This window comes from Nocardia sp. NPDC058658 (assembly GCF_042716665.1).
Lineage (GTDB): Bacteria > Actinomycetota > Actinomycetes > Mycobacteriales > Mycobacteriaceae > Nocardia.
Window position 1 is genome coordinate 172,202 of sequence record NZ_JBHXRR010000004.1, and the last position, 55,580, is coordinate 227,781.

A 55,580-nucleotide genomic window follows, 5' to 3' on the forward strand; every position below is an offset into this window, starting at 1 on the left:
AGCCGGTTCTGTGGAACCCGTGTACGGAGATTCCCGATGCGGCGTTGACGGAGGCGGGGGTTGATCCGGCGACGGAGGAAGCCGGTATCGGCGGGAACCCGATGTCGGGTTGGGAAATCTGCGCGTGGGATTCACCCGACTTCGCGCTGACGGTGTACACGACGAACAAGACCGTGAACGAGTTCGAGCAGAAGCCGGGCAATGTCGACTTCCGGGACGTGACCATCGCCGGCCGTACCGGGCGCGAGTTCAAGGTCACGGGTGCGTCGAAGGATCTCGGTTGTGACGTGGTCTTCCCCGCCGGTCAGGGCATCGTTCAGTTGCAGATACTCAACTCGCCCTTGAAGAAGACCGGTCTGGACGACCCCTGCGAGTACCTCGAGCGCGTGGGCGAAGTACTGGTACCGATATTCCCGAACTGAACCGGGGAGGGTTCATGAGTGAAAGCACCGCTTACAGCACATTGCTCGCACAGGCGAGGGCCGGCGAGATCTATCTCAACGACGAGGCCGCGGCATTTCACATGTTCAAGGCATGTGACGACCGCCTGGCGGACCTTCGAGAGATCTTCGGCATTACGCGCCGCGTGCAGAACGTCAGCGGCTTCGGCGACTTCCAGATCGGCAAGGATCTCGAGAAGAAGTTCGTCATGCAGGCGACTGGCGATCCGAACTCGATCGACACCGTCGTGATGAAAGATATCGAGGCCGTTGAGCAGCTGCGCGAGGTCTTCGCGATCTCCTTCAAGCGCATCGCGGGCAAGGATATCGAAAACGCCAACGCACTCGACTACGCATCAGCGCAGGTGAGCTGATGGTCAATCCAACCTCTCACCTGCAGGGCGTCGACTTCATCGATACTTGGCGTCGCAACATCGGCGATCTGGTTTTCGGCAACGGTGAAGGGGACGTCCCCGACGCCGCTGACGTCCAGGACACGTTCAACGACCAGCGCAGCGCTGTTCGCAAAGCTGCTCGAGACCTCGGGTTCGACGGTGAATACCGCCCGAAGGTCGTGAACAACACCGATGAGTTCGATACGCCCAGCCTCGCTCAACTTCGTGCCAAGGTCGATGCCATCAACCTGACCACAGTCGTCGATCTGGTCACTGCGTGGAAAGAGATCTCCACCCGCAACTCCACCTCCCTCGACACGTTCCGAAAGCAGATCGCCCGCGGTATGGCACCGGACGTCTGGACCGGCACCGCCGCAACCGCCGCCGCGCAAACCGTTGCGGGATATGACATTACGGGCAAGAAGGTAACCACCGCGGCCGCGTTGACCAGCAGCAAACTGGACGAACTCCGCACCGGTCTGGAGCCGACAAAGAATCTTGTGCCGTACCCGCCGGAACACCGCAGTGGCGGCGCGAACCTCCGCAGCTGGCTGACTGGTCGCGGCTGGCGCGATGACGATGTCGCACAACAGAATGCGAAGGCCGAAGCGGTACGCGTCCTGCGGACCGTCTATGCCCCAGTGGTCCATGAATCCGACACCGACGTCCCGCTCATCCCCATCCCGAAAGCCATCGAAAACGACGGCGGAAGCCCCGAAATACCCGGCGGTGGAACACAACCCGGTAATCAGGGTGGAATCACCCAACCCACCACCCAGCAGCAGGCGACCACCCCCACCACAACTCCTGCTTCGGCGACGCCGACAACCGACCCCGACGACCCCGACACTTCGACCGAAGATTCGACCACGCCCGAATCGACCACCCCTCAGTCGACCGAACCCGGTTCGACAACTCCCGCGTCGACGACCCCCAGCTCGACCCTCCCCGGTTCGGGTTCCCCCGCCGGATTGCCAAGTGGCGCAGGCTCACCCGGCGGCGGATCGCCGGGCGCAGGTTCCCCGGGCGCGGGTTCGCCCGGCGCGGGCACCCCGGGCGGTGCGGTCCCCGGCAGTCCGGCTGCGGGCTCCACCGCAGGTCGCGGAGCGGGCGTAGGGGCCGGCGCGGCGGGTCGCTCGGGTACGCCCGGCATGATGGGCCCCGGCGCGGGCAAGGGCGGCGGCAAAGACGACGAATCCACCAAGGGAATTCCCGATTACCTCATCACCCAGGAACACGGCGACGAACTCACCGGCCTGGGTAACCTGCCCAGAACGGTCCCGCCCGTTATCGGCGCAGATTAGGCACGAATCGTGATGCAGCAGAACAGATCTCCCGTTTTCACCTGGCACCTCACCGCTCTGGAATTCCGCACCATGTGGGAAGCGGCGGGCCGTGACGTTCTTCCGTACCCCCTGCATCACCGCCACACCACCGAGTTCCGCTCCGACACACTGCGTCTGCAGCGCAAGGCCGCTGAGTCACTGCAGGCCCAGTTCGACAGCAATCTCGACCACGCCGTGGCGGCACTGCTGGCACCGCACGCTCGCGTCGAGGTCGTCGGCGCCTCCGGGAACACGAGAACGATCAGGGCGCACGGCGGCACCCGCGACAACTACGCGGCCCTCGCCGTCCAAGCCCCCGGCGACGAATCCAACCCCGGCGACGTGACCCTGCACCTTCTGGCCCCCGAAGGCCTCGCCCCCGCGGTCCTCTCGACCCTCCCCAAGGTCGCCCCCGGCAAAGGCCGCGAAATCCGCGTCACCGCAGCAGAACTCGCCGCCCCCCGCCCCCACGTCCGCGACCGCTGGAACCCCACCCCCCGAGAACAACTCGAGTCCTTCCTCGCCAAACCCACCACCACCCTCACCCACATCGGCGTCTACGCCCACGCCAGCGTCGACAACCGCCACACCGAAGGCCGCGACGACTTCCAGCTCCACGACATCCCCGGCGACGGCCGCTACGTCTTCTACGGCGAAACCACCTTCATAGCCAAACCCACCACCCCCACCCGAATCCGCTCGACCCTCGCCACCATCCTCACCACCACAGCCACCAAGGCCCGCACCGGCACCTACCTCCCCCACTGACCCACAAAGGTGCTTTCGTTTTTTTCGAATATCGCTAGACTGGCAGCATGTCCACGATGCTGCGGGAGAGCACGGTCTTCCCACCAGACAACCCTGCCGACCTCGACCAACTGATCTCGAGCCTGCGGATAGACCAAACCTGTGTCAAGGCCAGACTCGTTGGACCCGACGGTACCTACCTCGACATCCCCGACGAGCTCTACGCAGTACTCCGTGAAGCCGTCACCGCCCTGTCCAACGGCTTGGCCGTCTCGATCGCCCCGCACAACACCATGCTCACCACCCAGGAAGCCGCCGACCTCCTCAACATCTCCCGCCCCACCCTCGTCCGGCTACTCACCGACGGCGAAATCGCCTACTCGATGCGCGGCCGCCACCGCCGAGTCCTCCTTCGCGACCTCCTCGCCTACCAGGACCGGGTCCGCGTCGAACGCCGAGCCATCCTGGACGCTATGGCCACGGAAGGTGAAGAAGCTGGGATCTACACGGCGACAACGACTCCACCGACCGAACGATAGGCGCCGCGGATGCCGTTCAGCGTGTTCCTCGATGCATGTGTTCTGCACCCCGCGTACCTTTCCGACACCCTCCTTCGCATGGCCGACGCCCAGATGTTCCGTCCGCTCTGGTCTGCCGATGTTCTGCGAGAACTCCGCGGCAGCCTCATCCGCCGCGATCTCCCGTCAGCCGATGTTGACCGAAGAATCTCCCAGATGCAGACCGCATTCCCGGATGCGATGGTGACGGGCTACGAGTCGCTGATCGACGGTATGGAAAATGACCCGAAAGATCGACACGTTCTCGCAGCGGCGGTGCGCTCGGCTGCCGAGGTGCTGGTGACATTCAACGTCCGAGATTTCCCCGACCACGCCGTCAAGCCTTACGACCTCACGGCCATCACGCCAGACGAATTCCTCTTGGACCAGCTGGATCTCTATCCGGGCCTGACCATCTCGACCTTGCGGGGCCAGGCCGCCGCCTACCGTCGAGAGCCGAGATCGGTAGCCGGCCTCCTGGCCGTTCTCGAAAGAACTGGTACGAAAGTCTTCGCAGCAGAAGTCCGACGTCACCTCGACAGCAACACGACGTAGCGCGTTGCCTTGTGTTCAATCCTCGCGCGAGCCGATCTTGGTTGGCTGTGGAGCGGCATCCTCGGTGAACCCGATCAGCGGGACGGGTCGACCGTCGCGACGGGCGCGGCCGGTTTCGAGTACCGCCATCAAAATGGTGCAGGTCCAATTGTCAGTGTGTTTCTTCAGTCCGAAGCCGTCTTCCACGACCAGTCCATCAGAGGAGACAACCGCCAAGACATCGCGAAGGAACTCAGCGACCGAACCCCATACAGCTTCCCGATCGGAATACACATCCAGATCGCAGTACACCACCTGCCCGACGTGGCCTTCCGCGCCGGGATGAGCGTCGACTGCGATCGCGTAGTCGGCCGATGCGTGTAGTGGGCACCATCCGCGATCCCACCACACCTTACGAACCGCGCCGTCGGTCGAACCGTCTAATTCCTCGTAAGGCACTCCGGGACCGCTGGACTCGGCCTCACCTGCACGGGCGGCACACCACCTTCCGGCCGATTGCGCGCCTTCCAGGCACATGCCCAGGATGTCGCGACCGCCGAGCACGGACCACAACTCGGCAACCTCCGCCGGGGCCGACATGCCAGTCTGCTCCTCGTAGCGGCTGGCATCTCCTGATCCGCGCCGGATCACCGGCTCGAAGCCCTTCTCCAGCATCACATCATGGATGCGTTGCGCCAAGGCGGCTACATTACCCATCGCTAACCAATTAGCCCTTCAGATCGCTTACGGCTCCTGTGGTCGGAGTATTTCAACCGTTTCTTCGGGCGTGAGTCCGCTGAAGACTTGGTTCGCCCACTTGATCGCTTCGTCGATGTCGTAGGAGTACTCGATCCGGAAGTTCCCTGACCGTGAGACCGTGCATTTTATCCCCATGCATTCCTGTCCCTGCGCAGTGAGCAACTTGTCCGAAAATTTGCGTACACGGTTGCTGATTTCACGTTTCCCGAAAAGGCTGACAACCTTGCCTTCTTCGCCTCGATACGCGACAACATCCCAGGTGCCGACGCCCTGCGACGGCAAAACCCTCGTTGATACGCTGTATGTCCAGTCTGGATACGCGAGTGTGGCAGCTTCTCCCGTTGCTATAACTAGTTCCGTGGTGACCTCGGCCTCGTCGATGTCAGCCATAATACCTCCTAATGGTCAGACGCTTGTTGTTCTATCGCTCCTGTGGCTATTGTAGTCGCGCATTTGGATCCCGTATTCCTTGCGTGCAAACGTATTTCCTCCGTGATTGCTGAACTCGATGCGGAATTCCCGGAATCGTTTGCCATTTGCATCGATCAGCCTTATCTCGCCGTCTACGGTATCCGGAGTGATCGAACCAGGTGGATCGGTATGGAAACCTATATGCGCTTCCCGGCCGGGATATGACCGAGCCCAGTCCGCAATGGCGTTCTCTAGCACACGAAACTGTCGTTGATTGAAACCACTCTCTTGAGCGAAGAGGTTCACAAGTCCCCGGTCCAGAGTGGTTCGGTAGCTCGACGCATGGCCGCCATCGTAGGTTCGCCCTGTCCCCGTTGGGTCTACGCCCTCGTGGCCTGTGCGGGTTGCTACGGTGCCCTCGCGACTGTCCCTCTCGCGGTGGACTCTGTCGGTGCCAGCGAAATCGTGCCGGATGACACCGGTAGTCGAGACGTGTCGACCGTTGAGGGATTCGGTGAGGACCACATTGTCGCCGACCTGGGATCGCGAGAACGATCGAACATTTCCATCGGTGTTGGGCGGAAAAATTACATGCTGCTCATGGCGTAGTGCCGTGAAGGTGCCGCCGTTTCGCTGGTGGTATTCGGCCGCACGTGCAGGGTATTCCCGAACAATTGTGTGGCTCGGGGGATCTCCGTAGATGGTATCCGTGAACGGGGCACCGCTCTGCGTCGATCCTTCGACCACGCTGGTGGGCTCGCCCTGCGGTAGTGGTAGCGGGTAGTCGGCGGGGCGTAGGGTGCCGCGGATGTTCGCTTGGTCAGGGCTGTTCGAGTCGAGCAGTGGGGCGTTCACCACTCGCCGGGGTGGTGTGATTCGGTCGCGGACCGCGTCACGGCTGTCGCCGAACGGGGTCTCGTGGCCCGGCGGAGAAGTCGTGGTACGGGTATTCGGGTTAGGACCTGTGGGATTGGTGTTCGACCTCGGCTGTGAGCGATCGACTGCGGCGTCGATGCTGTTCGTCGGCGTAGTTCCCGGCGGGTTTGCGTGGGCGCCGTGAGGTGTAGTAGCGCCGTTGGGGTGGTGTGATTGCCACCCGCCGTCCGGTGGCACTCGTGGGCTGCGGGAGCCGTCGGGGTTGGTTACTGCGCTGGCGCTGAAGACGTTTCCGTTGGTATCGGTCCAGGCGGCTTGGGTGGGGGCCAGGACCTCGACGCCCAAGTGCTGGGCGAGGCGGTCGGCGAAGCCGTTGGTGGAGGCGTCGCAGCCTATGAGGCGGATGGGGGTTACGCCGTCCCAACCGGAGCGGCGGAGGAGGTCGCCGTATTGCTCGGGGGTGAGGGTTTGGCCGCCGATGATGGCGTGGCCGTCGGGGGTTATGTGGGTGTCGGCGGTGAAGCGGTTAGGGTCGGCGGGGACTCGGTGGGGGAGGTCGCCCATGGTGGGGTCGCCGCGGTGGTGGGAGACGCCGGCGGGGGTTTGTTCGGCGTGGTTGTTGTGGATGGCGTCGAGATCGACTGGGGAGTTGGTGGGCTGGTCAGGGGTGGTTTCCGGGTTTGTGTCGGTGGTGGGGGTTACGGTGCTGTCGGGGTTGGTGTTCGGGGAGGTGTGCTGGTCGGCCCAGGAGGGGATTGTGGTTCGGGCCAGGTCGGCTCGGGAGATGTCGGAGCCGAGGCGGTGCATGTCGTCGGGGGTGAGGGTGGGGTTGTCGCGTGGGGGGAGGCCGAGGCTGGTGCGGACTGTGTTGGCGAGGTCGGTGAGGGTGGGGGTGGTGTCGGCGTTGATGGTGAGGTCGGCTGTGGATGGGTTGGTGGTGGGGACGACGTCGACCATGAGCCAGTCGCCGAGGGCGAATTGGTGACCCTGGTTGAAGGCGAGGTCGGTGGCTGTTTGGGCGTTGTCGGCGACGGTGTCGATAGCGGTGGGAGGGGTTGTGGGAGAGCCGGTTACGGCGACGGTGAGACGGATGACTCGGACCGGCTGAGCGAAGGTGTTGGGATAGTCGGCGGCTTGGTAGGGGCGGCCGGTGTGTGGGTTTACTTGGAGGGCTTGGTTATTGGCGGGGGTGACGGGGCGTAGGGATTCGCGGGCTTGTCGGGCTTGTTTGGCGGCCTCGCGTGATTGGGGGGTGAGAAGTGGGTCGGTCGGCGGAGTCGTGGTCTGCGGGGTGGGGTTCGAGGCCGGTGTGGTTACGGGGGACTGTGGGTCCGTTGCGTGGGTCGTATCAGCGGGTGTTGTTGGATCAGGCTGTCCAGCTGGCTGATTCGTTGTCGTTGAGGGGGCGTTGCCGTTGCGACGGTTCGATGGAGGGATCGACGAGTTGGGGGCCGAAGTGGGCGCCGTGTTCGGTGTGGCGGGGGTTTGGCCGGGTGGTGGCGTGCTCGGGGTTGTCGGTCGCGCGGTGGGCGGCGGGACCGGGTGAGTCGTTGGGTTGGTGCTTGTGGATGAGTGTGGATTGCTCGGGTTCGTTGTGGAGGGTTGGGTGCGCGGCGTCGCGGGCGTGAAGCCTGTGGATGGTTGGGGATTGTTCGGGCCGGTCGGCTGAGGGCTGGTGGGCCGAGTGCCGGACGGTTGGGTGCTGGCCGGCTGGGAGCCGGGCGATTGGGCAGTGGGGGTTGTCGGCCTGGGGGTTGTGGATGGTTGGGGAGTGTTCGCGGACGGCGATTGGTGCACGCCAGGGGTGATCGGCGCGCTGATGGGTGGGGTCGACGGCGTCGCGTTGGCAGGTGTTGAGGTGGGCGTTGTGGTGAGCGGTGTCGCGGTGGGCGCCGGGCCGGGTGCTGTGGCGGTGGTGGCAGCGGCGGTTGTCGACGGTTCTGTTTGTTGAGGCTGGCGGGTGGTGTCGCCGGGGGATTGGGCTGTCGGTGTTGTCGGTGCGCTGGCGGTCGGGGTGCCTGGCTGCGGGGTCGTTCCTGGTGTGGACGGTGCGGAGGACGTGGGGCTGCTGCTGCTCGGTGACTGGTCGCCGTTGGTCGGGGCGGGGGTAGTGGCCGGGCTCGATGGATTCGGTTGGGGCGCAGCCGAATCAGTGGGTGGGGGGGTATCGACCGGCGGGAGGTCTAGCGACGACGGAGGAGATGCAGGTGAGCTGGGTTGGGCGGCGGGGCTCGGAGTCTCAGCCGGAGTGGATGGCGTTGTGCCGTTGGGGGATCCGGTCGGGTTCGAGGTGCCGGTGTCGCTCGGTGTTGATGGGCTCGGCGACGTCGGGCTGGAGGTGCTCGGTGAACCTGTGCTGGAAGGGGTTCCGTTGTCGGTCGGAGATGTCTGTCCAGGCGTACTGGGACTCGGCGACGTATCGCCGGGCGAGGTGGAGCTGGGCGAATTGTCGCCAGGCGAGCTGGGACTGGGTGAGGTGTCGCCGGGCGTGCTCGGGCCAGGAGAGGAGTCGCCTGGTGAGGTGGAACTCGGTGAACTGTCGCCAGGCGAGCTGGGACTCGGCGAGGTGTCGCCGGGTGCGGTCGGGCCGGGCGAACTGTTGCCTGGTGAGGCGGAGCTGGGCGAATTGTCGCTAGGTGAGCTGGGGCTCGGTGACGTGTCGCCGGGAGTGCTGGGGCTGGGCGAACTGCCGCCAGGCGAACTGCCGCCAGGCGAACTGCCGCCAGGCGAACTGTCCCCAGGAGAGGACGGTGAACCCGCCCCGGACGGCTGGGTCGCACCGTTCCCATCGGGACTCGAAGGCGCCCCCTCGGACGCCGGCGCAGTCGAACCGGGAGCACCCGTAGAAGCTGGCGAAGTCGACCCCGGCGAACCACCGTTCGACTGACCCGGAGACGAACCCGGATCTCCGGTACTGGCCGGACTGGTCGGCGACCCGGTATCACCCAACCCGGGAACCGTCGGCGCCGACGCGTCCCCGCCACTCCCCAGGCCGGACTGCAACCCGCTCTGCACCCCACCAGCACCAGCGCTGGTGAACGTATCCACCCCGATGTCGAGCTGGAATTCCTGATCCATCAACGCCGAAGCCGCCCCGGCCGAGGCGACCTGTGCCGACAGATCAGCACCGAGTTCGGTGGCCGCACCGGTCACGGACTTGGCCGCCACCTTGCCGACGCTAGAGGTGATGTTGTCGCCGACTCCGCCGAGTTTGTCGCCCAGACCACCACCCACGGCTCCGCCGACAGCACCGCCGAAGGTCGCCAAACCCAGGTCGGACCAACCGAATTCGTCCATCGAACGATCGCCCTTGGCGACCTGGATGGTGCGGGCGAGCGCGTCGATCCCGCCCTCTTCCAACGCTTCGAAAAACGCACCGCGCAGCGCGGCGCGCGATGCCGCTTTGGCGATGCCGCGCGCGATCATCCGAGTCAGCAGGTGCTTCATCGTGAGCTTCACCGCGAACTGCGCCGCAATCCGAGCAGCCACACCCGCCGCCGCACCGATCCCGGTCCACGCGGTCGCGATCGCGAGTCCGATCTCGACCGCCGCGACGATCATCGTCCCGATGATCACCATCTTGGTGTGCTCGATGTCGTTGGCACCGTCTTCGAGCAGTTCGGCCTGCTTCTCACACCATTTGCGGATCGCGGTGAACGCAGCTTCGTCACCGGCGAGGAGTTTGTCGCGGTAGGCCGCGATCGCATCGTGGGTCTCGCCCTCCGACAACGCCGACAACGCCGTGTTCAACGCACGCGCGGCATCCTCGTCGACGGTGTTGAGTGTGTTCGCGGTCGTCGTCCACGCGTCAGCCGCGCGCCGCATCGCGGTTTCGTCGCCCTCCGGCCAATACCCGCGCCGAGAATGTATTTCGCAACCCAAGCCAGTTCGTCGGGAATCTCGATGCCCACGAACTACAGCCCCGAACCGTTCAGCTGCGCCGCGTTCACGGTGTCCTGCTCGACCAACTTGTCCGCGACCGTCACCATGTTCGTCCCGAGCTGCGTCATCGACTTCGCGAGGTTGCCGACCGAGGTCTTACCCTGCTCAACGCCCGGCGTGTAGTTGCCCGCGAACGCCTGCCCGATCTCGTCGCCACCCCAGCACTCGCCCTCGGCCTCCAACGCCGCGGTCAACGTGGTCAGCGCCGCGGTCAGCGTCGATGCGACCGAATCGAACGAGGTCTGCGTACTGCGCAGTCCATCCGGATCGGCCTTGATCGAACTCATCGCAAATCCCAACTTCGGCAACGGTGCTGTCGAAGTATTGGACGCAAGAGCTCTGGCTTCGGATCCCTATTGTGTGGTATGTCTCATTAGCGAGGCTAAGTCTATTACTGTTGTGGGACAGGCTTATCCATTGCCCATCTGCAAGTCCATGCCCGACATCCTGGCCTGTTCGTCGAAGGTGATCGTGCCGGTGAGGCCAGGTCCGGTGACCGTCGCCGACGAGTGGTCGCCGGACCACTGGATGCCGAGTCCTCGATGATTGGCGTAGGCGTGCAGAGCGCGGCGCCGGTCGGTGATCGGGAACCCCGTGAGCCCCTCCTGGATCACCCGGGCGATGCGCGGCGCGAACGGCGCGGGCAGCGCGAACGACGGATGCTCGATCAGAAACGCCGCCCTGGTGCCACCGCCGACCGGCCCGCTGTAAGCGGTCCACACTCCCGAGATCGCCTTGGCCGCATCCATGAATACATTCACCACGACCTCGGGCCGATCGGGTGAGCCGGGAAGCGTGTGGAACGGCACCTCCGCGTCGGCGAGTTGGCTTATCCCATAACGGGTTCCGATGTCGCGAACCGACTGCGACAACCCGGTGACCAGATCCGGGTAACCGGCCGGACTACCCCACGCCCACAACCAGGACTGCGGCCCCGGAGCCGCCGACCCGAGCAGATGCATCCGCTCGCACTCGATCGGCTGATCCCCGGTCAACGTGAACCGGCCGACCGCCAGGTCGACACTCCACCCCCGATCGCCCACCACATCGGCGAGCTGCAGTTGATGCTCGTAGGAATACAGGGCGGCGTCGTCGAGCAGGTTCGACAAGGTCACGTCGGACATGACGGTGAGGGTAGCGAGCGCCACCCGGATGGCGAGAGCATTTCGCCGCGCGCTCGATGTGAACTGTTCGGTCGATTCGCACGGAAGTCGCTGGCCAGAGCGGGAACTCGTCAGTTGCTCACAGGGTCGACAGTGTGTAGCGTCACAGGAACAAGAACGGCCGCCCGGCGAGCGCCAACTCACCGAACGGCCTAGGTACGAAACAGTCCAAGCTGTTCGCACCGTGGGATGAAATCCTACATGCAACGGCTCGGCGCTCCATGCGTCGGGCTTTCGTCGTTTCGGGGGTGAAATCTGCCCCGGCGACGGGCTACCTGTGTCGTGTCCTGGGCCGTGTGCCGCTCCTGTCGGTCGTTATCGGAGAGCCCGACCGAGGGACAGACAACCCTGTTAACCCAGCCTCCTGCGAGCACCTTCGTCGTACGCCTCGCACGTACGCACCTGGTCGGTTCGGGAGTGCACACCTTCGACCGGGTCCAACATCGCCACACGCCGAAACAGGCGTGGGGCCAATCGTGTTGGCCGAGGACGCGAATCGGGGTTCGGTGCGGGGAAGCGGGCAGGGATGGTTACGACACCGGCACCCCTGGGTGCTCGATTCGGTCCAACACAGTGCGGGCGAAGCACGGTCCGCATCCGTACTTGTCAGCACGGTCCGGTACACATCAACCAGGAGGAATCGATGACGAGCTCTGATGATCCGAACGCGCTCAACGCTCCGGCTTCAGTCGGAGTCGGCGACTTCGTCGTCTACAACACTGAGGACGGCCGGACCGAGGTGCAGCTTCGCACGGTCGACGGCACTGTGTGGCTCACCCAGCGCCAGATGGCTGAGCTCTTCGACAAGAGCGTGCCCACCGTAAACGAGCACATCAAGACGATCTACGCGGACGGCGAATGTGTGATCGAGGCAACTATTCGGAAATTCCGAGTTGTTGCCCTCGAGGGAGATCGCCAGGTCACCAGGGAGATCGACCACTACAACCTCGACATGGTCCTCGCAGTCGGCTACCGAGTGCGCTCCCAACGAGGCGCCCAATTCCGACGCTGGGCGACGACCGTTCTACGGGAGTACCTGATCAAGGGCTTCGCGATGAACGACGCCCGCCTCAAAGACCCGCAGGGCCTCGACTACTTCGACGAACTCCTCGAACGCATCCGCGACATCCGCGCGTCCGAGAAGCGCTTCTACGTCAAGGTGCGCGATGTGTTCGCAACGTCGAGCGTCGACTACGACCCGAAATCCGAGCTGGCGAAATCGTTCTTCGCCACGATCCAGAACAAGCTGTTGTACGCGGTGTGTGGGCACACCGCAGCCGAGCTCGTCGTGAGTCGCGGCGATGCCGGTCAGCCGAACACGGGACTCACCACCTGGAAGGGCGCGTGCGTGCGCAAGGGTGACGTCAACGTGGCGAAGAACTACCTGAACGAGCGAGAGATCAAGCAGCTCAACCGATTGACGACGATGTTCCTCGACTACGCCGAAGACCGCGCCGAACGCCGCGAGCAGATCCAGATGAGCGACTGGCTTGTCGCGACGGACAAGTTCCTCGACTTCAACGAGCGCAGCGTGCTGCGCGGCGCGGGCAGTGTCGCGGCTGACGAAGCGATTCGCGTCTCGACCGAGCGGTACGAGCAGTTCGATGGTGCCCGTCGCCAGTTCGCCGAACATGCCGCTGATCTCGCCGAACTGGCAGCGATCGAATCCGAGATTCGGCGACGGAGCCGGGGATCGGACTGACGCGAAATCTCAGATGGCGAGGACGGTTTTTCCTCGGGCGCTGCCCTGGCCGAGGACGGCGGGGGCGGCTTCCAGGGGGACTGTCATCTGGACCGGGACGACCACATCGCCCGCGGCAACACGGGACAGTAGGCGGCTCAATTCCGGTGAGCTGCCTTTGGATTGGAAATTGCCGCCGGTGATTCCGTGGTCGTGCAGTACTGCATCGTCGGCCGCCCAGATCGTGGAGTAGGCGTGGCCGCCGCGCTTGACCAAGGTGGCGTGGGAGGCGAAATCGGCTGGGGCGCTGACCAGATCGAACAGCACGTCGATGCCGTCGGGGTGGGTGAAGCGGACGGCGTCGGTGACGCTCGAGTCGCGGTAGGTGGCCGGGTCGGGGTCGACCATGTTCGGGTCGGCGGGGCGGATCTGGGTGTAGTCGATGGTTTCGGCGGCGCCGAGGCGTGCGACCTGGTCGGTGGCGTCGGCGCGGGCGGTCGCGATCACCTGGGCGCCGGCGATATTGGCGAGCTGGACGAGGAAGGAACCGACGCCGCCGGTCGCGCCGACGATCAGCACGGTCTGGTCGGGTTGGATGTTGGCCGCGTCGACCAGGTCCTGCGCCGTCAGGCCGGCGATCGGCAGGGCCGCCGCGGCCACGTTGGTGACGCCGTCGGGGATCGGGACGAGGGTCGCGTCCTCGGGAACGGTGGCGTACTGCGCCCAGCTGCCGTGCCCGGCGGGCGCGGTGAGGAACTTGCCGACCACCTTGTCGCCGACCTTGAACTTCGTGACGCCGGTGCCCACCGCCGAGACGGTGCCCGCGCCGTCGACGCCGAGGATCATCGGGAAGTCGGTGGGCATCTTGCCCTCCAGCAGACCGTCCGCCATTTTCAGGTCGAACGGGTTGACCCCGGCCGCGTCGAGCGCCACCTGAACCTCACCGGCGCCGGGTTCGGGAACCGGCACATCGGCGAGTTCGGGGGTGGCGCCGAACTTCTGAACCACGATCGCGCGCATAGGGGATGAACTCCTCGCATCTTCGGGTGGAGCCGGGCACCGCAATCCTAGGCGGATAGCCGTCCGACATGCGGTGATTGATCGTCTTCGGTGGTGTCGCGGCGTACCGTGAAGCTGGATTCGAAGTCGCGGAAAATTTTTGAAGTTGAGCGGAACAGACTCAACTCTATGAGCGTTGAACAAGTCGATACCGGACACACACAAGGAGATTCGTGGACTCGTTCAATCCCACCACCAAGACGCAGGCGGCCTTCAACACCGCCCTTCAGGCCGCCGCTGCGGCGGGCAATCCGGAGATCCGTCCTGCCCATCTGCTGGTGGCGTTGCTGGATCAGACCGACGGGATCGCGGCACCGCTGCTCAAAGCCATCGGAGTCGACCCGGCGACAGTCGAACGGGAAGCGGGCGCCCTCGTCGACCGGCTGCCGCGCGCGACCGGCGCCACCACCAAACCGCAACTGGGCCGCGAGGTCCTGGCCGCGATGACCGCTGCCCAGCAGCTGGCCACCGAGCTCGGCGACGAGTTCGTCTCCACCGAGAACCTGCTGGTCGGGCTGGCCGAAGGCGATACCGATGTCGCCCAGTTGCTGCGCAAGCACGGCGCCACCCCCGAAGCCCTGCGCGACGCGTTCACGTCGGTCCGCGGCAGCGCCCGGGTCACCAGCGCCGATCCGGAAGCCAGCTACCAGGCACTCGAGAAGTACTCCACCGACCTCACCGACCTGGCTCGCGCGGGCAAACTCGACCCGGTCATCGGGCGCGACACCGAGATCCGCCGCGTGGTGCAGGTACTGAGCCGCCGCACCAAGAACAACCCCGTGCTCATCGGCGAACCCGGCGTCGGCAAGACCGCCATCGTCGAAGGTCTGGCCCGGCGCATCATCGAAGGCGACGTGCCGGAGTCGTTGCGCAACAAGAAGGTTGTGTCCCTCGACCTCGGCGCGATGGTGGCGGGCGCGAAGTATCGCGGTGAGTTCGAGGAGCGGCTCAAGGCCGTGCTCGACGACATCAAGAACAGCGCGGGCGAGATCATCACCTTCATCGACGAGCTGCACACCATCGTCGGCGCGGGCGGCACCGGCGACTCGGCGATGGACGCGGGCAACATGATCAAACCGCTGCTGGCCCGCGGCGAGCTGCGACTGGTCGGCGCGACCACCCTCGAGGAATACCGCAAGTACATCGAGAAGGACGCCGCGCTCGAACGGCGCTTCCAGCAGGTGCTCGTCGGTGAGCCGTCGGTGGCCGACACCATCGGCATCCTGCGCGGCATCAAGGAGCGCTACGAGGTACACCACGGCGTGCGGATCACCGACTCCGCGCTGGTCGCGGCCGCGACGCTGTCGGACCGCTACATCACCTCGCGCTTCCTGCCCGACAAGGCGATCGACCTGATCGACGAATCGGCCTCGCGGCTGCGGATGGAAATGGATTCGCGTCCGGTCGAGATCGACGAGATCGAACGTGCCGTGCGGCGCCTCGAGATCGAGGAGGTGGCGCTGGAGAAGGAGACCGACGCCGCGTCCAAGCAGCGCCTGGAGAAACTGCGCCAGGAACTGGCCGACGACCGCGAGAAGCTCGCCCAGCTCACCACCCGCTGGCAGAACGAGAAGAACGCGCTCGACTCGGCGCGCGGCCTCAAAGAGCAGTTGGAGGCGCTGCGCGGGGAGTCCGAGCGGGCCGAACGCGACGGTGATCTCGGCAAGGTCGCCGAGCTGCGCTACAAGCGCATCCCCGACCTCGAGAAGGAGCTCGCCGACGCCGAAAAGACAAGTGCCGGAGCGTCTGACGGCGAGGTGATGCTCAACGAGGAGGTCACTCCCGACGACATCGCCGACGTTGTTTCGGCATGGACCGGCGTGCCCGTCGGGCGCATGCTCGAAGGCGAAACCGCCAAGCTGCTGCGGATGGAAACCGAGGTCGCGGGGCGCGTCGTCGGGCAGGAGGAAGCGGTGCAGGCCGTCTCCGACGCGGTGCGCAGGGCGCGCGCCGGTGTCGCCGATCCGAACCGCCCGACCGGCTCGTTCATGTTCGTCGGCCCGACCGGTGTCGGTAAGACGGAACTGGCGAAGTCCCTGGCCGACTTCCTGTTCGCCGACGAACGCGCCATGGTGCGCATCGACATGAGCGAGTACAGCGAGAAGCACTCGGTGGCCCGGCTCGTCGGCGCGCCCCCCGGATACGTCGGCTACGACCAGGGCGGCCAGCTCACCGAAGCGGTGCGCAGGCGGCCGTATTCGGTGGTGCTGTTCGACGAGATCGAGAAGGCGCACCCGGACGTGTTCGACATTTTGTTGCAGGTTCTCGACGAAGGCAGGCTCACCGACAGTCAGGGTCGCACGGTCGATTTCCGCAACACCATCCTCATTCTCACCTCCAATCTCGGCGCCGGTGGCGACCGCGATCAGGTGATGGAGGCGGTGCGGCGCGCGTTCAAGCCGGAGTTCATCAACCGGCTCGACGATGTGGTGATGTTCCACGCGCTCGACGCGAAACAACTGGAATCGATCGTCGACATCAACCTGCGTCAGCTGCAGAAACGGCTCTCCCAGCGCAGGTTGACCCTCGACGTCACCTCCGAGGCCAAGCAGTGGCTCGCCGTGCGCGGCTACGACCCGGCCTACGGTGCGCGACCGCTGCGCAGGCTGATCCAGCAGGCGATCGGGGACAGTCTGGCCAAGGAACTCCTCTCCGGTGCGGTCGCCGACGGTGACACGGTGAAGGTGAGTGTGGACGACGCCACCGACAAGCTCGTCGTCGAACGCGAAGTTATCCACAGCCAGTGATTTATCCACAGGCCGGTGCGTAGGGACCTCCCAAACGCACCGGCCTGTCCTACCCTGGAGCCCATGACGAACCCCAACGATCCGTGGCAGCGCCCGGACGACGCGCCGACCGAACGGCTGGGTTCGTCGGGCACCGAGTCGACCGCGCCCTACGGCGGAAAGTCCTTCGACGAGTGGGGCCAACCATCGAACCCGACGCAGGCGTTGCCGCCGCACGACGAGGCATGGGGTGCCTACGAAAGTGGTTATCCCGCAGCGCAACCCCCACCCCAGCAGGCACCACCCGGTTACGACCAGGGGTATCAGGCCGCGCCGCCGCCGGGCTACGACCAGGGATATCCGCCGCCCGGTTATGAGCAGGGGCCGCCTGGTCAGCCGCCGCGTCCGCAAGACGGTGACCAGGGGGAACCGCCGAAACGTCACACCGGTTTGTGGATCGCGCTCGGCCTCGGCGTGCTGGCGCTGATCGCGGTCGGTGGCGTGCTGGCCGGGCTCGTCATGAGCGGAGACTCCTCCGACGACAACGCCGCCTCACCACCGACGACCAGCCAGTTGATCGTCCCGCCGACGCAGAAACCGACCACCCCGGGCGCGTCGCCGAGCGCGAGCGGACTCCCCGGCTTGCCCGGCCTCGGCGGCGGCGAAGACCTCGGCGCCACCATGGGCAGCATCACCGCCAATACCGGCACCGAGATCACCATGAGCACCCTCGGCGGGTCCGATGTGCGGGTGCTGATCGACGATGCCACCCAGGTGATCTCGTTGACCAGTACGAAGGCAAGCGAGCTTCCGGTCGGCGACATGGTTATGGTGCAGGGCGACAAGAACCCAGACGGGTCGATCCACGCCAAGATCATCATCAGTACGGCGTTGCCGGGCGGCCCCCGATGAGCGACCCGCGCGTCGAATCCCCGGTGCTACCGGGCAATCACGGCGACGGCTGGATAGGCTAGGCGACGATGACGGCTATGTGGTTCGGGTTAGCAGCGATCGCACTCGTGGGTGCGATCGTCCTGTTGTATTTCGATCGGGTCCAGCGGCAACGCACCGGACACGCCAGACAGGTGTGGGCGAAGTCCCAGGGCTACACCTACGTGTCGGTGGAGCCCGCGCTCGCCTCGACGTGGCGTCGTGGCGCGCTGGCCAAGCTCGGTTACCTCTCGGCGGTCGACGTGGTCTCCGGCATTCGCAAGGGCGAGAAGTTCGTGCTCTTCGACCTGGAAGACGCCGCGACCCTGGTGGCCGTGCGACGCCAGATCGGCTCCGAGATCGACGTCGACATGCGGCTCAAGACCGCGGCGCCGCCCAAGGACCACGATCTGGAGCTGCTCGGCGCCATCGGTGACCGGGTGGTGTTCGCCACCGATCCCGAGATCGCCCGCCACGCGGTGGATCAGCGGATGGTCGGCTTCATCGAGTCGCTGTCCGACACCGTGCAGATGCTGTGGAGTGAGGGCAACTGGACCCTCGGCATGCTCCCCGTCGGCAGCGGATCCAAGGACTGGGAGACCGCGATCGACGTGGTGCTCCGCCTGTCCGGCCTGCTGCACGTGCTCCCGCCGGTCGCCGAGCCGAACGAATTCACGCGCCCGCGATCGAGCGCGAACCTGGCGCCCGGCTTCCGTCCCGAGTACGACGACAACGACGACGACCGCGAATTCGCCGCGGGCCGTGACGAATTCGCCGATGCCGACGAGCGCGGCCGAGCCCGCTTCCCCGGCCCCGATGGACTCGACAACGACGACGAGCCCTACCTCACCCGAGGCGCGGCCGCCCGCTTGTCGGAGACCGACGGTCGCGGTGACCTGGACGACGGCGCGCGCTTCGCGACCCGAGGTAACGCAGCCGACGACGAGCCCTTCGCATCCCGTGGTGCCGGCTCGCGTGACGACGACTCTTTCGCCGGCCGAGGCGCCAGCTCGCGCCTGGACGACGACTCCTTCGCCGACCGTGGCGCTGGTGCGCGCCACGAAGATGATGAGTCCTTCGCCCCTCGAGGCGCAGGGTCGCGTCCCGACGACGACTCTTTCGCCCCTCGTGGCTCACGCGACGACCGCGCCCCGATCGGCGGACGCGCCCCCGCCCTCCCCGCCGACTACGACCCCGACCTCGACGACCCTGAGTTCGAAGACCAGCCAGCCCCCGGCCGCCGCCCCCTCGGCGAACCGCCCAAGCGCCCCTCACTGGCCGTCGTCCCCGAACCGCGCCCCCGCACCGAGCCCCCGCTCGACGACGCGGAACCGGGTCAGCCGGGCGGACCCTTCCACCCCGGTTTCCGCCCGTACCAGGGACCTGTCCCGAAGTGACCCAGCCCGTGCCGAAGCGATCCGGCCCCGTGCCGAAGTGACCCAGCCCCGCGCTGAAATGACCCAGCCCCGTGCCGAAGTGACCCAGCCCCGTGCCGAAGTGACCCAGCCCTTACCGAAGTGATCCACCTGCCGCGGTAGTCGTCGCGGCACCCGCCTCGACCGGAATCGATCTGCGATGACCGATAGCCCCCTGCGCCTGCCCGGCGTACACCGCCCCGTCGCGATGATCACCGGACCGACCTCCGGCATCGGACAGGGCTTCGCCCACCGCCTCGCCGCCCTCGGCTACGACCTGGTCCTCGTCGCCAGGAACGAGCAGCGCCTACAAGAACTCGCCGACGAACTGGCCCACCGTTTCGCCACTTCGTCCGAGGTCCTCGTCGCCGACCTCGCCGATGACGACGACCGCGCCCGCGTCGCCGCCCGAGCCGCGCAAGGCATCGAATTCCTGGTCAACAACGCGGGTTTCGCGCATTCGGGGGAGTTCTGGACCCTCGAACCCGCGCAACTGCAGGCCCAGCTCGACGTCAATGTCACCTCGGTCCTGCAACTCACCAGAGCGGCCCTGCCGTCGATGGTCGCGGCGGGTGCGGGCTCGATCGTGAATGTGGCGAGTGTGGCCGGGCTGCTGTCCGGACGGGGGTCGACCTATTCGGCCTCCAAGGCCTACGTCGTATCCTTCTCGGAGGGTTTAGCGGGAGGATTGGTGGGCACCGGTGTCCGCATCCAAGCGCTGTGCCCCGGATTCGTACACACCGAGTTCCACGAGCGCGCGGGCATCGAGATGAGTTCGCTGCCCAAGCGCCTGTGGCTCGACGTCGACCAGGTCGTCGACGGGTGTCTGCGGGATCTGGACTCCGGCCGGGTGATCAGCGTGCCCGGCGTGCAGTACAAGGTGCTCACCGCGGTAGCGGGCTTCGTCCCGCGCACCCTGGTGGCCCGCATCAATCGCGGACTCTTCAACGCACGCGGAAGGACATGACTCAGATGATCGACCAAGCACGTCAGTCGCTCACGAAGGCCGATCGCGACCAGCTGGCCGACCTCGTGCGCGAGCTCGCGGTCGTACACGGCAAGGTGACGCTGTCCTCGGGCAAGGAAGCCGACTACTACGTCGACCTGCGCCGCGCGACCCTGCACCACCAGGCCGCGCCGCTGATCGGCTCGCTGCTGCGCGAGCTCGTCGCCGACTGGGACTTCGACGCCGTCGGTGGGCTCACCATGGGCGCCGACCCGGTCGCGATGGCCGTGATGCACGCCCCCGGCCGCCCGATCGACGCGTTCGTGGTGCGCAAGGCGGCCAAGGCGCACGGCATGCAGCGCCAGATCGAGGGCCCCAACATCGTCGGCAAGCGGGTGCTCGTCGTCGAGGACACCACCACCACCGGCAACTCGCCGCTCACCGCGGTGCGCGCGCTGCGTGACGCGGGGGCGATCGTGGTCGGCGTAGCCACCGTTGTCGACCGGGAAACCGGCGCTGACCAGGTGATCGCCGAGGAGGGGTTGGAGTATCGGTCTATCCTCGGCCTCGACGATCTTGCCCTGGGATAGCCTGAACAACGCCGAACCCGGATGACGATGTGGTCTGTCCGGAAAGTCTGAAGGACGTGTGAGTCACCAGTGGTGAGCATTGCAGTAAACAAAAGTCGCGACAACGTTGCGATGCTCGGGATCGGTGCTTACCGTCCGCAGCGCATCGTCTCCAATGCCGACGTGTGCGAGACCCTCGACTCGACGCCCGAGTGGATCTTCGAGCGCACCGGCATCCACAACCGGCGCTGGATCAGCGGCGACGAGACGATCCAGTCGATCGCCGCGGCCGCCGGTGAGCGCGCGCTGAAGAACACCCCGATCGATCGCTCGAAGATCGGCGCGGTCATCCTCTGCACCTCGAGCTGGCTCAAGCTCACCCCGCACGGCGCGCCCTCGGTGGCCTCCGATCTTGGCCTCAACGGCGTCGCCGCGTTCGACCTCACCTCCGGCTGCGGTGGCTTCTGCTACGGGCTCGGTGTGGCCGCCGACCTGATCCGCGCGGGTTCGTTCGACTATGTGCTGGTGATCGGCGCCGAGACGATGACCGTCGGCCTCGACAAGTCCGACCGCGGCACCGCGATGATCTTCGGTGACGGCGCGGGCGCTGTCGTCGTCGGTCCGGCCGAGGAGAACGGCATCTCGCCGACGGTGTGGGGCAGCGACGGCGAGAACGCCGAGGCCATCGCCCAGAACATCGATTTCCTGGCCTTCCAGCACCGCGCGCAGGAAATGCAGGGCACCGATCCCGCCGTGGAGCCGGTCGGCCAGATGTCGCTGCGGATGGAGGGCCCGAAGGTCTTCCGCTGGGCCGCGGTCACCCTGCCGCGCGCGCTCTCGGCGGCGCTCGACAACTCCGGCGTGGCCAAGGAGGACATCGAGGTGTTCGTCCCGCACCAGGCCAACGCCCGGATCAACGAGTTGATGAAGAAGAACCTGGGCCTCGGCGAAGAGGTCCCGATCGCCAACGACATCGAGAACACCGGCAACACCTCCGCCGCCTCGGTGCCACTGGCGATCGAGGAAATGCTGGTCACCGGCAAGGCCAAGGGCGGTCAGATCGCGCTGCTGCTCGGCTTCGGCGCGGGTCTGAGTTACGCGGGCCAGGTCGTCACCCTGCCGCCCGCCCCGAAGGAACCGAGCTTCTGACATGCGAGGGCTGCGCGTCGCAGATGTGCGCCGACGCGCAGCGTTCCTCAGCTGCGCACGGCCGGAACGAATGTGGAGGTACGCGTACCTCGGCGCGGCGGCGGTCACCGTGTTCGGTGCCGTCACCGGCCGTGACCGCCTGCAATGGGTCGCCAAGCCACTGCTGATGCCGCTGCTGGCCGCCGACACGGTGACCAGCGGCGATCTCACCCCGGACGAGCGCCGCCTGCTGCTCGGCTCCCTTGCCGCGGCCACCGTCGGCGACGTGCTGCTGCTCGACCCCGACAACGACCGCCGCCTCATCGCGGGCGCGTCGTCCTTCGCGGTCATGCAAACCGGCTACTCCATCCTGTGGTGGAAACGCGGCGCCCGCCCTCGCCCCGATATCGCGCTACCCCGAGTGGTGGCCTGGCTCGGCGCGGCGGGCCTGCTCCGCACCAAGGCCCCGAACCTCACCCTCCCACTCACCGCCTACGGCGCCACCCTCGGTACCGCCGCCACCCTCGCCTCGGACCCAGCCCTCGCTCCCGACGCGAAAAACATTGCGGGCCTGAACATTCCGAACGCGGATCCCCGCAGCCGCTACGGCGTCGGCGCCCTCCTGTTCACCATCTCGGACGGCCTGATCGTGTTGCGCCGCCTCTTCGCGCGAGACGACCGCACCCGCCGAGTCGCCGAAGGCGTCATCCTCGCGACCTACGCCGCAGCGCAGTATCTCCTCACGGACCAGCCAGCGCGCGACGCTGCCGTATCGCCTCGCGCCTAGCCCGCTCAGAGTGTTGGCACGTCGCTGACCGGGCTCGGCTCGCGGTCGCCTGTGCACTGTCGGAATCGTCGGCGGTCCATCGCAGCGGGCGAGGCCGCATCTGGCGGCATGTACGTCTCCGATCGGGCCGGGGGACTCAGTTACCTCGCCGGTGCAGATTTCCGTCGGGAGGTTCCCGATACGCCTTGTCACACAGCGCTAACTTTGGTGTTGTCGAGGCGCAACACCTCGAGCGCACGCTTCCTAGATGAACGGGGAAACGCAGTTCATCGAGGTGCACGGGTATCGCCGGGCGTTCCGGATGGCCGGAACCGGCCCACCGCTGCTGCTCATCCACGGCATCACCGACAGCTCCGGCACCTGGGCGCCCGTGTTCGACGCACTCGCCGAGTACTACACCGTCATCGCCCCCGACCTGCTCGGTCACGGCGAATCGGATAAGCCGCGCGGAGACTACGCGGTGGCCGCCTACGCCAACGGCATGCGTGATCTGCTCAGCGTCCTCGGCATCGACCGGATCACCGTCGTCGGGCACTCGCTCGGTGGCGGGGTCGCGATGCAGTTCGCCTACCAGTTCCCCGAGAAGGTCGAGCGGATCGCGCTGGTCTGTCCGGCGGGAATGGGCGCGGGCGTGCACCCCGCGTTCCGCCTCGCGACACTGGCAGGTGCTGGACCAGCGCTGATGGCGCTCACCAGCTGGCCGGTCCGCACCGCGGTGACGGCCGCGGTCCCGATCGTCACCGCACTGGGTGGCCTCGGCCTCGGCCCGGATGCCGAATACGTGCTCCGCCTCTACGGCCACCTCGCCGAACCCGGCGCCCGCAACGCCTTCCTGCGCACCATCCGCGCCGCCGCCGACCGCCGCGGCCAAACCATCACCATGCTCGACCGCGGCTACCTCGCCGCCCACCTGCCCACCCTGGTCATCGGCGGCACCCGCGACACCGTCATCCCGTCCGGTCACGCCGGTCGCGCCCACCGCGCCTTCCCCGGCAGTCGCATCGAAATCTTCGCGGGCGCAGGCCATTTCCCGCACCACTTCGACCCCGACCGCTTCGTGAAACTCATCCGCGCCTTCATCGAGGAAACCGACGCGGCCGTCTTCGACCCGCTGCGCTGGCAGCGAACCCTGCGCCGCGGCCTCCCGATCGTCGGCCTCCCGTCCCCGTTGCCGTCCGACGAACCGGCGCCTTCGGTCCCGCTCACGGCCGGACCGACACAGACGGTCGAGCCCGCCCAAGCCGCCGGATCCGCCCCCGCCTAGCACCGGATTCGCCCCGCCGAGCGTCGGATTCGCTCCGCCTAGCACCGGATCAGCCCCGCCCAGCGCTGGCTCATCCCAGCGCACTCGGCCACCCTCGACACTGCGCGAAACGGGCCTGACCTGCCGCTCACCCCACGCGCTGGGCACCACCGTGACCGGCCCTCTACGATTCGCCCATGAGCTACCCACCGCCGGGTTACTACCAGCGCCCGCCCGAGCATCCCCAGGCCACCACAGTTCTGATCCTCGGCGCCCTCGGCGTCGCCTTCTGCGGTTTCTGCGCCCCGTTCGCCTGGATCAAGGGCCGCAGCGTACTCGCCGAGATCGATGCCTCCGGTGGGCAGCTCGGCGGCCGCTCGCAGGCATCCGCCGGTCATGTCATGGGCATTGTCGGCACGGTGCTGCTGGGGATCATGCTGCTCACGATGGTCGGCGCCGTCGCGCTCATGATCATCGGCGCCAATGCCGAGTCCTCGTCCTACTGAGCGTCCGCCTAGCATGTTCGGGTGAGTGAAGCAGAGGTCGCGGGCCCGACCGAGTGGGGCGAGCACCCGCACGGCCTCGGCCCGTGGGCGCAGGAATACGACACCCCGGTCCCCACCGATGCCCGCTACGACCCCGTGCTGCTGGCCGAGGGCGACCGGCGCAACGTCGTCGACGCCTACCGCTACTGGACCCGCGAGGCGATCGTCGCCGACATCGACGCTCGCCGCTTCCCCTTCCACGTGGCCATCGAGAACTTCGGCCACGACGCCAATATCGGCACCGTCGTGCGCACCGCCAACGCCTTCGCCGCCGCCGCGGTGCACATCGTGGGCAAACGTCGCTGGAACCGCCGCGGTGCCATGGTCACCGACCGCTACCAGCACCTCGTCCACCACGCCGACCTCGGCGAACTGTGCGAGTTCGCCGCGCGCGAGGGTTTGACGGTTGTGGCGGTGGACAATGTGCCCGGCGCGGTCCCGTTGGAGACCGCGGATCTACCGAAGAACTGCCTGCTGCTGTTCGGCCAGGAAGGTCCCGGGGTCAGCGATGACGCGAAAGACGCAGCGGCCCTGACTGTTTCGATCGCCCAGTTCGGTTCCACCCGCAGTATCAACGCGGGCGTCGCCGCCGGTATCGCGATGCATGCCTGGATCCGTCAACACGCCGACCTGTCCATGGCTTGGTAACGGAATGGGTACTCCAATGTCGGTACCACCTGGCACCATGTAGCCATGACCTCGCGCAGCGGCCGGCGCCCCCAGCCTGAAGACCGCACCGGATCCGTGCCCACCCCGGCGCTGTGGTCCGAGCGTGCCGATATGGCCGAGTCCGCGATCGTCTCGCGGCACCTGCGGATGCTGTGGGGTTGTCCCGGAACGGAATTGGGTGTGGTCGGCTGGCCAGCCACCCGTCGTGAACGGACCTTCGTCGGCTGGCACTACTGGTGGCAGGCCCATCTCCTGGACGTCGCGGTCGACGCCGCCAATCGCGTCCCCACCCCCGCTCGACGCAAGCGCATCGGCGCGATCGCGCGCGGCATCCGCATGCGCAACATCACCGGCTGGACCAACCGCTACTACGACGACATGGCCTGGCTGGCCATCGCCCTGGAACGCGCCGAACGCACCCAGGAACTCACCTCGGCCCGCAGCGGCCTGCTCGCCCTCGAACAGAAGCTCTACGGCGCCTGGGAACCCGAGGTCGGCGGCGGCATCCCGTGGCGGATCAAATCGGACTTCTTCAACGCCCCCGCCAACGGCCCGGCCGGCATCGCCCTCTTACGCCTCGGCCGGGTCGAACGCGCGCGCGAGATGGCCGACTGGATCGACGCCACCCTGCGCGACCCCGACTCCGGCCTGATCCTCGACGGCATCCACCTGCCCTCGGGCGAGATCGAACGCCCGGTGTTCAGCTACTGCCAGGGTGTTGTCCTCGGCCTGGAGGCCGAGCTCGCCGTGCACACAGACGACGACGAACGCCACATCGAACGGGTCAGCAAACTGCTCACCGCGGTCGAGGACCACATGACCACCCGCCTGGTGATCAACGGCGGTGGTGGCGGCGACGGTGGCCTGTTCAACGGCATCCTGGCCCGCTACCTCGCCGTGGTCGCGCTGATGCTGCCCGGCGAGGGCAAGCGCGAGGAAACCGCCAGGCGCTGCGCAGCCGCCATCGTGAAGGCCTCGGCCACCGCCGCCTGGGCCAATCGGCTCGAATACGAAGGCGAGCCGCTGTTCGGCTTCGACTGGAGCAAACCGGCCCGACTACCCGGCGGCACCGGGGGCGCGGGCAAGTTCACCGCGGGCGGTTCGGTGACCGCCTCGGCGGTGCCGGAGCGCGACCTGTCGGTGCAGCTGTCGGGCTGGATGCTGATGGAAGCGGCCTACCAGGTCAGCGCGGCCGGCCTGTAACTCAGCGCTCGGTCTCGCCCGCGACGCTCGGCTCGAGGTCGTAGTCCTCGACCGGCTTTGCCATCTCCTGGCGGTAGTGCCGGATTCCCAGGACCGTGCCGATGATCAGGCCGACCACCAGCGTCCCGATCACGGCGGGCATCAGCCACGGCACCTGCTCGAGGAACTCGCCCGCGTAATACCCGATCAGCAACAGCACCGGCGCCCAGATGATCGCGCCGAGGGTGCTGGCGATGGTGTAGCGCCGGTGATCCATCCCCGCAGCGCCCGCCACCATCGGGCACAGTGTGCGCACCCACGGAATCCAGCGGGCCACCAGCACCGCGAGGAATCCGTGTCGTTCGAGCAGACCGGTGACCTTGGCCAGGTTCTTGGTGTTGATATATCGGCCGTTCTTGCGCGCGACCAGGCGATGCCCGGTGCGTGCCCCGACGATGTAGCCGACTTGATTACCCGCGATTGCGGCGAGCATCGTGCCCACCGACAACGCCCAGACCTGCGCTTCGCCATTGGCGTGCGAGGCCAGCACGATGCCCGCGGTGATCAGCATCGAGTCACCGGGCAGGAACAGCCCGATGATGAACGCGCACTCGAGAAAAACGAAAACGAGAACCACCGTGCAGACCACAGCGGGGCCTGCCGAGATCAGCGGATCGAAGCTGCCCATAGCGAGGGTCGACGGTACTGCGGTCACAGCGATCAGTGCGTCTCGTTCGTCGAAGTCGCCAGCTCGCCGCTCTGCGCCGGGACGACCGGTGCCTTGCGCCGCTCGAGCACCTTCTTACCGACCGTGATGATCGCGGGCAGGATCGAGACGAACACGATCAGCAGGAAGATCGCTTCCACATGGTCGCGAATGAACGGCACATTGCCGAGGAAGTAGCCGATGACCGTCACGCCGCCACCCCAGAGCACCGCGCCGACAATGTCGAACGCCACGTACTTGCGGTAGCTCATCTGCGACACACCCGCCAGCACCGGCATGAACGTGCGCACGATCGGCACGAACCTGGCCAGGATGATGGTCTTGGGGCCGTGCTTCTCGAAGAACTCGTGCGTCTCGGTGACGTAGTGCTTCTTGAAGAACCGGCTGTCTTCCTTCTTGAAGATGGCGGGCCCGATCTTGCGGCCGATCCAGTACGCGCACTGGTCGCCGAGGAAGGCGGTGAGAATCACCAGCGGCACCAGCCACCAGATCGAGACCACCGGGTTCTCCTGCGCGGCGAGCATGCCGCCGGTGAACAGCAGCGAGTCACCCGGCAGCAACGGGAACAACAGCCCCGTCTCGATGAACACGATCGCCAGGATGGCGGGCAGAACCGCGTTCGCGAGCCACGTCTCCTGCAGCAGGTACATCGGGTCCAGCAACTGGGTCAACGCAAGGTTGTTCGTCACCGCATCAGAAACCGCCAGCAAAGTCACGGCCCCCACAGTACCGGTCCGACCTGTGACACGAGTGCCCTGCGGGTGAACCTCACCCGACCTGGGTAATTCCTCGTTCGCCTTCCTGATTTAGGGTGTGGCCTGACAGAATTGGTTTTTGCTCCCCACAACACGGAGGTCACTGCTGTGCCTATCGCGACCCCGGAGGTCTACGCCGAGATGCTCGGCCGGGCCAAGGCGCACTCGTTCGCGTTCCCGGCTATCAACTGCACCTCGTCGGAGACGATCAACGCCGCCATCAAGGGCTTCGCCGACGCGGGCAGTGACGGCATCATCCAGTTCTCCACCGGTGGCGCCGAATTCGCCTCGGGCCTGGGTGTGAAGGACATGGTCACCGGCGCGGTGGCACTGGCCGAGTTCGCGCACGTCGTCGCCGCGAAGTACGACGTGACGATCGCGCTGCACACCGACCACTGCCCCAAGGACAAGCTCGACACCTACGTGCGTCCGCTGATCGCGATCTCCCAGGAGCGCGTGAACAACGGCCTCAACCCGCTGTTCCAGTCGCACATGTGGGACGGCTCGGCCATCCCGATCGACGAGAACCTCGAGATCGCCAAGGAACTGCTGAAGGCCTGTAAGTCGGCCAACATCATCCTCGAGGTCGAGATCGGTGTCGTCGGCGGCGAGGAAGACGGCGTCGAAGCCGAGATCAACGACAAGCTCTACACCTCGCCCGAGGACTTCCAGAAGACCATCGAGGCGCTCGGTGCGGGCGAGAACGGGCAATACCTGCTCGCCGCCACCTTCGGCAACGTGCACGGCGTGTACAAGCCGGGCAACGTGGTGCTCAAGCCCGAGGTGCTGGCCGAGGGTCAGCGCGTGGCGGCCGAGAAGCTGGGCCTCGAGCCTGGTGCGCAGCCGTTCGACTTCGTCTTCCACGGTGGTTCGGGCTCGCTGAAGTCCGAGATCGAGGACTCGCTGCGCTACGGCGTGGTGAAGATGAACGTCGACACCGACACCCAGTACGCCTTCACCCGCCCCGTCGCCGGTCACATGTTCACCAACTACGACGGTGTGCTCAAGATCGACGGCGAGGTCGGCAACAAAAAGGTCTACGACCCGCGCAGCTACCTGAAGAAGGCCGAGACCTCGATGGCCGCGCGTGTCACCGAGGCCTGCAACGACCTCAAGTCGGCCGGTCGCTCCGTCAGCGGGTCCTGATTTTCGTATCGAACAAACGGGGCCCGAGCTCATGAGTCTTGATGTCCGTGTGCTCGGGCCCGTTCGACTGCTCGTCGGCGGCGAGCCGGTAGCGGTCGGCGGGCCCAAGCCGCGCGCCCTCCTCGCCGCGCTCACCGTCAACCGGCGGCGCGCGGTGTCTTCTGCTGTGCTCGCCGAGATGGTCTGGAACGAGGATCCGCCGGACTCCTATGCGGCCAGCCTGCAGGTGTTCGTGTCGAACATTCGTAAGGCACTGCGCAATGCGGGGATCGATTCCGCGCAGGTGTTGCGGACCGAGGGCGCGGGTTACCGGCTCGAAATCCCGGATACCGCTTGCGATCTCGGCCGGTTCGAGAGTGCGCGCGAAGCGGGTTCGCGGTGTCTGGACGTGGGCGACCACCCCGGCGCCGCCAATCTTTTCGGTGCGGCACTGCGGGAATGGACCGGGCGGGCGCTGGCCGATCTGGCCGGCTTGCAGTTCGCCGATGGTTTCGCCACGGCGATGAACGAGGAGCGGCTGCTGGCCGTTTCCGCTCGTGTCGACGCCGAAATCGCCTGTGGGCGGGCTTCTTCGGTGATCGGCGAGTTGGTGTCGATGACCAACGAGCATCCGCTGCGCGAGCCGCTGTGGGGGCAGTTGATCACCGCGCTGTATCTGTCCGGGCGCCAGGCCGACGCGCTGGAGGCGTGCCGACGGGTGCGTGGGGTGCTGGCCGAGGAATTGGGGATCGATCCCGGCTCGGCGCTGATCGAGTTGGAGCAGCGGGTTCTGCGGCAGGAGCCGTTGAATGTGTTGGCGTCCAGGCGATCTGATCAAGTCGCTGCCGCGATGACCGAGACTGTTACCGAGGTTCCGCAGTCGATTCGGAACGGCAATCTGCGATTCGCTGATGGGCGCACGCTGCCGATTCCTCACGGCGGCATCAGGATTGGCCGGATGACGGACAACGAGCTGGTGCTCGACGATCCGAAGGCCAGCCGGTATCACGCGCACATCATGCCCAGCCGCGCGGGACTGCTGATCAAGGATCTACACTCGGCCAACGGGGTCTACGTCAACGAGGTGCCGATCGACAACGGTGCGCTGTTGGCCGATGGGGATGTAATCCGCATCGGGGGAACGGTTTTGGTGTTTATCGCGGTGAAGTAGTGATGTTCGGGGTTTGAGTAGTCCCAGAGGTTTGAGGCTGTGTTTATTGGAGCGCTGGCGCGCTCGAGTCGCGGCCCCAAGGGGTCGCAGGTGGTGGTTGGGAGTGCGGTCGTGACGGAACAGGGGTGGGGCCTTACGTCAGGCGGATTTCGGCTGCTGCTCGGCCGAATAGCTTGCGGCCCTCGGAAATTCCGCTCAGTAGGACGGTTGCCGCGCGGCGGTCGGGGTCTACTGACTTGATCTTTCCGGAGAACTCGATGACGCCTGCCTCGGCGGGGGGAACCGGGACGAAACCTGAGAAGCGGACGCTGAGTTTTTCGATGGCGGTGGGGTCGCCCAGCCAGTCGGTCAGGTACTGCGCGGCCAGGCCCATGGTGAGTAGGCCGTGGGCCACCACGGTGGGCAGGCCCGCCATTTGGGCGGCGGTGTCGCTGAAGTGGATCGGGTTCGGGTCGCCGGAGACGCCCGCGTAGTTGGCGAGGTCGCCACGGGTGAGGCGGGCGGTGGCGGGGGGAAGTTCGGTGCCCTTGGTCAGGGTGTCGAACTCGGGGGTGGTGTTCACGGCGACGATTTCGCGCGGGGGGAGTTCGGCGGCGGGGCCGGTGTGGCGGACCAGCAGGTCGCCGTTGTTCACGCCGGCGATGGTGTCGGGGCGGGGGTGCATGCTGATGTTCTCCACGGCCTCGACGATATTGGGATCCACCTCGACACCGCGGCGAGCCACGATGGTGGTGGTGCCCTGCACGGCGACCTGGTCGTGCTGGTTGCGCAGCTTGAAGCCGACGTTGATGAAGTCGTTGTCGGCGAACTGGCGGATCGACTCGATCTCGATCTCGGTGCTGATCCGGTCGCCCGCCAGCATCGGGTGGAACAGCTCGAAAACCTGGTCGGTCTGCAGCACCTGCGACAGGTCGTACTCGGTGAGCACGGTGTCGAGCAGGGCCCGGGTGGCGGTCATGCCGATCACCGAGGCGAAGGTCGGCGGGGCGATCACACCGTCGTAGCCGAGCTTGCGGGCGTCGACTTCCTGCTGGTGGGCGGGGTGCAGATTCTGCACAGCCCTGGCGAATTCTCTGATCTTCTCGCGGCCCACTTCGTAGTGATCGCGGAAGGCGAAGCGCTGACCGACCAGCGTCGCATCCGGGACCACAGCTTCGATGTCCGGCTGCTCCACTGTCTGTTCCGTGCTCATGATCCGGAAAACTTTACTTGTTTACCCATCTGGATCACCAGTTATGTGTGACCCGTCATACCAGGCACAACTGCCCGGTACGACGGGTCGACGCCCTCCTACGGGGTTCCCGCGGGGTCGCACACCTTCCAGCTACCGTCGGTGCGCTGCAGGTCGAAGGTCCGCGCGGTCCGCTTCGACGGGTCCGCTGTGGTGTACACCGTGGCCTGCGCCAGCGCGGTATCGCCGGTGATCCGTACCGCGTCCACACTGTCGACCACCGGGATCGAACCCCGCTCGGTCGAGGCCTCGTGCACGCCCTTGAACTGCTCCGGGCTGATGCCCTGATAGAACGCGTGCAGGTCGCCACACGTGGTCGCCCGCAGATTCTCCAGGTCACCGCTGCGCAGCGCATCGGTGTAGGTCCCGATCACCGCCTTGACCTGCCCCTCGGGCGAATTGTCCGCCCCACCCATGAACATCACGACCGCCGCGATCAACGCGACCACCAACACCACGGCCCCACCGGCAGCCAACAACCACTTCTTGGACCGCTTGCCCTCCGGCGCACCCGCATCCGCACCCGGCTGACCCCCGATCCGCTGCGGCGGCGCCACCGCCCTCGGCCCACCGGCCAACTGCTGATCGGGTCGCGTCGGCTGAATATCGGCAGGCGACGGCGCCGATCCACCCGTCCGCTGCGGCACACCCGGGCCACGAGGAGGCGACGGCTGCGTCTCTTCGACCCCCTTCGGATCCGCGAGCCCCGAAAGAGCAGCTCCCGCTGACCCGAACTTCGACCCGCCGGGTTCCCGATCGCCGACCGCCGCCGACCCTTGCTGATCGGCCGGACCGGACCCTTGCGGGCTCGCGGACCCCTTGCCCTGCCCAACCGGGCCTTGCTGTCCGGGGCCTTGCTGTCCGGGGCCTTGCTGTCCGGGGCCTTGCTGGTTGGGGCCTTGTTGGCCGGGACCCTGCTGGCTGGGGCCCTGATGGCCGACACCTTGCTGGCTGGGGCCTTGCCCGCCGGGGCCCTGCTGGCCTGGGCCTTGCTGCCCGGGGCCGGGGCCCTGTTGACCGGGGCCCTGTTGACCGTGGCCCTGTTGACCGTGGCCCTGCTGATTCGGTCCGTGCTGGCCGGGGCCTTGGTGACCGCTGGCGGCGACTCCTGGTTGACCCGGCCCGTGTTGGCCGGAACCGGCAGGTCCCTGCTGGCCCGGTCCCGCGGGGTGCTGGCCGGGACCCGCAGGCCCGAACTGGCCTGGCCCCGCCTGCCCCGCCTGCCCCGCCTGCCCCGCCTGCCGCGGCCCGGCAGGACCGCGCGGCGTATTCGGCGGCGGCGTCATCGCAGGCCGCCCACCTGCAGGCGGCACCACCCGATCGGTCCCACCCGCCCCCGCAGGCTTCGCCCGCTGCACCGGCATAGCAGTGGTCGGCGCATCCGCCGCCCCCACCGTCTTCATCGCAACGGTCTGATCCTCGGAACCAGGCCCGCCGCTCGTCACCCCACCAGTCTTGAACTTCTCCGTCGCCTCGACATCGACCGGCTTCCCACCTCGCGAGTCACCCGCTCCGGGCACACCCGAACTGGTCTTGGCCCCGCTGTGCGAGTCATCCGCTCCGAACGCACCCGAACTGGTCTTGGCCCCGCCCTGCGAGTCACCCGCTCCAGACGCGTTCGAATCGCCCCTGGCCCCGCTGCGCGAGGCACCAGCTGCGGATGCGTCCGCAGCGCCGCCGGGTCCGCTGACCGAAGCAGCAGTCGGCGCATTCTTGTGCCCAGTGGCCGCAGCAGCACTACGAGCGTTCTCGGAATCTGTCACCACGGTCGAATCATGCGCGGCCGCTGAGGAATTGGCGTCATCAGCCGCACCGCTGGCTGCATCGCCATCCTGTGCGCGCGTGCCGGAGCCACCATCGGCCTTCGAGACCCGCGCTTGCGACGCCTCATTGGATCCGCTGCTCCCGGCCGCTGCCGCACCTGCGCCACTCGCCGCCTCGGTGGCATCCGCATCGGCGCCGCGCGCCGCCTCGGCAGCGTTCGCATCAGTGCCGCGTGCCACCCCGGCAGCATCCGCATCTGCGCGGTTTGTTGCCCCTGCAGCAGCCGCCCCTGCAGCAGCCGCACCCGCAGCGCTCGCAGCTGTGGCCGCTCCACGTCCGGACGGGCCGCTCGACCTGGATGCCTTGTCGGACTCCACATCCGACTCGTCGTTGGCGAGGTCCGCCCTCGTCATCCCGAAGGTGGGGATATCCGCTTGATCCGACTTCGCCTCGCCACCACCGAATTTCACGGTGCTGTCACCCGAAAAATCACGCCCGCCTGCCGGATTCCGGCCGGGAATCGACATCGAGGTCGTCGGCGCGTTCGGCCCCGCGAGATCGGCGCCCTGCTGGGGACGAGGCGCGGAACTCGAAGCGCCGCCCCGATTCTCACCGGGCAACCCCTGCGACAACCCGGCCAACGGCGACCCGCCGGCCGAATCCTGTTCCGGCCCTTGCTCACCCGGCCGACCCATCGGCGCGTTCGGCTGTCGCCCACCGGCACCCCCGGGCCCACGCGCAGCACCGCCAGGCGCACCCGGTCGCTGCCCCGCATTCCCCGGCCCACCCGGCTGCCGAGCACCCGGCGCACCAGCCGGTCCACCACCAACTCGCGGCCCACCGGCCGGCGCCCCCGGCCCACCACCAGGCCAACGCCCACCCTGAGGTCCACCCACTTGACCCGGCCCGCGTCCACCCTGCGGCCCAGCTGCCTGCGACGGCCCGGGCCCGTGTCCACCCTGAGGTCCGCCGGTTTGGCCGGCCCCGCGTCCACCTTGGGGTCCGCCAGTCGGCGCCTGCCCCGGCCCGCGCCCACTGTGGGGACTGCCTGCTTGCGACGACTCCTGCCCGCGTTCGCCTCCGGGGCCGCTTGCTTGTGACTGCCCCGGACCACGCCCACCTTGGGGCCCGCCGGTTTGCCCCGGCCCGCGTCCATCTCGAGGTCCGCCTACCGGCCCCGGCCCGCGCCCGGCTTGGGGTCCGCCTGCCTGTCCCGGCCCGCGCCCGGCTCGAGGTCCACTGGCCGCCCCCGGCCCTGCAACCGAGCCCTCGGGCCGAAGTCCACCCTGACCCGGAGGTTGTTGCCCACCAAGCACATTGCCCGGCCGACCTGAAGATTGTTGCCCACCGGGCGCATTCCCCGGCTGACCCGAACCGGGACCACTACCCGGCCGCACCCCACCCGGCGTGAACCCCGGCCGACCCCACGACTGCTGCGCCCCCGGCCCCGAAGGCTGTTGTCCACCAGGCGCATTACCCGGCCGCACCGGGCCCTGCGCGGCTCCGCCCTGCCGTCCACCGGCGGAGTTGTCCTGCGGTGCGGGCGGCCCACCCTGCGGCGGCCCACCCGGCAGATCCCCGCGCCGAATCACCACCGTCTGATCCGCACCCACCGGCGGCTTCGTCGCGCGGTCCGGCTCGGTGACCGACTGCGGTGCGCCGGGAGGGGACGCGGACGAATCGTCTCGCTGGCCGGGCGCGCCGGAACCGGCAGACTCTGCTGCCGGGTTGTTCTCGTCGGTCGGGTCGGACACCTCTGTACCCCTCGCTCAGGCTCGAACTACGCACTCTGCGCTCAGCCTAATAGGCACCGGCGCGAAGCGGTTCCAAGTCTTTCGCGCACGGCCGGAAGTGCCGCTGGTGCGGGTCGTGCGGCGGGCCGGTCGGCACCTGTCGGACCCTCGGTGCACAATGAACCTATGACCTCCTTCGGTGACCTGCTCGGACCGCAGCCGGTCCTCCTTCCAGAACTGATCGACGCCGAAGATGCCATTTCCGCGGGCACCGACCCGGTCGAGGTAGCCGCGCAGTTCCCGGCCGCGTCGATCGCCTGGGCCCAGCTCGCCGAGGCCGCCCTGAACCGCGCTGACGGCAAGGTGAACCACGACACCGTCGCCGCGTACGCGTTCGCCCGCACCGGTTACCACCGCGGCCTCGACCTGCTGCGCCGCAACGGCTGGAAGGGTTTCGGCCCCGTCCCGTGGAGCCACGAACCCAACCAGGGTTTCCTGCGCAGCGTCGGCGCGTTGGCGAGTGCGGCGAAGACGATCGGCGAGACCGAGGAGTACGCGCGCTGCCTCGACCTGCTCGAGGATTGCGATCCGCGCGCGGCGAACGAACTCGGCCTGGACTGAGCCGGCGGCCGGGTCCGAGTCGTAGGTGAGCGAACACAAGCCGTTTGTCGCCGTTGCCACGCCGGTAGTCGCGGCCGCCAAGGTCAGCACCGTCGGCCGGTACCGGGCGTCGGTCGAGCGCTTGCGGCTCTCGGCGATCCCGATCATCCAGTGCGCGCTCGGTGCCGCGCTGGCATGGTTCATCGCCCACGACCTCGTCGGCCACATCGAACCGTTCTTCGCGCCGACCGCCGCGGTGGTCTCCATCGGCATCTCCTTCGGCGCGCGGGTGCGCCGCTCGGTGGAGCTGGTGGTTGGTGTCGCGGTCGGCATCGGCATCGGCGACCTGTTCATCGCCCAGGTCGGCACGGGTGTCTGGCAGGTGGCGCTGGTGGTCGGCGGCGCCATGGCGGTGTCGGTGTTCCTCGGCAGCGGCGCGCTCATGACCATCCAGGCCGCGGGTTCGGCCGTGCTGGTCTCGACCCTGAACCAGGCGCCAGGCGCAGGCCCCAACCGGATGATCGACGCGTTGATCGGCGGACTCGTCGGCGTGCTGATGGTCGCGCTGATCCCACTGCACCCGGTGCGCCGCGCCCGCGAACACGCCGCCGACGTGCTGTCGGTGATGAGCAAATCGATGATCACCTGCGCCGAGGGTCTCCTCGAACAGAACTCGACGAAGGTGGCCGACTCGCTGTCGGCGGTGCGCGACACCCAGCCCCAGATCGACGCCCTGCGCGACGCGCTCGCGGGCGGCCGGGAGATCAGCCGCATCTCACCGCTGTACTGGAATTCCCGAAAACGCTTGGAACGTATCCACAACGCGGCCGACCCCCTCGACAACGCCGTGCGCAATACCCGTGTGCTGCTTCGCCGTTCGCTCACCCTGGTCCGCGACGACGAGGTGCTCGATCCGCGCCTGATCGACCTGGTCGACCAGCTCGGCCACGCCACCGATGTGGTCCGCAAGATGATGCTGGCCGATCCTGGCGAGCAACCGGATCAGGCCGAAGCCCTCACCTCGGTGCGCAGCGTCGCCAAGGGCGCGCGCCCCGAACTCGTTGTCGGGGCGGGATTGTCGGCGCACGTGGTATTCGCCCAGATCCGTTCGATCGTGGTGGATCTGATGGTGGTGTGTGGGATGCAGCGCATCTCGGCGATCGCCCTGCTCCCACCCACCGTGCCGAATCCGTACGTGACGCCGGAGGAGTAACTCAGTCGCCCACGGGCGAAACGCGTGGCCGACCCGGACGCAGCGAGAAACGCTTGCGGTCGAAGTCCCACACCCGGTAGATCGGCCACTGCGAGGTGTGCATGATCCACGCACCGGTGATCACCACGCGATGGAACGGCACGACGGCGAAGCCCTGGTTGGCGATGGTCTGCAGGCCGCGCAACTGGTACTTCCACCACACGTCCGGCGGGGTCTTGCGGCGTCGCGCGGAGATCTCGGCCCGCAACGCGGGCAGTTGGTCGATGCGCAGCTTCGCCTTCGAAAGGCACAGCGCCAGATCGAGGTCTTCGTGCAGGTCACGCCGGGTAGTGGTGGCCGAACGCACCTGCTCCCACGCCGAACGCCGGATCGCCATGTTGGCGCCGTGCACATTGCCGACCGGCTGGGTCTTGATCATCCCGAGCCGTTCCTGTCCGCCGATCGCGGCCGCGAGGAAGACCCCGATCGGGGAGTCGTGATAGGTGCTGATTCCGGTCACCGCCATGGTGTCGGAGTTCGATTCGAGGTGCTCGCGCACCGTGTCGCCCCAGTCGGGCGAGACGAGGGTATCGGCGTCGATGCGGCCGAGCAGCTCGCCCCGAGCGGAGTCGAATCCGGTGTTGCGGGCGAACGCGACGCCGGGTTGCGGCTCGGTGATCAGCTCGATCTTGGGATGGCGGGCGGCGAGGTCGGCGACGATCTCGCGGGTGTTGTCGGTGCTGCCGTTGTCGACGACGACGATCTCGTCGATCGCGTCCTGGCCGACGAGGCGCTCGAGACATGCGGTGATGCCCGCTGATTCGTCGAGCGCCGGGATGATGACGGACAGGACAGCGGACGATTCTGTAGAGCTCATACGCAGGTTCCGTTCCAGTGAGGATTGCAACCCGAGGCTATCAACTCCAGAATCGGGTCAGCTGGCTACCGTAGGCAGCCCAGACCTCGGGTACCCCCGACAGTTCGAACAATGCGTAGACCGCGTTGAAGAACACCTGGCTCAGCGGTGTGAAGAAGATGACAGCGAACAGAATCAACATGCCGTAGGGCTTGATCTGATCGAGCGAACGTCGCGTCTGGTAGCTCAGCGACGGCTCGATGACCCCGTATCCGTCGAGCCCCGGCACCGGAAGCGCGTTCAACAGAAACGCCGTGATCTGCAGAAACGCCAGGAAACTGAGCCCGCACCAGAACGCCGCGTGTTCCTGGACGTTCCCGAAGGCCCGGATCACGATCAGCAGCACCACCGCGCACAACAGGTTCGACGCGGGCCCGACCGCGCTCACCAATCGCTGCACACTCGACTTGAACCGCGTCGTGTCCACATACACCGCACCACCGGGCAACCCGATCCCGCCGAGCGCGATGAACACCAGCGGCAGCGCGATCGACAGCACCGGGTGGCTGTACTTCAGCGGGTTCAGCGTGAGATATCCACGCACCTCCACCTCGTGATCGCCCGCCCGCCACGCCACGTACGCGTGCGAGAACTCGTGCAGACACAGGCTGATGATCCAGCCGAACACCACGAGCAGGAACACGCCGACCTTGGCGCGCACCGAGTCGATATCGGCGTCCCAGGTGAGCGCACCACCGCCGACGGCGACCAGCACGATCAGCAGGAAGACCGGACTCGGCCGGACCGCGCTGTGCCCGGACCGCCGATCCGAGGGGAAGGAGTAAGTCATCGCACCAGTAACCAGGGTTGTTCGAATCGATAGAACGTCGAGCGGGGGACCGTGCGCTCGGCGGTGACGCCGTCGCGGGTCACCACGCCGCCGGGGGTTCCGAGCTGGGCGGCGCGCCCGGACACCCAGGTGCGTTTGCGCAGGCCTTTGCGCACGCGCGCGCGAACACCGGGCATGGTCATCGTCGGCGAGATCAGCATCGTGGTGACAGTGCCGCTGAACAGCAGGGTGTCGTCGACATAGGCTTCGCCCTCGAGCTTCGCGCCCTCGACTCCGGTGATGCTCGCGCGCCCGACCAGCACGGTGCCGGTGTCGTCGCGGATCAGCGGCGTCTCGATCGCCCGGCCCTCCACCGCGCGCTTGGCGGCGGCATTACCGGTTCCCGTCTGATAGACCTTCGACGCATAGGTCGGATCGACCGGCACGAACCCGACTTCGACGTGCAGCCGCTCGGTGCGCATCAGATGGGTGAGCACGGCGGCGAGCGAGGCGTCGGCGCCGAGCACGATCAGGCGCGGCAGGCTGTCGGCGGCCAGCACCGGAAGTAGTTCATCGATCGCCGCGACATCGGGGACACGCCCGGTCTGCGTATTGGGTAGCGAGGACAGCGCGATCGGCACCGGCATGTCGCCGCACCGGAGAACGTGGGTACTCAAACTGCGGTACACCCTCCTCGGTCACGCAAACTCACTGCCGACTGGTAACCGTAACCGATTGCGGCAGGTCCGGTAGGCCGGGGGCGGGGCGGTGCCATGTGCGGCTGGCGCCGCGTTCGCGGCCCCGGCGGGCCAACCTCCGCCAAGACCCGATCAGGCGTCGGCTAGACTGTGTCTCCGGCCACCGCCTCGTTACGGCAGGTAGCTGCAGTGCTGCATGTGCTGCCGTCGATCTGTAGGAGACTCCGAAATGCCGGCAATCGTCCTCATCGGTGCCCAGTGGGGCGACGAGGGTAAGGGCAAAGCTACCGACCTGCTCGGTGAGCGGTTGCAGTGGGTGGTCCGATACCAGGGCGGCAACAACGCCGGTCACACGGTGGTTCTGCCCAACGGCGACAAGTTCGCCCTGCATCTGATCCCGTCCGGCATCCTCACCCCCGGTGTGAAGAACGTCATCGGCAACGGTGTCGTCGTCGACCCGGGCGTGCTGCTCGACGAACTCGCCGGTCTGGAAGAGCGCGGAGTCGACACCTCCGGCCTGCTGCTGTCGGCCGACGCGCACCTGATCATGCCGTATCACGTGGCCATCGATAAGGTCACCGAACGCTTCCTCGGCAACCGCAAGATCGGCACCACCGGTCGCGGTATCGGCCCCTGCTACCAGGACAAGGTCGCCCGCGTCGGCGTCCGGGTGGCGGATGTGCTCGACGAGAAGATCCTCACCCAGAAGGTCGAGGCCGCGCTGGAGTTCAAGAACCAGGTGCTGGTCAAGATCTACAACCGCCGCGCGCTCGACCCGCAGCAGGTGGTGGACGAGGTGCTCGAGCAGGCCGAATCGTTCAAGCACCGCATCTCCGACACCCGCCTGGAACTGAACCTGGCGCTCGAGCGCGGCGACACCGTGCTGCTCGAGGGTTCGCAGGGCACCCTGCTCGACGTCGACCACGGCACCTACCCGTTCGTCACCTCGTCCAACCCGACCGCGGGTGGCGCGGCGGTGGGTTCTGGCATCGGCCCGAACAAGATCGACACGGTGCTCGGCATCCTCAAGTGCTACACCACCCGCGTGGGCTCGGGCCCGTTCCCGACCGAGCTGTTCGACAACTTCGGTGAGTTCCTGGCCAAGAACGGCGGCGAGGTCGGTGTCACCACCGGTCGCGCCCGTCGTTGTGGCTGGTTCGACGCGGTGATCAGCCGGTACGCCACGCGCGTCAACGGCGTCACCGACTACTTCCTCACCAAGCTGGACGTGCTGTCCGGGCTCGACACCGTGCCGATCTGCGTCGCCTACGAGATCGACGGCAAGCGCGTCGAGCAGATGCCGACCACGCAGACCGAGTTCCACCACGCCAAGCCCATCTACGAGGAGATGCCGGGCTGGTGGGAGGACATCTCCCAGGCCCGCACCTTCGAGGAGCTGCCCGCCAACGCGCAGGCGTACGTGCTGCGGTTGGAAGAGCTTTCCGGCGCGCGGATCTCGTGCATCGGCGTCGGCCCCGGCCGTGACCAGACGATCGTTCGGCACGACGTGCTCGCTTGATGTGCAGTTAGCCAAAGGTCCGGTGCCGGTTTACGGTGCCGGACCTTTTGTTTGGGCGGGGAACGCAGGATCGCCCCTGGTCAGCGTGACACGCGCGAATTATGTTCACTCGCTATCGATTTGTGGCGAATGCCTGGCAAACGCTATCGTCGCCTGGCGATGCGCGGGGACGCGTCGTTTCCTTTGAACTTGTTAGTGGGTGTTCGACGTGATCCGTCGGTCTGCAAATGTGAACTCTTCGACGGCGCGGCTCATCGCTCGCCCAGTGGTCGGCGTACTGCCCATGGCGTTGGCGATCGCCTGCGCCGGTGTGGCGCTCGCGGTGCCGCAGCCGGGTGTCACCGAGCCGCCGGTGCAGCCCGGTATCACCAAGGAGGCGCCTGCCGATGAGGGCGGTCGCTCGGACCTGACCAAGTTCGACGGCCCCGACTCGCTCGGCCACCTGGAGACCCAGCCGCGTCCGCAGTCGCGCCCGGTACCGGAGTACACCACCCCGGCTCCGCCCGTTGTCATCGAGGAACTCCACCTGCCCGAGCCGGTGGAACCCGTCGCCCCGATCCTCCCGCCGGAGCGCACCCTCCGCGTCGGCGACTTCACCACCCCGGTCCCCGACGAGGTTCCGGCCGACCTCCTCGACGGCGTCAACACCAATGCCGCCAACGTCGAAGCCGCCATCGCCACCCAGGGCCGCTCGGTCGGCATCAACCCGAGTCGCTCCGACAAGATCGCCGCGGCCACGGTCGGCGGCGCGCTGGCCGGTGCGGCGATCGCGGGTATCCCGGCTGCCACCGTCGGCGCTGTCGGCGGCGGACTCGCGGGTGCCGTTGTCGGTGCGGGCATCGGTTTCGCGGTCGGTGCCGCGGGCACTGCGGGCGCTACCGCGATCCTGGCCGGAGCCGCGTCGATTCCCACCGCCGGCGCTGGGGCGTTCCCGGTGATCGCCGCAGGCGCGGTCGCCGCGTTCCCGATCGCTGCCGCCAGCACCGGCGCGGGCGCGGCCATCGGCGCCGCGGCGGGCGCTGCAGCCGGTGCGGCCGTTCTCGGCATTCCCGCAGCGGCGGCAGGCGCAGTGGCAGGCGGCGTGCTGGGCAGCGGCTACGGCGCCACCCTCTGACGAGTTGTTGACGCGGCCGACCAGGTACAGGTACCGGTCGGCCGCAAAATCCCAACGCATCTCACACCGAGGCACCGATCGCCCGATCCGGCCGGAACTCTGCCCGGCGCTCTACTCGAACAACACGGCTCGACCCGGCGTAATCACCCAATTCGTCCTCTCAGAATCAGAATTCTGACTGAAACGAGCCGAATTGGGTGATTACGCCGGTGGTAGGGAAGTAGGAGGAACCGGCAGTGATCTGGGTAACCGCCCGAATCCGCACCGGGGTAGCGTCGAAACTGGTTTCGGATGGAGGTACCTGATGGCGGTGCGTGGTCGATTCGCCTTGGCGGCATTGCTGGCGCTGGCCGTTCTCCCCGGGTGCGCGGCGCCGGACGCGCCGACCCCGCCGCCGAGCGCGTCGCCGACGAAGTCGGTGCCACCGCCCGCGCAGACGGTCGCCCCTTCCCAGCAACGCAACGAGCGCATCCGGGGCATGCTCTACACCGCGGGCTGCACCAGCAACGGCTGCGTGCAGAGCTACTTCGCCTGCATGGACGGCTATCTCACGGGTGAGCCGTGCCAGTTCTTCCGCGACCACCCGCCGCCGCCGTGAGCCCGACGGCCGACTGCGGCCCGAAATCGCCGCTGAGCCGGTCGATTATCTTGTGCGAGTGAGGAATTCGCCGACCGCGGGGGCGAGGATCGAGACCTTCGGGTTGTGACTCACGCCGGCCAGTTCGGCGAACTCCGCGTTCGGCAGCACCGCGGCCGCCGCCTTCGACCCCTTGATGAGCAGCGGTGCCGTCCGCTCGCCCGCGAGCACGAGTACCGGAACCTCGACACCCTGCCAATCGGCCGGGTTCAGCGTCTTGCCCTGCATGTACGGCTGCATGACCGCCCAGTCGTGCGCGGTCGAATTCGACGTTGCCAGAAGCGTTTTCCAGAACGGTGTCACCCGCATGGCCGCCACCATGAGCATCGGCATCCCCATCGCCTTGGTCATGTAGTACCGAACGGTCTTGCCGCGCTTGCCCTCCGCGATCATCGGGTGCAACTTGGCTGCCAGATCCTTCGGCGGCACATGGCCTTTCGCGTCGACCACGAACGGCGGTTCGAACGCCACCACCTCGGTCACGCCGTCCACGAACTGCGCGGACAGCAGCGCGAGCGCCGCACCGGACGACCACCCGAACAGCGCCGCCTTCCCGCCAGCAGCCTCGACCAGCGCCGCGATATCGGCGATCTCATTGGCCACGTCGTACACCCCGGGCGTATCGGTACTGTCCCCACGCCCACGCCGGTCGTAGTTGAACACCGTCAGCCCGAAGTCGTCGGCCAGCGTCTGCGCGAGTTCGACCATCGTCGGGAACTCGCGGTAGCTGAACGCCCCACCGATCAGGATGACGGTCCCGGCGGTCCCCTCACCGACCCGGTCGTAGGCGATCGTGGTGCCGTCGGCCGACGTCACAGTCTGCATGGGTGATTCCTCTCGATAAGCCGCCGTGCAAGACGGTACGCGATCGCCGCGATCGCAGGTCCGCACGGGTTTCGCCGCCCGGCAGTTCGCGCGATCGTTGCGCGGCGGCGCGCATGATCTTGCTCGTTGAGACGGTGGCCGCCGATCGAATTCATCGGTCCGGGCCATGTCCGGTTCGAGCAGCCCGTTGCCGAAGCGGGCGGCGACCCAGTCGCGCGTCGCGTAGGGCCGGTGGAGGTGCCGATCGGAACCGGTGTCAGGTGCCGATCAGAACAGCATCGGCTCGCCGAACCCCGGCGTGCGCTCGATCTCCAGCAGTCGCGCCTTGGTGCCAATGCCGCCCGGCGCCGAGAAGCCGTGCAGCGCGTGATCAGCGGCGAGCACCCGATGGCACGGGATGATGAGCGGAATCGGGTTGCGCCCCAACGCTTGTCCGACGGCCTGCGCAGATCCGGGCGCACCGACCCGGCTGGCGATATCGCCGTAGCTGAGGGTGTGGCCCGGGTCGATCTCGCGCGTCACCGCGTACACCGCGCGATGGAACTCCGGCACCCCGCGCAGATCCACCTCGATCCAGCGCAGCGCGTCGACCGCCCCGTCGAGGTGCGCGCGAATCCCCGCGATCGCCTCGACGATCACCGGCCCCGGCGCGCTCTCCGGCACGGGAGCCCCGTCGAAGGGCCGGGTGATCCGTGCGAGGGTCTCCTCCTCGCTGGCCTCCGGTAACTGGAACCGGACAACGGCATCACCGTGCCAGGCGATCGCGCACAGCCCGATGGCGGTGTCGAACAGTGCCGAGACCACCGTCTCGGTCTGCGTCGAATCACTCATGCGAACAGTGTGCGCCGACCCACCGACAAAGACACGCTCACGCGGCGAGCGAGCCCGGCTGCGTGTCGTTGGGTCCATTCTGCAGGCCAGTGTCGGGCAACTGGACTGCATCGAGCTCGCGGGCGCGCATGGCGTCGAGATCCCGGTAGAGCCGCTCATCGTCATAGGTGCCGAATGCCCGGTCATGCGGCAGATATTGGAACGGCCAGAACGGCAGTTCGCCCTCCTTGGGTGCGAAGTGGTAGACCGCCAACCCGGCGGCAACGGCAACAGCTATGGCGAGGAAAGTGGTCATGTCAGTAAGAATCCACCCACTGGCCTTGCTTAGAAATATCCACTTAGGGAATACTGGACTTTATGGCGACAAGAGTGATCGGCGCGGCAGGCTTGGCTCGCGACCTCGGCCGGTGGCGTGACCCCGAAACCGACGGCGATGCCGAACGCCGCCCGCACCGCCCCGCCTATCTGGCCTTGGCCGAAGCCATTCGCCTGCTGATCCACGACGGTCGCGCCCCCCTCGGCGTCGCCCTGCCCAGCGAGCGGGATCTGGCGGCCACCCTCGGCGTCAGCCGCACCACCATCACCTCCACCTACTCGCTGCTGCGCGAACACGGCTACCTGATCAGCCGCCAGGGTTCGCGCAGCACCGTCGCGCTGCCGCCGGCGATCCAGCACGACGGCGCCAAGCCGACCCGCGGCATCATGGCCCTCATGGCGCAGCCGGAACTGCCGACCATCGACATGACCTACGCCGCGATGCCGGCGGCGCCGGAACTGCACGACGCGTATTCCATTGCCATGCAGGGCATTCCGTCCTACCTCGGCACGCATGGCATGGACCCGATCGGCATCCTCGCGCTGCGCGAAGCGCTGGCCCGCCGCTACACCGCCCGCGGCCTGCCGACCGAGCCGGAGCAGATCCTGGTGACTCTCGGTGCGCAACACGGACTTCGGCTGCTGCTCAACGTGCTCGCCTCGCCCGGCGCCCGCGTATTGATCGAGCACCCCTCCTACCCGAACGCCATCGAAGCCATCCGCGACGTCGGCGCCCGCCCCATCCCGATCCCGCTGCGACCCGAATTCCCCGACGCCGGTTGGGATCTCGAAGGCCTGCGCAGCACGGCGAGGCAAACCGCCGCCACCCTGGCCTATCTCGTCCCCGACTTCAACAACCCCACCGGTCTGCTGCTCAACGCCGAGGGCCGCGAGGAGCTGGCCGCCATCGCCCGCGACACCAGGATGACCGTCGTCGTCGACGAGTCGATGGGTGAACTCAACCTGTCGGACGGCACGATGCCCCCGCCGGTCGCCGCGTTCGCGAAGGGTTCGGAGATCGTCACCATCGGTTCGGCGTCGAAGTCGTTCTGGGGCGGTCTGCGCGTCGGCTGGATTCGCACCAATCAGCCCCTGATCACCAAGCTGCTCGGCATCCGCTCCACCGTCGACCTCGGCACCCCCGTGATGGATCAGCTCGCCACGGTCCACCTGCTCGAGAACGCCGAACCCATCCTCGAACGCCGCCGCCAGCAGCTACGCACCCAGCGCACCGCCCTGCTCGACGCCGTCGCCGAGGAGCTGCCCGGCTGGCAGATCACGGTCGGCGCGGGCGGCATGTCGGTCTGGGCCCAGCTGCCGAGTCCGGTCTCCACCGCACTCGCGGCCACCGCCCCCAATCACGGCGTATTGCTCGCCGCCGGAACACGTTTCGGTGTCCAGGGCGCCTTCGAACGTTTCGTCCGGCTGCCCTACACCCACCCCGAAGCCGACCTGCGCATCGCCGTCAAATCCATCGCCGCCGCCTACGACGCCCTCACGCCCCGCGCCGTCGACCCACTCCAGCCGCTCACCTGCTACTGAACGCGCACGGATCGTGCCCGGTGCCTGCCGGTTCGGGGCGCACGGTTTCGTACCCGGCCCCGAACATGAACAGCACCGACGCCACCAGCCCGACCGCGGTCAACGGCACCGCCACCGCACCGCGCTCGGACGGATAACGGAACAACAGCACCAGCAAACACAGCAGCGAGATCGCGGCGGCCAGCAGTAGCCCGGTCGCGAGCCCGTTGAGCACGCTCACCATCACCGGCACCGGTGCCTCACTGCGGCAATGGATTTCGTTGATCTCGGTTTCGCGGTGCTCGAACAATCCTTCGGCAAGGATGAAGCACAGCACCGCCGCGCCGAAGGTGGCGACCGCGATGAGAGCGGCCGGCACCTTCGGTGGCGTCCTGACGGTTCGGATTCTCCGGTGGTCGTCGATGGTGAAAAACTTTACCGACGAACACCCGGCAAATCAGTCAGCCCAGACCGTTTCGATCGGTGTCGCGACGTTCGGTGGGGGAGTGGGCGTGCCGCCCTGCGTGCGCGAGAAGCGTGGCGCGGGCGCGTGCTGAACCACCCCGTCGATCTCGATCAGGCCGGTACGGGCCACGATGTGCGGGTTCTCGGTGGCCTCGGTGAAGGTCAGCACCGGCGTGGTGCAGGCGTCGGTGCCGTCGAAGATCGCGGTCCACTCGTCGCGGGTCTTGGTCAGGAACTTGTCGGTGAACAGCTTGCGCAGCTCATCCTGACCGCTCGGATCGAGCTGCTGCGGCAGACCTTCCTCGGGAATCTCCAGCCCGGCCAGCAGTTGCTCATAGAACTGCGGCTCGATCGCGCCGACCGCCATGTACTTGCCGTCGGAGGTCTCGTAGGTGTCGTAGAACGCCATGCCGGTATCCAGGAGGTTCTCGCCGCGCTCGTCGGACCACAGGCCCACCCCGCGCATGCCCCAGACGAAGTGCGAAAGGGCAAGCGCCCCATCGACCATCGCCGCGTCGATCACCTGTCCCTGCCCGGAATTCTGCCGCTCCACCAGCGCGGCGAGAATACCCATCACCAGGAACATCGAGCCGCCACCGAAGTCGCCCACCATGTTCAGCGGCGGCACCGGACGCTCACCCTTGCGGCCGATCGCGTTGAGCACACCGGTCAGCGAGATGTAGTTGATGTCGTGACCGGCGCGGTCGGCCATCGGACCGTACTGGCCCCACCCGGTCATCCGGCCGTAGACCAGGCGCGGGTTGCGGGCCAGCGCCTCGTCGGGACCGAGGCCCATCCGCTCGGTGACGCCGGGCCGGAAGCCTTCCAGCAGCACGTCGGCCTTCTCGACCAGGTCGAGGATCTTGGCGACGTCGGCGGGGTCCTTGAGGTTCGCTTCGACGATGGTGCGTCCACGCCACTGCGGGCGCTCGATGAAGCCGGGCAGCCCCCGGTGCCGCTGCACGCGCACCACGTCGGCGCCGAGGTCGGCCAGCAGCAGCGCGGCGTGCGGACCTGGGCCGATGCCCGCCAACTCGATGACCTTGATGCCCGCGAGGGGCCCCTGCTCGGCGGTGGACTCCGTGCTCACGCGGTGACCTCTGTTCGTCATCAAAGAAAAATGTACGGTTATTGACACTCCGACAATAGCGCCGGAGTGGCGGCTCGGGTAGAGCATGGGCGAGAATTCGGTGAGCGCGACTCGGCGTGGCAACGGGAGGACCCGGTAGTGGGCGTGTGGGGTGAGGTCGTTGTCGGCCTCGTCATTCTGGTCGGCATCGTCGGCGTGATCGTTCCGATTCTGCCGGGGGTGATCCTCATCTTCGCGGCGATCGCGGTGTGGGCGTTCATGACCGGCGGCGCGACGGCCTGGACGGTGTTCGCGATCGCGACGGTCGCGCTGGTGCTGTCCGGCGTCGTGAAATACACCTGGCCCGGCAAGCGGATGCGCGAAGCGGGGGTGTCGAACCGTGCGCTGCTGGTCGGCGCGGTGCTGGGCATCGTCGGGTTCTTCGTGATCCCGATCGTCGGGTTGTTCATCGGTTTCGTGCTCGGCGTGTACCTGGCCGAGCTGTACCGCCTGAAGACCAACGACCTGGCCTGGCCTGCGACGATGCACGCGCTCAAGGGCGTGGGCCTGTCGATGCTGGTGGAACTGTTCGGCGCGCTGATCGCCTCCGGTGTGTGGCTCACCGGCGTATTCATCAGCTGAATATCTGGCGCCGCGGGTTCCGGCCTGTTCCCCTGGTCAGTCCAGATCGAGGCGGCCGAGAACCTATCTGTCGATGACCGGTAGCGGACGCGTGTGGTCGTCCGCGCCGGGCAGTTCGTCGCGCGGAATCGGGATGGTCGGATTCTCCGCGCGCGGCAGCGGCACGGGCTCGGGGCGGTGCACCGGGGGCAGCCGGTAGAACTCGCGGGCGTTGTCCTCGAGCACCTTGTGCATGTCCGAGCCCACCACCTGCGAGATCAGCTCCACATCGCGCTCCTCGAACGGCCGCCCGGCGCGGGTACCGGGCAGATCGCTGCCGAACATCAGCGCACCCGGGTTGACCGTGTGGATGCGCCGCAACGTCTCGGCCACGTCCATCTCGACCCGCCCGAACCCGGTCGCCTTCACCCTGGCACCGCGATCCACCAGATCGAGCAGGTAGGGCAAACCCTCCTCGGACATGCCGAGATGGTCGATCGAGAGCGCGGGCAGCTTCGAGATCACCGGCTGCAGCGAGGCCAGCATCTGACCGTCGATGTAGAGCTCCACGTGCCAGCCCGCCAACTCGTGCGCGCGCAAGGCCTGCAGGGTCATCTCGGTGATGTCGGCGGCGGCACGCTTGAGGTTGAACCGCAGCGCCCGCACACCGGCCTTGTTCAGCTCGAGGATCTCGTCGTCGCCCGCGTCGAGGTCGAGTCGGGTCACCCCGACCCAGTCGGGCCCCAGCGCGGCCAGCGCCGCCTTCAGATACGTCTGATCCGTGCCTTGGAAAGACGCGCTGACGACAGCACCGCCGCGAACATCGAAGTGCGCCATACGCTTTCGATAGTCATCGATCACGTAGGGCTCGGGGAGATAGCCTTCGTTCTCGATCAGCGGAAACCGCGGATCGATGATGTGGACGTGGGCATCGAACACCGTTACAGAATGCCCTATCTTCGGAGCGTCGGCGCGCCCGAGGTTGCGGGGGTGTCACACAACATCAAGGGTCCGGTAGTCCCAGGCAGGTTTGACGCTGTGTTTTTGGAGCGCTGGCGCGCTCGAGCGCGGCCTCCTGGGGGCCGCGAGTTAGCCACCGTTGCTGGAGGCTTCGCCTCGGACGCAACGGCGGCTAACTCGCGGCCGGGCCGCTACCGCCGCTGCGCGGCGGGCCCTCCCTAAGGGTCGGGCGTGGGGGTTGGGAGTGCGGTCATGGCGGAGCTGGGGTTTACGGTCTGGCTCGGGCGCGGGGGCGGTTCAGGCCTTGTTCGGTTCGGACGCGCGGAGCATGTCCTCGCGCTCCACGACCTTCACGCGCTCACGGCCTTCGGGCTCGCCGAGTGCCCGCTCGTGGGCGTCGAGGCGGTACCAGCCTGCCCAGGTGGTGAACGGGATGCCCTTGCCCTCGAGGAACTCGGTGACCGCGTCCAGCTCGGGCTTGGGCGCGGGGGCGAAGGCCTTGGCGTCGTCGAGCAGGCAGGCGATGGTCTCGTTGGCGTCGCCCTTGGTGTGGCCGATGAGGCCGACGGGGCCGCGCTTGATCCAGCCGGTCACGTAGGTGGCGGGCATGAAGCGGGCGTCGCCCTCGGCGGTGTCGTCGGCGATCACGCGACCGGCTTCGTTGGGCACGGTGCCCGCCTGGTCGTCGAACGGCAGCTGGGTGACGTTCTGCGAGAGGTAACCCACCGCGCGGTAGACCGCCTGGATGTCCCAGTCGGTGAAGTTGCCGGTGCCCTTGACGTTGCCGGTGCCGTCGAGCTGGGTGCGCTCGGTCCGCAGACCCACGACCTTGCCGTCTTCACCGAGGACCTCGGCGGGGGATTCGAAGAAGTGCAGGAACAGCTTGTGCGGGCGATCGCCGTGATCGCGAATGGCCCACTGCTCCAAGGTGTTGGCGACCATGTCGACCTGCTTGGAGTTACGGCGCGCGGCTTCGGAGCCTTCGTCGTAGTCGATGTCTTCGGGGTTGACGATGACCTCGATCGTCGGCGAGTGATCCAGCTCGCGCAGCTCCAAAGGCGTGAACTTGGCCTGTGCGGGGCCACGACGTCCGAAGACATGGACCTCGAGAGCCTTGTTGGCTTTCAGACCTTCGTAGACGTTCGGCGGGATCTCGGTCGGCAGCAGCTCGTCACCGGTCTTGGCCAACACGCGGGCGACGTCGAGGGCGACGTTGCCGACACCGAGGACCGCGACCTTCTCGGCTTCGAGGGGCCAGGAACGCGGGACGTCGGGGTGGCCGTCGTACCAGGACACGAAGTCGGCGGCACCGTAGGAACCGTCGAGGTCGATGCCGGGGATGGCCAGTGCGCGGTCGGCGTTGGCGCCGGTGGAGAAGATGACCGCGTCGTAGAACTGGCGCAGGTCGTCGAGGGTGATGTCGGTGCCGTAGTCGATGTTGCCGAGCAGGCGGACCTGGTCTTTGTCGAGGACCTTGTGCAGGGCGGTGATGATGCCCTTGATCCGCGGGTGATCGGGGGCGACGCCGTAGCGGATCAGGCCGAAGGGCGCGGGCATGCGCTCGTAGAGGTCGATGCTCACATCGGCATCGGACTTCATCAGGGCGTCGGCGGCGTAGATACCGGCCGGTCCCGCGCCCACGATCGCAATGCGAAGCGGGCGAGTAGCTGCACTCTGTTCGGTCATGTCTACGCGCACCCTTTGGTCGAGAACTGATTTGACGGCGTCAACTTAGCTTAGGCTAAGTCGAATATCCGACTTACTGGCAGCTGCCGAGTCTCGGCAGCTGGCCACAATCACGTGTGATTCTAGCTGCGACTCCCATGCCCCCCGGCTCGCGGTACAGCAGGCAGGAAAGAAGGCTGCCAGGATTACAGCTTGACATCGTCCCGGTCCCGAAGGGCCGGGCTCCCCACCCTCGCGGGTCGGGTCTTCTGCTTCACCGACGACTGCCCGCCCGGAGCATTCCGTTGAGGTCTGACACCATCTCCACAGACTGTCACCGCCAGCCCGGCGGCCAAAATATTCTTCGCGGCGTTCACATCCCGATCATGTCGGACACCGCAAACACACACCCACTCACGCACCGCGAGCGGGATCTTGTTCCGCAGGACACCACACGACGAGCACAGTCTCGACGAGGGATACCAGCGATCGACCGCGACCACTTCGCGGCCGTACCAACCGGCCTTGTACTCCAGCATCGACCGAAACGTCGACCACGACGCATCCGAGATCGCTCGAGCGAGCGAGTGATTGCGGATCATGTTGCGGACGGTCAGGTCCTCGATCACGAGCGTTTGGTTCTCACGCACGAGCCGAGTAGTGATCTTGTGCAGGTAGTCGCGTCTGCGATCTGCGATGCGAGCGTGGATGCGCGCGACATTGCGTCGAGCCTTGTCCCGGTTGGCTGAGCCCTTCTCCTTGCGGGACAAGTCACGCTGAGCCTTCGCCAAGCGCGCGCGATCAGTGCGTTCGTGGCGCGGGTTGGTGATCTTCTCGCCGGTCGACAGGGTGAGCAAATGAGTCAGCCCGGCATCGATCCCGACCACCTGACCGGTGCTGGGCAGCGGTCCCACCGTGGGGTCCTCGCACAGGAAGGACACGAACCAGCGCCCGGCTGCGTCCCGCGACACCGTCACCGAGGAGGGCTCGCCGGGCAGCTCGCGCGACCAGACGATGTCGAGCGGTTCGCTCATCTTCGCCAAAGTCAGTTTCCCGTCACGCCATCGAAACCCTGACCGAGTGTATTCGGCGCTGGTCCTGGACTTCTTGCGGGATTTGAAGCGGGGATATTTGGCCCGCTTGGCCCAGAAGTTGGCGAACGCCGTTTGCAGGTGCCTCAACGACTGCTGCAACGGCACCGATGACACGTCGCCCAAATAGGCGAGGTCCTCGCCGCGTTTCCATTCGGTCAGCATCGCCGACGTGGCGTTGTAGTTGACCCGCTCGCCCCGCTGCCACGCGGTGGTTCGGGCCTCGAGTGCGAGGTTGTATACCTTGCGTACGCACCCGAAGGTCCGTTCCAGCTCAGCAGTTTGCTCGGGGGTTGGGTGGAACCGGAACTTGAAAGCCCGCTTCACCAGCCCGCCCATGCCTCACAAATTAGCATGCTTGTTCGTAAATCTGACTTTCCCGAAAGGAGGGGTAGCGCTGGGCACGTCAGGCATCAACCTGCCGCGTGCTCGTGGCCGGTCATGGACGACCGGTTTCCGCGCTACGACACCCAATGAACGAGGAGCAAACAGGTTCGGATGACCAGCCCATCGTGGTGGATCAGACCGACAAGCGTTCCATCGTCCCGTTCGTCGCGGCAGCGGTGGTGGCGATCATCGTGCTCATCGGCATCGTGGCGGGCGGACTGCTCTCACCCGCTGAGAAAAATGTCACAGAGGCCGACCGGCTCGCGGCCGCCGTCACCAACTATATCGACGCCCGCTCGCGCAGCGACCTGCGTCCGCCGACCGGGGTGGCCTGCGAAGGCTTCAACGAGGAGACCTCCGGCCTTTCCGAACAGCTCGGTGGCCCGAAATCCACTGTCACGATCGACGGCAAGGGCTTCCGGAACGCCACCGTCAACGGCGACCGCGCCAAAATCGACGCGACCGTCGTGGTCAACGGCAACCCCGCGACCACCAACTGGAAACTGACCCGCGTCGACGGCGCGTGGCTGGTCTGCACCTTCTGAATCGTTTGACACGATGACCGGTGCCGAGGCAATCTCAGATCGCAAGGTCATGAGTGCCAGCGTCAAGCCCCGGCTCGCTGGTCGGCAACCCTCCTCCGCGGTGGGGTGCTCCGGGTGACGACCTGGCCGTGTGTTCCGGAGTTCCGGCACGGCAAGAGCGGATTCACGCAGGAGGATCGACATGACTTACGCCGGCGACATCACCCCTGAGAAGGCGTGGGAGCTGCTCACCGAGCACCCCGGCGCCGTGCTGGTCGACGTGCGCACCGAAGGCGAGTGGGCACACATCGGCATCCCCGACACCAGCTCCATCGACCGCCCCGCCCATTTCATCGAGTGGGTCGACGGCACCGGCACCCGCAACCCCGAGTTCGGCGTGCAGCTCGAGCAGGCTCTGGCCGGTCGCCCCGACGATGCCCCGGTCGTGTTCCTGTGTCGCTCGGGTCAGCGTTCCGCGCACGCGGCGAACCTGGCGACCGCGGCGGGCGTGGCGCCCTCTTACAACGTGCTCGACGGTTTCGAGGGTGGTCCCGACGCGTTCGGTCAGCGCGGCAGCACCGGTTGGCGCGCCGTCGGCCTGCCGTGGCGTCAGGCATAAGGGAGAACAGCATGATCACCGGTGGTTCTTTCGACAAGCCACTGCCAGAGGGTGTCGGTCCCGGCACGCTCGGTGTGCGTGGCGGCCTGCGCCGTTCCGGCTTCGACGAGACGTCCGAGGCCCTGTATCTGACCTCGGGTTTCGTCTACGAGAGCGCCGAAGCCGCCGAGGCCGCCTTCACCGGCGACATCGAGCACTTCGTCTACTCCCGCTTCGGCAACCCGACCGTCGCGATGTTCGAGGAGCGCATCCGCCTGCTCGACGGCGCCGAAGCCGCCTTCGCGACCGCATCCGGCATGTCCGCGGTGTTCACGGCTCTTGGCGCGCTGCTGAAGGCAGGCGACCGACTCGTCGCCGCCCGCAGCCTGTTCGGTTCCTGTTTCGTGGTCTGCAACGAGATCCTCCCCCGCTGGGGCATCGAAACCGTCTTCGTCGACGGCGATGACCTCGACCAGTGGGAGCAGGCCCTCTCCGTCCCCACTCAGGCCGTCTTCTTCGAGACCCCCGCCAACCCGATGCAGACCCTCGTCGACGTCCGCAAGGTCACCGAGCTGGCCCACGCCGCAGGCGCAAAGGTGGTGCTGGACAACGTCTTCGCGACCCCCCTGCTCCAGCGTGGCTTCGAACTCGGCGCCGACGTGGTCGTCTACTCCGGCACCAAACACATCGACGGCCAGGGCCGAGTCCTCGGCGGCGCCATCCTCGGCGCCAAGGACTACATCGACGGCCCCGTCAAAACCCTGATGCGCCACACCGGCCCCGCCCTGAGCCCCTTCAACGCCTGGACCTTGCTCAAGGGCCTCGAAACCATGCCACTGCGCGTCCGCCACTCCACCGAATCGGCCCTGCAAGTGGCCAAGTTCCTGGAGACCAACGATTCGGTCGACTGGGTGAAATACCCCTTCCTGGAATCACATCCACAACACGCCCTGGCCAAGGAACAGATGTCCGGCGGCGGCACAGTCGTCACCTTCGCCCTCAACGGCGACGACGGCAAAAAACGAGCCTTCGAGGTCCTGAACCGCCTCCGCATCATCGACATCTCCAACAACCTCGGCGACGCCAAAACCATGATCACCCACCCCGCCACCACCACCCACCGAGCCATGGGCCCAGAAGGCCGAGCCTCAATCGGCCTGTCCGACGGCGTCGTTCGCATCTCGGTAGGCCTGGAAGACCTCGAAGACCTCCTGGGCGACTTGGATCACGCGCTGAGCTAGCGTCGGATATCTCGGCGACGGCCAAAGATGTTTGCCACCAAGGACTTACACTCTGTCCATGACTGCTGGGGGAAGCGCGCAGCCTGCGACGTTCTACTATCCGTCCGTCCTGCGTTCGGTGACGATGATCCCGGTGTCAGCCGTCTTCAGCGGTCTCGGCGTTTGGGTCGTGTTGTCCGACGATATGCCGCTGTGGCCGTTGATCAGCGGGGTGCTGTGCATACCGATCGGACTTGCCAGCATGCTCTTTCTCATCGGCCGATTGATCTGGCGCCGACCGGAATTGGTCTTGACCGGCGACGGCCTCGACCATCGCCAGTCAGGTAGCCTCGCATGGGACGAAGTAGCGCACGCGCGCATATTCGTCCAGCGCCCCACGGCATATTCCAAGGTGCGCTACGTCCAACTGGGTCTGCACGATCCGGAAGCGTACTTAGCGCGTAGTTCCCGCCGAATCAGACTGCTGGCCGGGCTCAGTCAGAAGCTCGGCTACGGCACGGTGAATCTGCCGGAGTCCATGCTGGGCGCACCCGCCGAACAAGTACTCACCGCGATGTGCCACTACCGACCGAACTTGATCATCCTCCCGTAACTGCCGTCAGTCACCCGCCGCGGCGACAGAACCGCCACGCCTTTAGAAGCATGGCGGTTCCGGGCGAATCCTGCTCGGTCGTTGTCGTTTCAGCCCAGGGCGCGCAGGCGGGGGGCCAGGTCTCGCTTGAAGAGGTCCAGGAAGCGGAGTTGGTCGTGGCCGGGGGCGTGGAAGACGAGGTGGTTGAGGCCTGCGTCGAGGTAGGGCTTGATCTTGGCGACGGCTTCGTCGGGGTCGCTGGCGACGATCCAGCGCTTGGCGACCTGTTCGATCGGGAGGGCGTCGGCGGCCTTTTCCATTTCGATCGGGTCGGTGATGTCGTGCTTCTGTTCGGGGGTCAGCGACAGCGGGGCCCAGAAGCGGGTGTTCTGCAGGGCGAGTTCGGGATCGGTGTCGTAGGAGATCTTGATCTCGATCATCTTGTCGATGTCGGCGACATTGCGCTCGGCCTTCGCGGCCCCCTCGGCGACGGCGGGGAGCAGTTTCTCGGTGTAGAGGTCCATGCCCTTGCCCGAGGTGCAGATGAAACCGTCGCCCGCGCGGCCCGCGTATCGGGCGACGACGGGGCCGCCGGCCGCGATGTAGACGGGGATTCCGCCCTTGGGAACGTCATAGATCGAGGCGCCGACGGTGTGGTAGTACTCGCCGTCGAAGTCGACGCGGTCGCCGGTCCACAGTTCGCGCATCATTTTCACGGCTTCACGCAGGCGCGCGAAACGCTCTTTGAAATCGGGCCATTCGCCTTTGTAACCGGTGGCGATTTCGTTCAGCGCCTCACCGGTACCGACCCCGAGCATCACCCGGTTCGGGTACAAGCAGCCCAGCGTCGCGAAGGCCTGCGCGATCACGGCCGGGTTGTAGCGGAAGGTGGGGGTGAGCACCGACGTGCCGAGCT

At 66.9% G+C, this 55,580-nt stretch carries 55 protein-coding genes and 1 riboswitch (2 of these 56 running past the window's edge); of the genes, 33 read left to right on the plus strand and 22 right to left on the minus strand.

What is annotated here, in order from left to right; translation table 11 throughout:
• The 6 genes in view from ACFWUP_RS09740 to ACFWUP_RS09765 are tightly spaced (at most 47 nt apart) and all read left to right on the plus strand, a layout consistent with a single transcriptional unit that may run on beyond the window.
• On the plus strand, positions 1-422 hold the 3' portion of the coding sequence (locus tag ACFWUP_RS09740) for a DUF3558 domain-containing protein (RefSeq protein WP_379232598.1). The gene continues 106 nt to the left of window position 1, outside the view; only the last 422 of its 528 coding nucleotides appear in the window; its start codon lies off the left edge, out of view; it ends in the stop codon at positions 420-422.
• Between the two features lie 14 nt (positions 423-436).
• Positions 437-814 (plus strand): hypothetical protein, encoded by a 378-nt coding sequence (locus tag ACFWUP_RS09745; protein ID WP_379232600.1) that lies wholly within the window; start codon positions 437-439, stop codon positions 812-814.
• The gene (locus tag ACFWUP_RS09750; protein ID WP_379232602.1) at positions 814-2,139 is read left to right on the plus strand and encodes a hypothetical protein; all 1,326 of its coding nucleotides are present in this window, start codon (positions 814-816) and stop codon (positions 2,137-2,139) included. Before ACFWUP_RS09745 ends, ACFWUP_RS09750 begins: the two co-directional genes overlap by 1 nt.
• A 12-nt stretch (positions 2,140-2,151) precedes the next feature.
• On the plus strand, positions 2,152-2,928 hold the full coding sequence (locus ACFWUP_RS09755) for an ESX secretion-associated protein EspG (protein ID WP_379232871.1): 777 nt from the start codon (positions 2,152-2,154) through the stop codon (positions 2,926-2,928).
• Positions 2,929-2,975: 47 nt separating this feature from the next.
• A complete protein-coding gene (locus ACFWUP_RS09760) occupies positions 2,976-3,446 on the plus strand; it encodes a helix-turn-helix domain-containing protein (RefSeq protein WP_379232604.1) in 471 nt (156 codons plus the stop codon).
• A gap of 9 nt (positions 3,447-3,455) precedes the next feature.
• Positions 3,456-4,019 (plus strand): PIN domain-containing protein, encoded by a 564-nt coding sequence (locus ACFWUP_RS09765; protein ID WP_379232606.1) that lies wholly within the window; start codon positions 3,456-3,458, stop codon positions 4,017-4,019.
• Positions 4,020-4,034: 15 nt separating this feature from the next.
• On the opposite strand, the gene ACFWUP_RS09770 is transcribed toward ACFWUP_RS09765, so the two are convergent.
• The 3 genes from ACFWUP_RS09770 to ACFWUP_RS09780 are packed head-to-tail and all read right to left on the minus strand — an operon-like array spanning position 4,035 to position 6,851.
• Positions 4,035-4,715 (minus strand): hypothetical protein, encoded by a 681-nt coding sequence (locus ACFWUP_RS09770; RefSeq protein ID WP_379232608.1) that lies wholly within the window; start codon positions 4,713-4,715, stop codon positions 4,035-4,037.
• 27 nt (positions 4,716-4,742) lie between these two features.
• Positions 4,743-5,147, minus strand: a complete 405-nt coding sequence (locus ACFWUP_RS09775) for a hypothetical protein (protein WP_379232609.1) — start codon at positions 5,145-5,147, stop codon at positions 4,743-4,745.
• A gap of 15 nt (positions 5,148-5,162) precedes the next feature.
• Positions 5,163-6,851 (minus strand): hypothetical protein, encoded by a 1,689-nt coding sequence (locus ACFWUP_RS09780; protein WP_379232611.1) that lies wholly within the window; start codon positions 6,849-6,851, stop codon positions 5,163-5,165.
• Positions 6,852-7,728: 877 nt separating this feature from the next.
• Between ACFWUP_RS09780 and ACFWUP_RS09785 the strand changes: the two genes are divergently transcribed.
• Both ACFWUP_RS09785 and ACFWUP_RS09790 read left to right on the plus strand, forming a co-directional pair.
• Complete coding sequence (locus ACFWUP_RS09785) at positions 7,729-7,995, plus strand: hypothetical protein (protein WP_379232613.1); 267 nt, start codon at positions 7,729-7,731, stop codon at positions 7,993-7,995.
• A gap of 297 nt (positions 7,996-8,292) precedes the next feature.
• On the plus strand, positions 8,293-8,931 hold the full coding sequence (locus ACFWUP_RS09790; RefSeq protein ID WP_379232615.1) for a hypothetical protein: 639 nt from the start codon (positions 8,293-8,295) through the stop codon (positions 8,929-8,931).
• A gap of 1,027 nt (positions 8,932-9,958) precedes the next feature.
• Here ACFWUP_RS09790 and ACFWUP_RS09795 read toward each other — a convergent pair.
• Positions 9,959-10,273 carry a WXG100 family type VII secretion target gene (locus ACFWUP_RS09795; RefSeq protein ID WP_379232617.1) on the minus strand — a complete coding sequence of 105 codons (315 nt, stop codon included), beginning with the start codon at positions 10,271-10,273 and terminating at the stop codon, positions 9,959-9,961.
• Positions 10,274-10,396: 123 nt separating this feature from the next.
• Complete coding sequence (locus tag ACFWUP_RS09800; RefSeq protein ID WP_379232618.1) at positions 10,397-11,110, minus strand: DUF6882 domain-containing protein; 714 nt, start codon at positions 11,108-11,110, stop codon at positions 10,397-10,399.
• Between the two features lie 682 nt (positions 11,111-11,792).
• Here ACFWUP_RS09800 and ACFWUP_RS09805 point away from each other — a divergent pair.
• A complete protein-coding gene (locus ACFWUP_RS09805; protein ID WP_379232620.1) occupies positions 11,793-12,851 on the plus strand; it encodes a virulence RhuM family protein in 1,059 nt (352 codons plus the stop codon).
• Between the two features lie 9 nt (positions 12,852-12,860).
• Here the strand turns inward: ACFWUP_RS09805 and ACFWUP_RS09810 are convergent, their stop codons facing one another.
• Positions 12,861-13,850 carry an NADP-dependent oxidoreductase gene (locus ACFWUP_RS09810; protein ID WP_379232622.1) on the minus strand — a complete coding sequence of 330 codons (990 nt, stop codon included), beginning with the start codon at positions 13,848-13,850 and terminating at the stop codon, positions 12,861-12,863.
• A 212-nt stretch (positions 13,851-14,062) separates the two neighbouring features.
• Here ACFWUP_RS09810 and clpB point away from each other — a divergent pair, with 212 nt between their 5' ends.
• The 11 genes from clpB (at position 14,063) to ACFWUP_RS09865 (ending at position 26,050) form a co-directional block, all read left to right on the plus strand.
• A complete protein-coding gene (clpB, locus tag ACFWUP_RS09815; protein WP_379232624.1) occupies positions 14,063-16,636 on the plus strand; it encodes an ATP-dependent chaperone ClpB in 2,574 nt (857 codons plus the stop codon).
• Positions 16,637-16,699: 63 nt separating this feature from the next.
• Positions 16,700-17,527, plus strand: a complete 828-nt coding sequence (locus ACFWUP_RS09820) for a DUF5666 domain-containing protein (protein WP_379232626.1) — start codon at positions 16,700-16,702, stop codon at positions 17,525-17,527.
• Between the two features lie 107 nt (positions 17,528-17,634).
• Positions 17,635-18,942: a hypothetical protein gene (locus tag ACFWUP_RS09825; protein WP_379232627.1), complete on the plus strand. Its 1,308-nt coding sequence runs from the start codon at positions 17,635-17,637 to the stop codon at positions 18,940-18,942.
• Between the two features lie 178 nt (positions 18,943-19,120).
• On the plus strand, positions 19,121-19,927 hold the full coding sequence (locus ACFWUP_RS09830; protein ID WP_379232629.1) for an SDR family NAD(P)-dependent oxidoreductase: 807 nt from the start codon (positions 19,121-19,123) through the stop codon (positions 19,925-19,927).
• Between the two features lie 5 nt (positions 19,928-19,932).
• Positions 19,933-20,496, plus strand: a complete 564-nt coding sequence (pyrE, locus tag ACFWUP_RS09835) for an orotate phosphoribosyltransferase (protein ID WP_379232631.1) — start codon at positions 19,933-19,935, stop codon at positions 20,494-20,496.
• A gap of 69 nt (positions 20,497-20,565) precedes the next feature.
• Entirely contained in the window at positions 20,566-21,624 is a 1,059-nt protein-coding gene (locus tag ACFWUP_RS09840; protein ID WP_379232633.1) for a beta-ketoacyl-ACP synthase III, read from the plus strand.
• A 70-nt stretch (positions 21,625-21,694) separates the two neighbouring features.
• Positions 21,695-22,390 carry a lysoplasmalogenase gene (locus ACFWUP_RS09845; RefSeq protein WP_379232873.1) on the plus strand — a complete coding sequence of 232 codons (696 nt, stop codon included), beginning with the start codon at positions 21,695-21,697 and terminating at the stop codon, positions 22,388-22,390.
• Between the two features lie 247 nt (positions 22,391-22,637).
• Positions 22,638-23,654 (plus strand): alpha/beta fold hydrolase, encoded by a 1,017-nt coding sequence (locus ACFWUP_RS09850; RefSeq protein WP_379232635.1) that lies wholly within the window; start codon positions 22,638-22,640, stop codon positions 23,652-23,654.
• A 176-nt stretch (positions 23,655-23,830) separates the two neighbouring features.
• On the plus strand, positions 23,831-24,139 hold the full coding sequence (locus tag ACFWUP_RS09855) for a DUF4190 domain-containing protein (protein WP_379232636.1): 309 nt from the start codon (positions 23,831-23,833) through the stop codon (positions 24,137-24,139).
• 21 nt (positions 24,140-24,160) lie between these two features.
• Complete coding sequence (locus tag ACFWUP_RS09860; protein WP_379232638.1) at positions 24,161-24,826, plus strand: TrmH family RNA methyltransferase; 666 nt, start codon at positions 24,161-24,163, stop codon at positions 24,824-24,826.
• Between the two features lie 132 nt (positions 24,827-24,958).
• On the plus strand, positions 24,959-26,050 hold the full coding sequence (locus tag ACFWUP_RS09865; RefSeq protein ID WP_379232875.1) for a glycoside hydrolase family 76 protein: 1,092 nt from the start codon (positions 24,959-24,961) through the stop codon (positions 26,048-26,050).
• Between the two features lies 1 nt (position 26,051).
• Here the strand turns inward: ACFWUP_RS09865 and ACFWUP_RS09870 are convergent, their stop codons facing one another.
• Together ACFWUP_RS09870 and ACFWUP_RS09875 are read right to left on the minus strand one after the other, a co-directional pair.
• On the minus strand, positions 26,052-26,717 hold the full coding sequence (locus tag ACFWUP_RS09870) for a DedA family protein (protein ID WP_379232876.1): 666 nt from the start codon (positions 26,715-26,717) through the stop codon (positions 26,052-26,054).
• A gap of 32 nt (positions 26,718-26,749) precedes the next feature.
• The gene (locus ACFWUP_RS09875) at positions 26,750-27,406 is read right to left on the minus strand and encodes a DedA family protein (protein ID WP_379232878.1); all 657 of its coding nucleotides are present in this window, start codon (positions 27,404-27,406) and stop codon (positions 26,750-26,752) included.
• Positions 27,407-27,619: 213 nt separating this feature from the next.
• Here ACFWUP_RS09875 and fbaA point away from each other — a divergent pair, with 213 nt between their 5' ends.
• Both fbaA and ACFWUP_RS09885 read left to right on the plus strand, forming a co-directional pair.
• Positions 27,620-28,657 (plus strand): class II fructose-bisphosphate aldolase, encoded by a 1,038-nt coding sequence (fbaA, locus tag ACFWUP_RS09880; protein ID WP_379232640.1) that lies wholly within the window; start codon positions 27,620-27,622, stop codon positions 28,655-28,657.
• Between the two features lie 31 nt (positions 28,658-28,688).
• On the plus strand, positions 28,689-29,807 hold the full coding sequence (locus ACFWUP_RS09885) for a BTAD domain-containing putative transcriptional regulator (RefSeq protein WP_379232642.1): 1,119 nt from the start codon (positions 28,689-28,691) through the stop codon (positions 29,805-29,807).
• Between the two features lie 133 nt (positions 29,808-29,940).
• On the opposite strand, the gene ACFWUP_RS09890 is transcribed toward ACFWUP_RS09885, so the two are convergent.
• Both ACFWUP_RS09890 and ACFWUP_RS09895 read right to left on the minus strand, forming a co-directional pair.
• A complete protein-coding gene (locus ACFWUP_RS09890) occupies positions 29,941-30,999 on the minus strand; it encodes a fused (3R)-hydroxyacyl-ACP dehydratase subunits HadA/HadB (RefSeq protein WP_379232644.1) in 1,059 nt (352 codons plus the stop codon).
• A 98-nt stretch (positions 31,000-31,097) separates the two neighbouring features.
• Positions 31,098-32,441: a hypothetical protein gene (locus ACFWUP_RS09895; protein WP_379232646.1), complete on the minus strand. Its 1,344-nt coding sequence runs from the start codon at positions 32,439-32,441 to the stop codon at positions 31,098-31,100.
• A gap of 2,280 nt (positions 32,442-34,721) precedes the next feature.
• Between ACFWUP_RS09895 and ACFWUP_RS09900 the strand changes: the two genes are divergently transcribed.
• Both ACFWUP_RS09900 and ACFWUP_RS09905 read left to right on the plus strand, forming a co-directional pair.
• Positions 34,722-35,156: a DUF3151 domain-containing protein gene (locus ACFWUP_RS09900; protein WP_379232648.1), complete on the plus strand. Its 435-nt coding sequence runs from the start codon at positions 34,722-34,724 to the stop codon at positions 35,154-35,156.
• Positions 35,157-35,181: 25 nt separating this feature from the next.
• On the plus strand, positions 35,182-36,348 hold the full coding sequence (locus tag ACFWUP_RS09905) for an aromatic acid exporter family protein (RefSeq protein ID WP_379232649.1): 1,167 nt from the start codon (positions 35,182-35,184) through the stop codon (positions 36,346-36,348).
• A gap of 1 nt (position 36,349) precedes the next feature.
• On the opposite strand, the gene ACFWUP_RS09910 is transcribed toward ACFWUP_RS09905, so the two are convergent.
• The 3 genes from ACFWUP_RS09910 to ACFWUP_RS09920 are packed head-to-tail and all read right to left on the minus strand — an operon-like array spanning position 36,350 to position 38,659.
• Entirely contained in the window at positions 36,350-37,204 is an 855-nt protein-coding gene (locus ACFWUP_RS09910) for a glycosyltransferase (RefSeq protein ID WP_379232651.1), read from the minus strand.
• Positions 37,205-37,244: 40 nt separating this feature from the next.
• Positions 37,245-38,033, minus strand: coding sequence for a site-2 protease family protein (locus tag ACFWUP_RS09915; protein ID WP_379232653.1), 789 nt, complete (start codon positions 38,031-38,033; stop codon positions 37,245-37,247).
• Positions 38,030-38,659 (minus strand): hypothetical protein, encoded by a 630-nt coding sequence (locus tag ACFWUP_RS09920; protein ID WP_379232654.1) that lies wholly within the window; start codon positions 38,657-38,659, stop codon positions 38,030-38,032. The genes ACFWUP_RS09915 and ACFWUP_RS09920 overlap by 4 nt, the downstream gene beginning before the upstream one ends.
• Before the next feature lie 280 nt (positions 38,660-38,939).
• On the opposite strand from ACFWUP_RS09920, the gene ACFWUP_RS09925 reads away from it, so the two are divergent.
• From ACFWUP_RS09925 to ACFWUP_RS09935, 3 genes are all read left to right on the plus strand, one after another.
• Complete coding sequence (locus ACFWUP_RS09925) at positions 38,940-40,229, plus strand: adenylosuccinate synthase (RefSeq protein WP_379232656.1); 1,290 nt, start codon at positions 38,940-38,942, stop codon at positions 40,227-40,229.
• Between the two features lie 229 nt (positions 40,230-40,458).
• Positions 40,459-41,343, plus strand: a complete 885-nt coding sequence (locus ACFWUP_RS09930) for a hypothetical protein (protein ID WP_379232658.1) — start codon at positions 40,459-40,461, stop codon at positions 41,341-41,343.
• A 304-nt stretch (positions 41,344-41,647) separates the two neighbouring features.
• Positions 41,648-41,941 carry a hypothetical protein gene (locus tag ACFWUP_RS09935; protein WP_379232659.1) on the plus strand — a complete coding sequence of 98 codons (294 nt, stop codon included), beginning with the start codon at positions 41,648-41,650 and terminating at the stop codon, positions 41,939-41,941.
• Between the two features lie 45 nt (positions 41,942-41,986).
• Here ACFWUP_RS09935 and ACFWUP_RS09940 read toward each other — a convergent pair whose 3' ends face one another.
• The 3 genes from ACFWUP_RS09940 to ACFWUP_RS09950 form a co-directional block, all read right to left on the minus strand.
• On the minus strand, positions 41,987-42,805 hold the full coding sequence (locus tag ACFWUP_RS09940; protein ID WP_379232661.1) for an alpha/beta fold hydrolase: 819 nt from the start codon (positions 42,803-42,805) through the stop codon (positions 41,987-41,989).
• A gap of 267 nt (positions 42,806-43,072) precedes the next feature.
• The gene (locus tag ACFWUP_RS09945; protein WP_379232663.1) at positions 43,073-43,636 is read right to left on the minus strand and encodes a methylated-DNA--[protein]-cysteine S-methyltransferase; all 564 of its coding nucleotides are present in this window, start codon (positions 43,634-43,636) and stop codon (positions 43,073-43,075) included.
• 37 nt (positions 43,637-43,673) lie between these two features.
• Positions 43,674-43,931, minus strand: coding sequence for a hypothetical protein (locus tag ACFWUP_RS09950; RefSeq protein WP_379232664.1), 258 nt, complete (start codon positions 43,929-43,931; stop codon positions 43,674-43,676).
• 62 nt (positions 43,932-43,993) lie between these two features.
• Here ACFWUP_RS09950 and ACFWUP_RS09955 point away from each other — a divergent pair, with 62 nt between their 5' ends.
• Positions 43,994-45,493 (plus strand): PLP-dependent aminotransferase family protein, encoded by a 1,500-nt coding sequence (locus ACFWUP_RS09955; RefSeq protein ID WP_379232666.1) that lies wholly within the window; start codon positions 43,994-43,996, stop codon positions 45,491-45,493.
• Here the strand turns inward: ACFWUP_RS09955 and ACFWUP_RS09960 are convergent.
• Positions 45,480-45,851, minus strand: a complete 372-nt coding sequence (locus ACFWUP_RS09960) for a hypothetical protein (protein WP_379232668.1) — start codon at positions 45,849-45,851, stop codon at positions 45,480-45,482. The genes ACFWUP_RS09955 and ACFWUP_RS09960 overlap by 14 nt on opposite strands.
• A gap of 78 nt (positions 45,852-45,929) precedes the next feature.
• On the minus strand, positions 45,930-47,027 hold the full coding sequence (locus tag ACFWUP_RS09965) for a CaiB/BaiF CoA transferase family protein (RefSeq protein WP_379232670.1): 1,098 nt from the start codon (positions 47,025-47,027) through the stop codon (positions 45,930-45,932).
• Positions 47,028-47,165: 138 nt separating this feature from the next.
• Here ACFWUP_RS09965 and ACFWUP_RS09970 point away from each other — a divergent pair, with 138 nt between their 5' ends.
• Complete coding sequence (locus tag ACFWUP_RS09970; protein WP_379232672.1) at positions 47,166-47,648, plus strand: DUF456 domain-containing protein; 483 nt, start codon at positions 47,166-47,168, stop codon at positions 47,646-47,648.
• A 63-nt stretch (positions 47,649-47,711) separates the two neighbouring features.
• Here the strand turns inward: ACFWUP_RS09970 and ACFWUP_RS09975 are convergent, their stop codons facing one another.
• From ACFWUP_RS09975 to ACFWUP_RS09985, 3 genes are all read right to left on the minus strand, one after another.
• Positions 47,712-48,566, minus strand: coding sequence for an amidohydrolase family protein (locus ACFWUP_RS09975; protein WP_379232674.1), 855 nt, complete (start codon positions 48,564-48,566; stop codon positions 47,712-47,714).
• A gap of 318 nt (positions 48,567-48,884) precedes the next feature.
• Positions 48,885-50,273: an FAD-dependent oxidoreductase gene (locus tag ACFWUP_RS09980; RefSeq protein WP_379232675.1), complete on the minus strand. Its 1,389-nt coding sequence runs from the start codon at positions 50,271-50,273 to the stop codon at positions 48,885-48,887.
• A 185-nt stretch (positions 50,274-50,458) separates the two neighbouring features.
• Positions 50,459-51,682: an RNA-guided endonuclease InsQ/TnpB family protein gene (locus ACFWUP_RS09985; protein ID WP_379232677.1), complete on the minus strand. Its 1,224-nt coding sequence runs from the start codon at positions 51,680-51,682 to the stop codon at positions 50,459-50,461.
• A 134-nt stretch (positions 51,683-51,816) separates the two neighbouring features.
• Here ACFWUP_RS09985 and ACFWUP_RS09990 point away from each other — a divergent pair, with 134 nt between their 5' ends.
• From ACFWUP_RS09990 to ACFWUP_RS10005, 4 genes are all read left to right on the plus strand, one after another.
• On the plus strand, positions 51,817-52,275 hold the full coding sequence (locus tag ACFWUP_RS09990; RefSeq protein ID WP_379232679.1) for a hypothetical protein: 459 nt from the start codon (positions 51,817-51,819) through the stop codon (positions 52,273-52,275).
• A 45-nt stretch (positions 52,276-52,320) separates the two neighbouring features.
• Positions 52,321-52,439: riboswitch (SAM riboswitch) on the plus strand.
• 17 nt (positions 52,440-52,456) lie between these two features.
• Positions 52,457-52,873 (plus strand): rhodanese-like domain-containing protein, encoded by a 417-nt coding sequence (locus ACFWUP_RS09995; RefSeq protein WP_379232680.1) that lies wholly within the window; start codon positions 52,457-52,459, stop codon positions 52,871-52,873.
• An 11-nt stretch (positions 52,874-52,884) separates the two neighbouring features.
• A complete protein-coding gene (locus ACFWUP_RS10000; RefSeq protein WP_379232682.1) occupies positions 52,885-54,093 on the plus strand; it encodes an O-succinylhomoserine sulfhydrylase in 1,209 nt (402 codons plus the stop codon).
• Positions 54,094-54,151: 58 nt separating this feature from the next.
• Positions 54,152-54,685, plus strand: a complete 534-nt coding sequence (locus ACFWUP_RS10005) for an STM3941 family protein (protein ID WP_379232684.1) — start codon at positions 54,152-54,154, stop codon at positions 54,683-54,685.
• 89 nt (positions 54,686-54,774) lie between these two features.
• On the opposite strand, the gene fgd is transcribed toward ACFWUP_RS10005, so the two are convergent.
• Positions 54,775-55,580, minus strand: the 3' portion of a protein-coding gene (fgd, locus tag ACFWUP_RS10010) for a glucose-6-phosphate dehydrogenase (coenzyme-F420) (RefSeq protein ID WP_379232686.1). The gene runs 205 nt beyond the window's last position; the window shows 806 of its 1,011 coding nt (coding positions 206-1,011); its start codon lies beyond the right edge, outside the window; its stop codon occupies positions 54,775-54,777.

Excerpts from the sequence above, each read along its gene's own strand:
- ACFWUP_RS09800 (WP_379232618.1), bottom strand. The coding sequence starts at position 11,110 with ATGTCCGACGTGACCTTGTCGAACCTGCTCGACGACGCCGCCCTGTAT.
- ACFWUP_RS09765 (WP_379232606.1), top strand. The coding sequence starts at position 3,456 with ATGCCGTTCAGCGTGTTCCTCGATGCATGTGTTCTGCACCCCGCGTAC.
- ACFWUP_RS09760 (WP_379232604.1), top strand. The coding sequence starts at position 2,976 with ATGTCCACGATGCTGCGGGAGAGCACGGTCTTCCCACCAGACAACCCT.
- ACFWUP_RS09820 (WP_379232626.1), top strand. The coding sequence starts at position 16,700 with ATGACGAACCCCAACGATCCGTGGCAGCGCCCGGACGACGCGCCGACC.
- ACFWUP_RS10005 (WP_379232684.1), top strand. The coding sequence starts at position 54,152 with ATGACTGCTGGGGGAAGCGCGCAGCCTGCGACGTTCTACTATCCGTCC.
- ACFWUP_RS09855 (WP_379232636.1), top strand. The coding sequence starts at position 23,831 with ATGAGCTACCCACCGCCGGGTTACTACCAGCGCCCGCCCGAGCATCCC.
- ACFWUP_RS09925 (WP_379232656.1), top strand. The coding sequence starts at position 38,940 with ATGCCGGCAATCGTCCTCATCGGTGCCCAGTGGGGCGACGAGGGTAAG.
- ACFWUP_RS09750 (WP_379232602.1), top strand. The coding sequence starts at position 814 with ATGGTCAATCCAACCTCTCACCTGCAGGGCGTCGACTTCATCGATACT.
- ACFWUP_RS09810 (WP_379232622.1), bottom strand. The coding sequence starts at position 13,850 with ATGCGCGCGATCGTGGTTCAGAAGTTCGGCGCCACCCCCGAACTCGCC.
- ACFWUP_RS09870 (WP_379232876.1), bottom strand. The coding sequence starts at position 26,717 with ATGGGCAGCTTCGATCCGCTGATCTCGGCAGGCCCCGCTGTGGTCTGC.
- pyrE (WP_379232631.1), top strand. The coding sequence starts at position 19,933 with ATGATCGACCAAGCACGTCAGTCGCTCACGAAGGCCGATCGCGACCAG.
- ACFWUP_RS09875 (WP_379232878.1), bottom strand. The coding sequence starts at position 27,406 with ATGTACCTGCTGCAGGAGACGTGGCTCGCGAACGCGGTTCTGCCCGCC.
- ACFWUP_RS09950 (WP_379232664.1), bottom strand. The coding sequence starts at position 43,931 with ATGACCACTTTCCTCGCCATAGCTGTTGCCGTTGCCGCCGGGTTGGCG.
- ACFWUP_RS09890 (WP_379232644.1), bottom strand. The coding sequence starts at position 30,999 with ATGAGCACGGAACAGACAGTGGAGCAGCCGGACATCGAAGCTGTGGTC.
- ACFWUP_RS09770 (WP_379232608.1), bottom strand. The coding sequence starts at position 4,715 with ATGGGTAATGTAGCCGCCTTGGCGCAACGCATCCATGATGTGATGCTG.
- ACFWUP_RS09845 (WP_379232873.1), top strand. The coding sequence starts at position 21,695 with ATGTGGAGGTACGCGTACCTCGGCGCGGCGGCGGTCACCGTGTTCGGT.
- ACFWUP_RS09955 (WP_379232666.1), top strand. The coding sequence starts at position 43,994 with ATGGCGACAAGAGTGATCGGCGCGGCAGGCTTGGCTCGCGACCTCGGC.
- ACFWUP_RS09780 (WP_379232611.1), bottom strand. The coding sequence starts at position 6,851 with ATGCACCGCCTCGGCTCCGACATCTCCCGAGCCGACCTGGCCCGAACC.
- ACFWUP_RS09850 (WP_379232635.1), top strand. The coding sequence starts at position 22,638 with ATGAACGGGGAAACGCAGTTCATCGAGGTGCACGGGTATCGCCGGGCG.
- ACFWUP_RS09910 (WP_379232651.1), bottom strand. The coding sequence starts at position 37,204 with ATGAGCTCTACAGAATCGTCCGCTGTCCTGTCCGTCATCATCCCGGCG.
- ACFWUP_RS09900 (WP_379232648.1), top strand. The coding sequence starts at position 34,722 with ATGACCTCCTTCGGTGACCTGCTCGGACCGCAGCCGGTCCTCCTTCCA.
- ACFWUP_RS09885 (WP_379232642.1), top strand. The coding sequence starts at position 28,689 with ATGAGTCTTGATGTCCGTGTGCTCGGGCCCGTTCGACTGCTCGTCGGC.
- ACFWUP_RS09920 (WP_379232654.1), bottom strand. The coding sequence starts at position 38,659 with ATGCCGGTGCCGATCGCGCTGTCCTCGCTACCCAATACGCAGACCGGG.
- ACFWUP_RS09795 (WP_379232617.1), bottom strand. The coding sequence starts at position 10,273 with ATGAGTTCGATCAAGGCCGATCCGGATGGACTGCGCAGTACGCAGACC.
- ACFWUP_RS09935 (WP_379232659.1), top strand. The coding sequence starts at position 41,648 with ATGGCGGTGCGTGGTCGATTCGCCTTGGCGGCATTGCTGGCGCTGGCC.
- ACFWUP_RS09980 (WP_379232675.1), bottom strand. The coding sequence starts at position 50,273 with ATGACCGAACAGAGTGCAGCTACTCGCCCGCTTCGCATTGCGATCGTG.
- ACFWUP_RS09865 (WP_379232875.1), top strand. The coding sequence starts at position 24,959 with ATGGCCGAGTCCGCGATCGTCTCGCGGCACCTGCGGATGCTGTGGGGT.
- ACFWUP_RS09945 (WP_379232663.1), bottom strand. The coding sequence starts at position 43,636 with ATGAGTGATTCGACGCAGACCGAGACGGTGGTCTCGGCACTGTTCGAC.
- ACFWUP_RS09895 (WP_379232646.1), bottom strand. The coding sequence starts at position 32,441 with ATGAAGACGGTGGGGGCGGCGGATGCGCCGACCACTGCTATGCCGGTG.
- ACFWUP_RS09990 (WP_379232679.1), top strand. The coding sequence starts at position 51,817 with ATGAACGAGGAGCAAACAGGTTCGGATGACCAGCCCATCGTGGTGGAT.
- ACFWUP_RS09985 (WP_379232677.1), bottom strand. The coding sequence starts at position 51,682 with ATGGGCGGGCTGGTGAAGCGGGCTTTCAAGTTCCGGTTCCACCCAACC.
- ACFWUP_RS09940 (WP_379232661.1), bottom strand. The coding sequence starts at position 42,805 with ATGCAGACTGTGACGTCGGCCGACGGCACCACGATCGCCTACGACCGG.
- ACFWUP_RS09805 (WP_379232620.1), top strand. The coding sequence starts at position 11,793 with ATGACGAGCTCTGATGATCCGAACGCGCTCAACGCTCCGGCTTCAGTC.
- ACFWUP_RS10000 (WP_379232682.1), top strand. The coding sequence starts at position 52,885 with ATGATCACCGGTGGTTCTTTCGACAAGCCACTGCCAGAGGGTGTCGGT.
- ACFWUP_RS09995 (WP_379232680.1), top strand. The coding sequence starts at position 52,457 with ATGACTTACGCCGGCGACATCACCCCTGAGAAGGCGTGGGAGCTGCTC.
- ACFWUP_RS09775 (WP_379232609.1), bottom strand. The coding sequence starts at position 5,147 with ATGGCTGACATCGACGAGGCCGAGGTCACCACGGAACTAGTTATAGCA.
- ACFWUP_RS09830 (WP_379232629.1), top strand. The coding sequence starts at position 19,121 with ATGACCGATAGCCCCCTGCGCCTGCCCGGCGTACACCGCCCCGTCGCG.
- ACFWUP_RS09745 (WP_379232600.1), top strand. The coding sequence starts at position 437 with ATGAGTGAAAGCACCGCTTACAGCACATTGCTCGCACAGGCGAGGGCC.
- ACFWUP_RS09915 (WP_379232653.1), bottom strand. The coding sequence starts at position 38,033 with ATGACTTACTCCTTCCCCTCGGATCGGCGGTCCGGGCACAGCGCGGTC.
- ACFWUP_RS09755 (WP_379232871.1), top strand. The coding sequence starts at position 2,152 with ATGCAGCAGAACAGATCTCCCGTTTTCACCTGGCACCTCACCGCTCTG.